The following is a 48,306-nucleotide window of genomic DNA, read 5'->3' as shown; positions in this document are numbered from 1 at the left end:
CGACGGACAACCGTCCGTCGCGCCACCGGCGTATCCGCTTACGGTCGTCCCGCTGCGAGTCGCCGTTCCAACGGCGGCCGTCCACAAGGGAGATCGGGGGTGTACTCGTGCGGATCGGACTCCTCACCGACGGTGGTTATCCGTATGCGACCGGTGAGTCCAGACTCTGGTGCGACCGGCTGGTGCGCGGTCTTCCCCAGCACGAGTTCGACCTCTTCGCGCTCAGCCGCTCCGCCCACCAGGAGGAACAGGGCTGGGTCAGACTGCCGCCCCAGATCAGCCGGGTGCGTACGGCCCCCCTGTGGACCACCGACGACGACGCGCTGCGAGGCAGCGTTCCGCGGGGGCTGCTCACCAGGATCGTGACCGGCAACGGACGCTCCTACGGGCTCCGCGAACGCCGGCGCTTCACGGCGCACCTGACGGCGCTCGCCACCACCGTCTGCGCCGCCGACGACAGCGGTACGGGCGCCGCAGCCGACGCGGGAGCGGGCAGCGCGGCCGGCGCACGCTTCACGGAAGCCCTGTACGGGCTCGCCGAACTGGCCAGGGAGCGCGGCGGACTGCACACCGCGCTGCGTTCCGAGACCACCGTGCGCATCCTCGAATCGGCCTGCCGCGCACGGGGCACCGGGCGCACCGTCCAGACCGCCACGGTGCCTGATCTCCTCACCTTCGCCGCCGAACTGGAGCGGGTGCTGCGCCCCCTCTCCCTCGACTGGTACGACGAGGAGAGCCTCGGCGCCGTCGACCTCTGCCATGCGGCGTCGGGAGGCGCGGCAGCCCTGCCCGGGCTGCTGGCCAAACGCTTCTTCGGAGTGCCGCTGCTGGTCACGGAGCACGGTGTGCACCTGCGGTCGCACTATCTCGCCACCTCCGGCGAGCCGTTCACCGCGCCGGTGCGCACGCTGCTCGCCAACTTCCACGGACAGCTCGCCGCCGAGGTCTACCGCCAGGCCGCGATCATCACCCCCGGCAACACGCACGTACGCCGCTGGCAGGAGCGGTGCGGCGCCGACCGCGCCAGGCTGCGCACGGTCTACCCGGGCATGGCGGCGGAGCGCTTCCGGAGTGTGGGGGAGAGCGAGGACGGCAGTGGCCCCGACACGCTGGTGTGGGTCGGCCGGATCGAGCCCGCCAAGGACCTGATCGCCCTGCTGCACGCCTTCGCCGACGTACGCAGAGCCGAACCGGACGCCCGGCTCCGGATCTTCGGCGCACCTGCACAGGGGGGCGAGGGCGATGCGTACCTCGCGACCTGCCGGGCCCTCGCCGCCCAGCTCTTCCCCGACGAGGCCACGGGCGCACACGCCGTGGGCGACAACCCGGTGTCGTTCGAGGAGATCGGCGGCCCCGACGTCCCCGACCTCGCCGAGGCGTACGCGGCGGGCGGCGTCATCGTCCTGTCCAGCGTCGTCGAAGGCTTTCCCATCAGTCTCGTCGAGGCGATGTTCTGCGGCCGGGCCACCGTCTCCACGGACGTGGGCGCCGTCGTCGAGGTCATCGGGGGCACGGGGCTCGTGGTGCCTCCGCGCAATCCGCGGGCGCTCGCAGATGCCTGCATCGCGCTGCTGCGCGACCCCGAGCGCCGCGCACGCCTCGGCGCCGCGGCGCGCGCCAGGGCGCTCGAACTCTTCACCGTCGAACAGAACCTTGCGGCATTTCGCGGCATTTACCTGGAGCTGATCTCGCGCTCCCCGGCATGGCGGGAAGCCGACGCGGTGGACGCCGACGGCGAACCGCGCCCCTTCGCCACTCCGCCCGAGGCCCATGTGCTCGGTCACTGGACGGGCCGGCAGCCCCCCGCCGCCGTACCGCCGGCAGGACCGGGTGCCGCCCGGCTGCCGAGCTGGGCGGCCGAGCCCGAGGGCGTGTGCGCCGCTGTCGCCGGGGCGGGGGACGGCGATGGGTGACGACAAGATCGGACATGACGACGGAGGACCCCTGATGGGCCGACGAACGACCGAAGCCCTGGACGCACCTGTCGCGCCGCGCGCCGACGGAGGCTGGGACCCCCGCTCCGATGCCCTGGTCAACGAGACCTCGGTCCCGGACCTCACGGAGATCTCCGCACCGCCGTGGGGCCTTCCGGAGGGCTCCTCCCCGGTGCTGGACCCGGATCCCGAATCGGACTCCGGTCCCGAGGCGTCGCCCGATCCCGCCGGCGACGCGGATGCGGACGAGGGGCAGCCGGAAGCCACCGAACTCCCCGGAGCCGACTCACCCCCCGCCCCGGTCCCGCTGCACCGGGCGCCCGAGGTCGCCCCCGTCGGGGCCACCGTGCGCAAACCCGTTGCGCGGCGCGGGCCCGCAGACCCCGTGAAATCGCTCATGCACCGGCACCGCGAGCTCTGCGAGAGAGCCGTCGATCCGCTGGAGATCGCCGCAGGACTGGAGGCCCACGGACTCACCGACCGCACCGCCGCCCGCTATCGCCACCGTGATGTCTTCTCGCTCGCCGAGGAGCTGTACGCCCGCGTCCCCGGCATCGTTGGCGAGCCCGACGCGCCGCCGCCCCCGCGCGCCGGGCGCGACACGGACGCGCGGGCGGGCTGGACGCTGCTCGTGCTGCTTCCGGGCGCCGCCTGTCTCGCGACCGTGGGCGTGCTCCGGGTCACCGAAGGGGCGCTCGACGGGGGCGTCAGGTCCGTGGTGACCGGCGCCGGAGTGGTCCTCGCCCTTCTCGGGCTGCGGCTCGTTCTGCGCCGCGGGCCCCTGCGCGCCGAGAGCCGTCCCGTAGGGGCGGCCACGGTCTACAGCTGCTGGCTCCTCGGCTACGCCATGTACGGCGAGGGTCTGCTCGCCCAGGTCATGAGCGGTGGCCCGGACGGCGGTTGGGCCGGTGACCCCGCCCCTCTGCTCGGCCTCGCGCTCGCCGTCGCCCCCGCCGCCTGGTGCGCGCACCTCTTCTCCGTACACGCACACCGCAAACTCGCCGGCAGCCGCGCACTGGAGGAGTTCGGCGCAGGAGTGCGCCCCGTGCTCCTCGGAGTCCTCCTGCTCTTCCTCTGCGCGCTCCTCGTCCTGCTCTCCCTCGCAGCTCTCGCGTACGGGGGAGGCGGCGTGCCCCTCGCGGCGACCGCGCTCGGAGTCCTGCTCTTCCTGGCCCGGCTGCTCACCGTCCACGGCTTCCCCGAGCCGGCCACCACCGGCCTCGCCGCCGCCTGCGCCGTCGAAGTGGCGGCCCCCGCCCTGATCCTGGCCGGGCGCCTGCCCGGCCTCGACTCCCTCGCCCGGCCCGTCGACGCCTTCGTCGCGGCGGCCGGCACCGCCGCCGTACCTGCCCTCGCCTGTGGCGCGGCGGCCCTCGGGCTGCTGATCCACGCCGCAGTCGCCCTCTCCAGGGCATCCGCTCACGCCGTGGCGCGAGCGGAAACGAGGTGACACCGATCCACCGCTTCACCTCCGCGGAGCCGACGCCGCGGGTCCTTCACCCACCGCACATATCGACCAAAGCCCCAAGGAGAAACCGGATATGAACCCCCGATCCCCCGCACCGGCAGCCCGCCGTCGGCACTCTGGGGGCGCACGATGAGGGTGCTGCTGCTCGGAGCCAACGGATTCCTCGGCCGTTTCGTCGCCGACCGCCTGCTCGCCGACCCGGCCGTCCACCTCACGGCCCTCGGCCGGGGCGACGACGCCGACGTACGGTTCGATCTCGCGGGCGGCAGCCCCGGAGCGCTCACCCGCTTCCTGGACGCCGTCCACCCCGGAGTCGTCGTCAACTGCGCGGGTGCCACCCGTGGCGGCGCCCGCGACCTGACCCGCCACAACACCGTCGCCGTCGCCACCGTCTGCGAGGCCCTGCGCCGGAGCGGCTGTGGCGCCCGGCTCGTCCAGGTCGGCTGCTCCGCCGAGTACGGGCCCTCGCAGCCCGGCTCCTCGACCGCCGAGGACGCCATCCCCCGCCCCGGCGGCCCGTACGGGGTCAGCAAACTCGCCGCCACCGAACTCGTCCTCGGCTCCGACCTCGACGCGGTCGTGCTGCGGGTCTTCTCACCCGTGGGTCCCGGCACCCCCGCAGGATCCCCGCTCGGCCGCCTCGCCGAGGCGATGCGCCGTGCCATGCAGTCGGGCGACGGTGAACTCAAGCTCAGCGGACTGGGCGTGCAGCGCGACTTCGTCGATGTGCGTGACGTGGCGCGCGCCGTGCACGCAGCCTCCCTCTCCGCCGCGCAGGGCGTTGTCAACATCGGTACGGGCCGGGCCGTCCGGCTCCGCGACGCCGCCGCCGTCCTCGCCCGGGTCGCCGGTTACGCGGGCGCCCTCCACGAACTGGACGCACCCCCGCCCAGGCTCCCGATCGGCGCCCCCCGCGCCTCCGTCGAGACCGTCGTCGAACACCTCTCGGCGACCCCGTCCCCCTACCCGGACGGCTGCGGCGCCTGGCAGCAGGCCGATGTCCGCACCGCCCGCGACCGGCTCGGCTGGCGCCCCCGGATCAACCTGGAGGAGTCCCTCGCGGACATCTGGATGGAGGCGGCGTGCCGCATCTGACCACCAGCGGTACGGCCCGGCGGACCAACGGCGGCGAACAGCTCGGATTCGGCATCCCCGGCTACGCACACCCGCTGCTCGCCCCCACCGAATGGGCCGAACTGACCCGGCCGGGCACGCCGCTGCACTGGGCGGTCCTCAACATCGGCAACGGGCCCGGCGCCCGGCCCGACCCGCACTGTCTGGAGGCCGCGGGCCGGCTCCGTAACGCCAGGGAACGCGCCCTGCGCGGCGAGGCCCCCGACGACACCGTCCGGGCCGCGGGGGGCAGGCTGCTCGGCCACCTCGACCTGGCCATGGGCGACCGGCCCTTCGACGAGATCGTCGCCGACGCCCGGTCCTTCCTCGCCTGGTACCGGGTCAGCGGCTTCTACCTCGACCGGTGTCCCGTCGAACGCGCCGGCCTCCCGGCGGTCAGGAGGCTCACGAGCACGCTCTCCTCCCTCCTGGCGGACAGCGACAGCGCGGACGGGGGCGGCAGGCTCGTCCTGGGGCACGACACCCACCCGTACCCGGGTTACGCGGAGACGGCCGACCAACTCGTCACCTTCCGCGGCGCGTGGACCGACTACCGCTGGTCGCAGGTGGCGGAGTGGACCGCCGCCTACCCGCCCGGCCGCTTCGCGCACTTCGTGCACGGCGTCCCGCGCACCCACCTTGAGGAGGCCATGCGCATCGCCCGCTGGCAGGGCGCTGGGACGATCTTCTTCACGGACCGGACGGCCCACGCCCATGAAGGCGGACAAACCGATCCATTCACGGCGCTGCCCAGTTACTGGGACGAAATCGTCTCGCGCATCGGACCGGGTATCTCGGAATGAGAGGGGGCGTGGCAGTGTTACGGCAAGAACAACCGTACGTAGTTGAAGTACGTAAAAACCGACCACCTGCATTGTTGAGGTTCCTGTGTCGCTGCCACCCTTGGTCGAGCCAGCTGCTGAGCTCACCGTCGACGAGGTCCGCAGGTACTCCCGCCACCTGATCATCCCGGATGTCGGGATGGACGGACAGAAGCGGCTGAAGAACGCGAAGGTGCTGTGTGTCGGCGCCGGCGGCCTCGGCTCGCCGGCTCTGATGTACCTGGCCGCGGCCGGTGTCGGCACGCTCGGCATCGTGGAGTTCGACGAGGTCGACGAGTCGAACCTGCAGCGCCAGATCATTCACAGCCAGGCCGACATCGGCCGGTCCAAGGCCCAGTCCGCCAAGGACTCGGTCCTGGGCATCAACCCGTACGTGAAGGTCGTCCTCCACGAAGAGCGGCTCGAAGCCGACAACGTGATGGACATCTTCGCCCAGTACGACCTGATCGTGGACGGCACGGACAACTTCGCCACCCGCTATCTCGTCAACGACGCGGCCGTACTGCTGAACAAGCCGTACGTCTGGGGCTCGATCTACCGCTTCGACGGCCAGGCGTCCGTCTTCTGGTCCGAGCACGGTCCCTGCTACCGCTGCCTCTACCCGGAGCCGCCGCCCCCCGGCATGGTTCCCTCCTGCGCCGAGGGCGGTGTCCTGGGCGTGCTCTGCGCGTCCATCGGCTCCATCCAGGTCAACGAGGCCATCAAGCTGCTCGCCGGTATCGGTGACCCGCTCGTCGGCCGGCTGATGATCTACGACGCGCTGGAGATGCAGTACCGCCAGGTGAAGGTCCGCAAGGATCCGGACTGCGCGGTCTGCGGCGAGAACCCGACCGTCACCGAGCTCATCGACTACGAGGCCTTCTGCGGCGTCGTGTCCGAGGAGGCCCAGGAGGCGGCGCTCGGCTCCACGATCACTCCCAAGCAGCTCAAGGAGTGGATCGACGGGGACGAGAAGATCGAGATCATCGACGTTCGCGAGCCGAACGAGTACGAGATCGTCTCGATCCCGGGTGCCAAGCTGATCCCGAAGAACGAGTTCCTGATGGGCAGCGCCCTTCAGGACCTCCCGCAGGACAGGCGCATCGTCCTGCACTGCAAGACCGGTGTCCGCAGCGCCGAGGTCCTCGCGGTCCTCAAGTCGGCGGGCTTCGCCGACGCGGTGCACGTGGGCGGCGGCGTGATCGGCTGGGTCCACCAGATCGAACCCGAGAAGCCGGTCTACTAGACCCGCGGCAGTACGAGAAGGGGCCGGTTCGCGCGTTCGCGGACCGGCCCCTTCTCGTATGCGTCGCCGCTACGAGCAGGTCTTGCCGTCCGCCGGGACCTCGCCGTCCAGGAAGTAGTCGTCGACCGTAGACGTCACGCACGCGCTCTCGCCGTACGCGCCGTGCCCCTCACCCTTGTTGGTGATCATGACGCCGACGCCCTTGCCCAGCTCGTCCGCCATCTTCTGGGCGCCCTCGTACGGCGTGGCCGGGTCACCGGTCGTGCCTATGACGAGGATCGGACCCGCACCCGGGGCGCTCGCCTCCGGGGTGTCGTGCTCACCGTCGACCGGCCACTGCGCACACCAGCCGGCGGTGTCCCAGGCGAGGAACGGCCCGAAGACCGGCGACAGCTTCCGGAACTCCGGCAGCAGCGCCCTGGCCTCGTCCACCGTCGGCCGGGACTTGGTGTCGGCACAGGAGATGGCGCGCTGCGAATGGCTCTGGGTGTCGTAACGCCCGTCCTCGTCACGGCCGTTGTACGCGTCGGCGAGCTGGAGCAGCCCGTTCCCCGTGCCGCTCTTCTCCGCCTCGTCCAGCGCTGCGGTCAGCGAGGGCCAGCTGCTCTCGGAGTAGAGCGGTGTCACGATGCCGGTGATGGCCAGCGACTCATTGAGCCTGCGCCCCGAATCGGTGGGCAGTGGACTGCCGTCGATCCGCTGGAGCAGCCGCGCTATCCGCTGGGTGCCCGCCTTCGGGTCCTGGCCGCGGCCCTTCAGGTAGTTCTCCAGCGCCCGCTGGAAGCCCGTCGCCTGATTCCGGGCGTGCCCCACCCCGTCGGCCGTCGGGTCGACGACCGCGTCCAGGACGGTCCGTCCCACGTTCTTCGGGAACAGGTGGGCGTACGTCGCGCCGAGCTCCGTACCGTAGGAGACACCGAAGTAGGAGAGCTTGTCGTCGCCGAGGACCTGGCGGATCAGGTCCATGTCGCGGGCCGCGTTCGACGTACCGACGTGCGGGAGCAGGGTGCCGGAGCGGCGCTCGCAGCCCGCACCGAAGGCCGCGCCGTCGTTGACGAAGGCGGCTTCCTCACTGGCGGTGTCCGGCGTCATGTCGACGGTACGGTTGGTGGTGTCCTGCTCCTTGTCGGTGCGGCACCTGACCCCGGCGCTCCCGGCGACCCCGCGCGGATCGAAACCCACCAGGTCGTAACGGGAGTTGAGCTTCTCGTACGAGGGAGCGGCGCGCGGCAGGATGTCGACGCCCGAACCGCCGGGCCCGCCGAAGTTGAAGAGCATCGAACCGAGCCGCTCGCCCCGGTCCCTTGCCTCCCGGCGGATCAGGGCGATCCCTATTGTCTCGCCGGCCGGCTTCGCGTAGTCCAGGGGCACGTCGACCGTGGCGCACTTCCACCCGGAGCCGGGGGCGGTGCCGCCATCGGGCGCCTTGCAGCGCTTCCAGTCAGGGCGCTGGGAAGTGAGCGAGGCGGGCAGTCCGGGCGAGCCCGGCGCACCCTTGCCGGAGGCCGATGGGGTGGGGCGCCCTATGACCGTATCCGTAGGCTCCGGTTCCGTGCCGACGTCACATCCCGCGAGCACCCCCGTCGCCAGCAGAGCCGCCCCGGCCAGGGCGACGGCCCGACGAATCCGTCCGTGTACGCGCATGGTGCGTTCCCTCCCCGATGCCCGGCGGCGTGGGAACGCGCGGCGGGCGGTACACATGTGCGGCCATGCTAATCGGCACCACTGACAGCCCGTCGGCCGGTCAGCCCGTCAGCCCGTCGGCCGGTCAGTCCCTCGGCCGGTCAACCGCAGACGGTGCCCGAGGCCGGGACCTTGCCGTTCAGCAGATAGCCGTCCACGGCCTTCTGCACACAGGCGTTGCCGCTGTTGTACGCGCCGTGGCCCTCGCCCTTGTACGTGATCTCGATCCCGACACCCTTGCCCAGTTCGGCCGCCATCGCCTTCGCGCCCTCGTACGGCGTGGCCGGGTCACCGGTGTTGCCGATGACGAGGATCGGGGCCGCTCCCGGGGCGCTGACGTCCGGGGTCTCCCAGGCACCCGCGACCGGCCATCCGGCGCAGCCCATCAGCCCCCACCCCAGGTAGTCACCGAAGACGGGGGACGCCTCGCGGAACTCCGGGAGCGCCGCCTGGGTCTGCGCCAGGGTGAACCGCTCCTTGGAGTCGGCGCAGCTGATCGCGGCGTTGGCGGCGTTGGAGTTGTCGTAACGGCCGTCCTGGGCCCGTCCGTTCAGTGAGTCGGCCAGCGCCAGGAGCAGTCCGCCGTTGCCGCCGTCCGCCTCGTCGAGGCCCTGTTCGAGAAGGGGCCACGTCTCCTGGGAGTAGAGGGAGGAGGCGATGCCGGTGGTGGCCAGGGTCTGCGTCAGCTGCCGGTCGCCGAGCCCCTCGATCGGCTCCTTGTCCAACTGGTCGAGGAACTCGGAGATCCACGCCTCGACCTCCTTGCCGGTGGCGCCGGGGAGCGAGCAGTCGTCGCGCTCCGCGCAGTCCGCCGTGAAGTTGTCCAGAGCGAGCTGGAAGCCCTCGGTCTGCCCGAGAGAGGACTGCTTCGAGTTCTCGGTCGGATCGACCACCGCGTCCAGGACCGCCCGGCCGACCTTCTTGGGGAACAGATGGGCGTAGACGCCGCCCAGTTCGGTGCCGTACGAGATGCCGAAGTAGTACAGCTTGTCGTCGCCGAGCACCTCGCGCATCAGATCCATGTCGCGGGCGGCGTTCGTCGTACCGACGTAGGGCAGTTCGGAGCCCGAGTTCTTCTCGCAGTCCGCGACGTACGACTCCTGGCCGTCGACGAACATCTTCACCTCGGCCTCGTCGTCCGGGGTGGCGTCCTGCGCGTACAGCTCGTCGAGCTGTGCGTCGTCGGAACACTCGACGCCCTCGCTGCGGCCGACCCCGCGCGGGTCGAAGCTCACCAGGTCGTAGCGGGTGCGGAGCTTGTCGTAGTCGGTTCCGAAGGACGGCAGGGTGGCGACACCGGAGGCACCCGGGCCGCCGAAGTTGAAGATGAGGGAGCCGATCCGCTGGTCCTGGTTCCTGGCCCTGCCCCGTACGAGAGCCAGCTCGATCGTCTCGCCGTCCGGCTTCGCGTAGTCGAGGGGGGCGTCCATGAACGCGCACTCCCAGGCCGCGCCGCCGGGCAGCGGGGAGGGTGTGTCGCCGCCGCCCTGGGCCGCACTCGGGGCCGGACAGGGTTTCCAGTCGAGCTTCTGGGAAGACAGCTCCGCCGCTGTCGAAGCGGGAGAGGCGGTCGAGGCCGGTGAGGGCTTCGACCGCTCCGAGCTGTCGCTGTCACCACTGTCCGAGCAGGCTGCCAGGGGCAGCAGCACGGTGGCGGTGGCGACGAGGGCGGCGGCGCGAAGGGCGGGGGAAGTCCTCATGAGCTCATCGTGCTGCGGGGCGCGGGGGAGCGCGCGGGGCGCGGTCCATGCGGGTGGTGGAGGCCGTTACCGCCTGCCCCGCACCGTACGCCTCAGCCGGCGCCCCGCCCCGTACGCCTCACATGCCGGCCCGCACCGTACGCCTCAGAGCTCGCCCTTGCGGGTCAGCTGGTTGAAGCAGAGCCAGCCGGGAAGCACCGGCAGCCACAGCGTCATCACGCGGTACAGCAGCACGGCGGGCGCAGCGACCTCCGACGGCAGACCCACCGCGATCAGCCCGAAGGTCAGCGCGGGCTCGACCGCGCCCATACCGCCCGGGGTCGGCGCCGCCGAACCCAGCGCGTTACCGGCGAGGAAGACCACCGCGATGCTCGCGTAGCTGAGCTGGGGCACATCGGGGCCGCTGAAGGCCCGGATCGAGGCGTCCAGGCAGAGCACGAACAGGCCGGTCAGCAGCACCATGCCGCCGATGCCGGTGAGCAGCTTCTGCGGGCGCTGCACCACATCGAGCATGCGCGGTACGACTCCGGCGAACAGCGACCGCACCCGTGTCACCACGAACTTCCGCAGGAACGGAATCGCCGTCACCACCAGCACCAGCACCGCGACCGTCAGCAGCCCGGCGATCACCGTCCTGGACGGAGTGAGCGAGTCCGGGGTCCGCTCCGTACCGGTCACATAGCCGAACAGAGCCAGCAGCAGGATGTGGCAGCCCAGGCCGAACAGCTGGGAGGCGCCGACACTCGCGACGGCGAGCCCGGGGCGTACCCCGGCGCGCTGGAGGAAGCGCGTGTTCAGCGCCACGCCGCCGACCGCGGCCGGGGCGACGATCTTCACGAACGACCCCGCGACCTGCGCCAGCACCGTCTTGCCGAACGGCACCCGCTCCGGCACGAAGCCCAGCAGGCTCATCGCGGCGGCGATGTAGCTGAGGGCCGAGAAGCCCAGCGCGGCGGCCACCCAGCCCCACTCGGCCTGTTCGACGACCGTGCCGAAGTCGGCCTCGGTGACCTGCGAGATCACGAAGTACGCGGCGATCGAACCGGCGATGAAGCTGAGCAGGGTGCGCGGCTTGATGCGTTCCAGCTGGACCGGCTCGACCGGTGCCTGCGGCCGGATCAGCAGCACCTCGCGGCGGATCTGGGCGAGCAGATCCTCCTCGCGGGCCTCGTCGAGCGCGTCGTCGATCGCCCGCTTCTCCGCCTGCTTCTCGGTACGCAGGGACTTCCGGGCCGACTTGCGGTCGCCGTTGCCCGCCGGCTCGGCCTCGGGCTCCTTGGCGTGCCTGGCCGCCTGCGAAGCCTCCAGCACGGCCTCGCGCTCTCGCTGCGAGCGCTCGCGGGCGATCCTGCGCAGCGTCGCCCGGGTGGAGCGGCTGAGCGCGATCGGCTGGAGCAGCGGCAGACAGTCGGCGACGGCGTCCGGGCCGAGTACGGCGAGCGCACCGGCCACGGCCCTCTCCGCGCCCACGCGCAGGCCGGTGGTGGTGAGCAGCTGGGCGACGTCCATCCGCAGGACAAGGTCACCGGCCGCGATCTCGCCGCCCCGGAGATCGGTGACGAACACCTTGCCGGAACGATCCACCAGAATCGCGTCGCCCGTGAGTCTGCGGTGGGCGATGCGCCGCGACTGGAGGGCCTTCACCTGACGCCAGGCACCCCGCACCAGGTCGTCGGTGATCTCGTCGTCCTCCATCGCGTCCAGCGACCGGCCGCCGATGTGCTCGTACACGAGCATCACCGCGTCGGGGCCCAGCTCGGAGGTGGCGATCAGCTTGGGCGCGTTGGCGCCGGCGGCGATCGCCGCGTACGCGAGCAGCGCCTCCTGCTCCAGTGCCTGACGCAGCGACTGGATGGAGCGGCGCTGGGTGATGCCGCGCAGGGTGAGTCTGCGCCAGGCCCGGTAGAAGAACCCCTGGGCCTGCTGTTCGCGGTCGACGACGGTCACATCGAGAGGTGGGCCGTCCTCCAGGGTGACCAGATAGCGGCGACCGCGGTCGTTGTGATCGGCGTTGTCCGGGGCGTCGTCGGCGCGCATCGCAGCGACCGGGCGGAAGCCGACGTGGCGCAGGCCGGCCATCAGGTGCTGGCCGGTCGGGCGGACATTGGGCGAGCCGACCGCGTACACCGTCCCGTACGCCACGGTCCAGCCGATGAGCACGGTGAGGATGATGGAGAACGGTGTGGTGTAGCCGCCCACCAGCATCGCGAAGGCGTCCAGGAGCAGCACCACCCACAGCACGACCCGCCAGCGCGGCCTTCGTGCCATCCCGACCGCCGTCATATAGGCGATGACGGGAGCGAGGTAGCCGTGCACCGGATCGGTGAGCGCGTCCCCCGGCTGGGGCTGGGTCAGGGCGTCCTGGATGGTGCCGGGGGCGGAGCGGGCCACCCAGAGATCGGTGGCGAGGGTGACACCGTGGGCCAGCACGGCGGCGAGCACACCGTCCGCGATGCGCAGCCCGTCACGTTTGACGAGGCGCTCGATGGCGAAGGCGACCGGTACGAGCAGCACGGCGATGCTGGAGACCAGTCCGGCGATCTTGATCAGCAGGTCGGGGGCCTGGTCCGTGCCCTTGGTGATGTCGTCTTCCAGGCCCGTGGTGGTGCCCTGGGCGAACGCGGCGATGCCGAACAGCACGATGATCGCGAGGACCCCGATGAGGAGCCGCATGAGGTCGGCCGGACGGTGCACCCGGGCGGGCAGCAGCGGTTCGTCGCCCGAGACGCGGTCGGTCAGCCCCTCGCTCGCGGTCGAGAGGGTCGACCCGGAGAGGACGTCGGGTTCGGCTCCCGGGGCGTCATCCGATTCGTGTTCCGCGTCCGGGGCGTCCGGGGAGTCCGGGCGGGACTCGGCATCAGAGGCGTCCGCCGCCTTCGGTGGCTGCACGCCCTGCTCCTTCGTCGCCTCTGATTGGTCTTCGTGTTCTCGTATCACCGGTCACCGCCCGCATGATGGTGGCACGGCCTTCGGACAGAGGGGGGCATCAGGGTGCATCGCACGGGCGCGCGAAGCGCAAGATACGCCCCTTTGCCTGCACGCGCACGCTGTGTCACGGAGAGAGCACGGCCGTGGACGCACTGTCGGTGGCGTACGGCAGGATGTGCCGGATGAGCGAGAACCGGACCAGCGGTGGCGGCGACGGGCCGATGAGCCCGGCCCTGCCGGAGTACGCGGAGCGTGTCCTCGACGTCGCCGACCTGATCCCGTCCGGCCGCGTCATGACGTACGGGGACATCGCGGAATGGCTCGGCGAAGGCGGACCGCGGCAGGTCGGCCGGGTGATGGCGCTGTACGGCTCCGCGGTGCCCTGGTGGCGGGTGGTGCGGTCCGACGGCGCTCTGCTTCCCGGCCACGAGCTGCGGGCCCTGGACCACTACCGCGAGGAGAGCACCCCGCTGCGCGAGGCTCCGCGCAGTGCGGAGGGACACCTTCCGCGGCTCGACATGAAGCGTGCGAGGTGGGACGGCGGCACGGGCGCGACCGGTGGGGGCGACGGGGGCGAGGAAGCTCACATCTGACAGCTTCGGCCATCCGCCCGTTCCGCGGGCGGCGCCGGGCCCGCAACGGGCGCGCGTCGGGTCCACGGTGCGCGGCGCGGACCGGAGGGGCCGGACACGTGACGAGGGACGCAACGGACTCGCTGCGTCCTGGGCCGCCGCTGGCGTAGCGTCGTTCACGCGCGGCACGCTCCGCCCTCTCATCGTCCGTACAAGAAGCACCCGTACAAGAAGCACCCGTACACGCAGCACCCGTACACCAGTACACCCACCAGGACCGGCGACCCACGTGAGCTCCTCCTCTTCCACCCGGCACAGTCCGCACCGCCAGGCCAGGCGGCGGACCCCGGGTGCGTACCGACTGGTGCGTACGCCGCCGGGCTCCGTGGGTCCCCCTCTCCTGGACGCGGCGCAACGCGCCGTGGTTGACCACAGGGGAGGGCCGCTTCTGGTCCTCGCGGGACCCGGTACGGGCAAGACCACGACCCTCGTCGAGGCCGTCGCGGCCAAGGTGTCCACCGGGACCGATCCCGCACGCATCCTCGTCCTCACCTTCAGCCGCAAGGCGGCGGTGGAACTCCGCGACCGGATGGCGGCCCGCCTCGGCGCGGCCCGGGGACCGCAGGCCACCACCTTCCACTCCTACTGTTACGCACTCGTCCGCGCCCACCAGGACGCCGATCTGTTCGCCGATCCGCTGCGGCTGCTCTCGGGCCCCGAACAGGACGTGACCGTCCGTGAACTGCTCGCGGGCCAGGTCGACCTGGAGGGGCAGGGCCTCGCCCATGTGCGCTGGCCCGACGAGCTGCGGGCCTGTCTGACCACGCGCGGCTTCGCCGACGAGGTCCGGGCGGTGCTGGCGCGCAGCCGGGAGCTCGGCCTCGGTCCGGATGCCCTCGCCGCCTTCGCGCAGCGCACGGGCCGGCCGGACTGGAGCGCCGCCGCGCAGTTCCTCGCCGAGTACCTGGACGTCCTGGACGCACAGGGGGTCCTGGACTACGCGGAGCTGGTTCACCGGGCGGTGCTGCTCGCGGAGCGCCCCGAGGTGTCGGCCCTGCTCGCGGAGCGGTACGACGCGGTGTTCGTCGACGAGTACCAGGACACGGACCCGTCCCAGGTACGGCTGCTGCGCGCGCTGGCCGGGAACCGGGGGAGCCTCCCGGGCGCCGGCGGTGGCCGGACCCTGGTGGCGTTCGGCGACCCGGACCAGTCGATCTACACCTTCCGGGGCGCCGATGTGAACGGCATTCTCGACTTCCCGGACGCCTTCCCGCGCGCCGACGGAGCGCCCGCGCCCGTAACCGTCCTCACCACTTCGCGCCGCTCCGGGGACGTACTGCTCGAAGCCACCCGGCTGCTCACCCGCCGGATGCCGCTCACCAGGCTGCCCTCCGAGAAGGTGCGCGCCCACCGCGAGCTCACCGCGGCCCGGAAGGGCGGCCGGGTGGAGGCGTACACCTATCCGACCGCGTCGGCGGAGCTCGACAACATCGCGGACCTGCTGCGCCGCGCGCACCTGGAGGACGGTGTGCCGTGGAACGAGATGGCGGTGCTGGTACGGGCCGGAGGCCGCTCGATCCCCTCCGTGCGCCGTACCCTCACGTCCGCCGGCGTGCCCCTGGAGGTGGACGGCGACGACCTGCCCCTGCGCCACGAACCCGCGGTCGCGCCGCTCCTGACGGCGCTGCGCACGGTCGCGACGGCCGCGCTGAACGGGACGGTGCCCACGACTCCGGCGGACGGGACCCCTGTCGACGGTCCGCCGGACACCGCCGACCTGCCGCCCTGGCTCGACACCGAGACCGCCCTCACCCTCCTCACCTCGCCCCTCGGCTCCATGGACGCCGCCGACCTGCGCCGCCTCGGCCGCGCCCTGCGCGACGAGGAGCGCGCCGCCGGGAACCGCGTACCGCCGCCCTCCGGTGAGCTGCTGGCCCGGGCGCTCGCCGAGCCCGAACGCCTGGTCGCGCACGACCCCGCGTACGCCCGGGGCGCCCAGCGCCTCGGCGCCCTCCTGCGCAGGGCGCGCGAACTCCTCGAAGGCGGCGGCACCGCCGAGGAAGCGCTCTGGGTGCTGTGGGACGGCACTCCGTGGCCCGGCCGGCTCGAACGGTCCGCCCTGCGCGGCGGCGCCGCCGGCCGCAACGCGGACCGGGACCTCGACGCCGTCTGCGCCCTCTTCGACACCGCGGCACGCGCCGAGGAGCGCACCGGAGGGCGCGGCGCGCTCAACTTCCTGGAGGAGATCGACGCCCAGGACATCGCCGCCGACACCCTCTCCAGACGAGTGGTGCGACCCGACGCCGTACGCCTCATGACGGCGCACCGCTCCAAGGGCCTGGAGTGGCGCCTCGTCGTCGTCGCCGGTGTGCAGGAGGGGCTCTGGCCCGACCTGCGCCGCCGTGGATCACTCCTCGAAGCGGACCGGATCGGCCGCGACGGCCTCGCCGAACCCCTCACCCCGGGCGCGCTCCTCGCCGAGGAGCGCAGGCTCTTCTACGTCGCCGCGACCCGTGCCAGGGACCGGCTCGTCGTCACGGCGGTCAAGGCCCCGGCCGACGACGGCGACCAGCCGTCCCGCTTCCTCACCGAGCTCGGCGAGGAGCCCCGGGACGTCACCGGACGCCCGCGCCGCCCCCTGGCCGTCGCCGCGCTCGTCGCCGAGCTCCGCGCCACCACCGTCGACCCCGCCGCCTCCGGCACCCTGCGCGAAGCCGCGGCCCACCGGCTCGCCCGCCTCGCCGCGCTGACCGACGAGGAGGGCCAGCCGCTCGTCCCGGCGGCCCACCCGTACCGCTGGTGGGGCCTGGACGAGCCGACCCGCTCAGCCGTCCCGCTGCGCGACCGGGACCACCCCGTGGCCCTGTCCGGCAGCGCACTCGACCAGCTGGCCAACACCTGCGCGCTCCAGTGGTTCCTGGGCCGTGAGGTGAAGGCCGACGCACCGGCGACCGCCGCCCAGGGCTTCGGCAACGTCGTCCACGTACTGGCGGACGAGGTCGCCTCCGGCCGTACCCCCGCCGACCTGGCCGTCCTGATGGAGCGCCTGGACTCCGTCTGGAACGGGCTGGCCTTCGACGCGCCCTGGAAGTCCCAGCAGGAGAAGGAACACGCACGCGCCGCGCTCGAACGCTTCCTGAGCTGGCACGTCATGGACCGCACCGGCCGAACCCCAGCCGCGAGCGAGCACGATTTCGACGTCACGCTCGACGCGGGGGAGTACGCGGTACGCATCCGGGGCTCCATGGACCGCGTCGAACAGGACGCCGAAGGCCGGGCGTACGTCGTCGACTTCAAGACCGGGAAGGCGTCGCCGACCAGGGACGAGGTGGCCGCCCACCCGCAGCTCGCGGTGTACCAGCTGGCCGTCCGGGAAGGCGCGCTCGACGAGGTCTTCGACGGGCACCGGCCGGAATCCGGCGGCGCCGAACTCGTACAGCTGCGTCAGCCCGCCCCCAAGAAGGAGGGCGGCGACGCCCTTCCCCGGGTGCAGGCCCAGGAACCCCTGTCCGGCGAGTGGGTATCCGATCTGCTGGCGACGGCGGCGGGGCGGGTCCTGGACGAACGGTTCACACCCTCGACGGGCCAGCACTGCACGCACTGCACGTTCCGCGCCTCGTGCAGCGCCCAGCCGGAGGGCCGCCAGGTTCTGGAGTGACCACCAGGTCGCACGAGCCGGGCGCCGCACGTTGTCAGTGGGTCCGGTTAGCCTCTCTGGAGTGTCCTCACGTATCAGCGATCCCGAGGAGCTCAAGGAGCTTCTCGGGATTCCGTTCACCCCGGAGCAGACGGCCTGCATCACAGCGCCGCCCGCCCCGCAGGTGATCGTGGCCGGAGCCGGCTCCGGGAAGACCACGGTGATGGCGGCGCGCGTGGTGTGGCTGGTGGGCACCGGCCAGGTCGCCCCCGAGCAGGTCCTCGGACTCACCTTCACGAACAAGGCGGCGGGCGAGCTCGCCGAGCGGGTCCGCAAGGCCCTGGTGGCCGCCGGAGTCACCGACCCGGACGCCATCGACCCGGACAACCCTCCCGGTGAACCGAGCATCTCGACGTACCACGCGTTCGCCGGCCGTCTGCTCACCGAGCACGGGCTGCGGATCGGCCTCGAACCCACCACGCGCCTCCTCGCCGACGCCACCCGCTACCAGCTCGCCGCCCGCGTGCTGCGCGAGGCGCCCGGCCCCTACCCGGCGCTGACCCGGTCGTTCCCCACCCTGGTCAGCGATCTGCTGGCGCTCGACGCCGAGCTCGCCGAACATCTCGTACGCCCCGAACAGCTCGCGGAGTACGACACCGAACTGCTGCGCACGCTCGAAACGGCCAAGCTCACCAACGCCGAGCTGCGCAAGCTCCCCGAAGCCGCCGAGGCCCGCCGGGAGCTGCTCGGCCTGACCATGCGCTACCGGGCGGCCAAACGCAGCCGTGACCTCCTCGACTTCGGAGACCAGATCGCGCTCTCCGCCGAGCTGGCCCTCACCCGGCCCGAGGTCGGTGCCATCCTGCGCGAGGAGTTCCGGGTCGTCCTGCTCGACGAGTACCAGGACACGTCCGTCGCCCAGCGGCTCCTGCTCTCCGCGCTGTTCGGCGGCCACGAGGAGGGTGCGGCGGGCCACGCCGTGACCGCCGTGGGCGACCCGTGCCAGGCGATCTACGGCTGGCGCGGCGCCTCCGTGGCGAACCTCGACGACTTCCCGGTCCACTTCCCGCACCCCGACGGCACCCCCGCCACCCGCTACTCGCTCAGCGAGAACCGGCGCAGCGGCGGCCGTCTCCTCCACCTGGCCAACGGCCTCGCCGACCCGCTGCGCGCCATGCACGAGGGCGTCGAGGCGCTGCGCCCCGCCCCCGGCGCCGAGCACGACGGCACCGTCCGCTGCGCCCTGCTCCGCACCCACACCGAGGAGATCGCGTGGCTCGCCGACTCGATCGCCCATCTTGTGGCGACGGGGAGGGCGCCCGGCGAGATCGCCGTCCTGTGCCGCACCGCCGGTGACTTCGCCGAGATCCAGGCAGCCCTGGTCGACCGTGACATCCCGGTCGAGGTCGTCGGCCTGTCCGGGCTGCTGCACCTCCCCGAGGTCGCCGACCTCGTCGCCGTCTGCGAGGTCCTCCAGGACCCGGGGGCCAACGCCTCCCTGGTCCGGCTCCTCACCGGGCCGCGCTGGCGGATCGGCCCCCGCGACCTCGCCCTCCTCGGCCGCCGGGCCCGCCTCCTCGTGCACCGTGCCTCCCACGACGACGGGGACGCCGACCCCGACCGGCGGCTCGCCGAGGCCGTCGAAGGCATCGACCCCGCCGAGGTGATCTCCCTCGCCGACGCCCTCGACACCTTCCTGGAATCGGGCGGCACCGAGGACGACGGCCTGCCGTTCTCCGCAGAGGCCCGCATCCGCTTCGCCCGGCTCGCCGCCGAACTGCGCGACCTGCGCCGTTCCCTGGCCGACCCGCTCATGGACGTGCTGCACCGCGTCCTCGCCACCACCGGCCTCGAAGTCGAACTCTCCGCGTCACCGCAGGCCCTGGCCGCACGCCGCCGAGAGACCCTGAGCAATTTCCTGGACATAGCGGCAGGATTCGCCTCGGTCGACGGCGAGGCCACACTCCTCGCCTTCCTCGGCTACCTGCGCACGGCCGCGCAGTACGAGAAGGGGCTCGACAACGCCCTGCCGGGCGGCGAGAACACGGTCAAGGTCCTGACCGCGCACAAGTCCAAGGGCCTCGAATGGGACGTCGTCGCGGTGCCGGGCCTGGTCTCCGGCCAGTTCCCCAGCGGCCAGACCCGGGACTCCTGGACCTCCCAGTCCAAGGTCCTGCCGCACGCCCTGCGCGGTGACACGGCCACGCTCCCGGTCGTCCACTCCTGGGACGCCAGGGGGCTCAAGGCGTTCAAGGAGGAGATGAAGGAGCATCAGCACACCGAGGAGCTCCGCCTCGGGTACGTCACCTTCACGCGCCCGCGCACGCTGCTGCTCGGCTCCGGCCACTGGTGGGGGCCGTCCCAGAAGAAGACGCGCGGTCCCTCCGACTTCCTGGACGCGCTGTACGAGCACTGCGCCGCCGGGTACGGCGACATCGAGGTCTGGGCCGACGAACCGGCCGAGGACGAGGAGAACCCCGCCCTCCAGGAGAAGGACGCCGACCAGGCATGGCCGCTGCCGCTGGACGAGACGGCGATGGCCCGCCGCCGCGCCGCCAGGGACACGGTGCTGGCCCACCTGGAAGCACTGGCAGCCGTCGGCCCCGTACCGGACGTGTACGACGCCCGGCAGCTGGAGTCCGGCGGGCACGAGGAGCCGGACGCCCCCTACGACGACCCGTACCCGGACGGCGAGCCGTACCCGGACGAGCCCGCGGACTGGGACACCCTCGCCACCGAACCCCCCGCCACCGCACCGGTAGCGCCACCACCCCCGGAATCCGCCCCGCACGTCCGGCACGCCCCGCACGTCCCGGCGGCCCGTGCCCCCGTGGACCTCACCCCCGAGGACTCCCGCACCCTCGCCTCCTGGGACCGCGATCTCGAAGCCCTGGCCGGGGAGCTGCGCCGTGCCCGCGCCACCGTGCGCGACGTGATGGTCCCCGCCTCCCTCTCCGCCACCCAACTGCTGCGCCTCGCCGAGGACCCCGACGGCTTCGCCCAGGAGCTCGCCCGCCCCATGCCACGCCCGCCCCAGCCGGCCGCCCGCAGGGGCACCCGCTTCCACGCCTGGGTGGAGTCCCGCTACGAGGAACTGCCGCTGCCCATGCTCGGCCCCGACGAGCTCCCCGGCGGCGAGGGGAGCGACGCCGAGATCGCCGACGAGCAGGACCTCGCGGAGCTCAAGGAGGCGTTCGAGCGCACGGAGTACGCCCGCCGCACCCCGTACCGCGTCGAGACGCCCTTCCAGATAAGCCTCGCGGGCCGGGTGATCCGCGGCCGGATCGACGCGGTCTACCGCACGGGTGACACGTACGAGATCGTCGACTGGAAGACCAGCCGCAACAGGACCGCGGACCCGCTCCAGCTCGCCGTCTACCGCCTCGCCTGGGCGGAGCTCCACGAGCTCCCGCTCGACTCGGTCACGGCCACCTTCCTCTACGTACGCAGCGGAGAGACCGTCCACCCCAAGAACCTGCCGGGCCGTGCCGGGCTGGAACGCATCCTCCTGGACGAGCCACTCCCGCAGGCCCGATAGGCTCAACGCCATGAGCGACACCCCGGACAGCGCCGTCCGTACGTACATAGACACGCACCGCGCGGCCTTCCTCGAGGACCTCGCCGCCTGGCTGCGCATCCCGTCCGTCTCCGCCCAGCCGGAGCACGACGGAGACGTACGCAACAGCGCCGAGTGGCTGTCGGCCAAGCTCCTGGAGACCGGCTTCCCTGTCGCCGAGATCTGGGAGACGCCCGGCGCACCCGCCGTCTTCGCCGAGTGGCCGAGCGACGACCCGGACGCCCCGACGGTCCTCGTGTACGGACACCACGACGTGCAGCCCGCGGCTCGCGAGGACGGCTGGCACACCGACCCGTTCGAACCGGTGATCCGCGACGGCAGGATGTACGGACGCGGGGCGGCCGACGACAAGGGCCAGGTGTTCTTCCACACCCTCGGCGTCAGGGCCCACCTCGCCGCCACCGGCCGCTCAGCCCCCGCCGTCCACCTCAAGCTCCTCATCGAGGGCGAGGAGGAGTCCGGCTCCCCGAACTTCCGCGCCCTCGCCGAGCAGCACGCCGACCGCCTCGCGGCCGACGCGGTGATCGTCTCCGACACCGGTATGTGGGACGAGACGACCCCGACCGTCTGCACCGGCATGCGCGGCCTCGCCGAGTGCGAGATCGAGCTGTACGGCCCCGGCCAGGACATCCACTCCGGATCGTTCGGCGGCGCGGTCCCCAACCCGGCGACGGCCGTCGCCCGTCTCGTGGCGGCGCTGCACGACGCGGACGGCCGCGTCACGGTTCCCGGCTTCTACGACGGCGTGGCCGAACTCACCGACACCGAGCGGGCCCTCTTCGCCGAGCTGCCCTTCGACGAGGAGACCTGGCTGCGCACGGCCAAGTCGCAGGCCGCATCGGGCGAGGCCGGCTACTCCACCCTGGAGCGGATCTGGGCCCGTCCCACCGCCGAGGTCAACGGCATCGGCGGCGGCTACCAGGGCGCCGGCAGCAAGACGATCATTCCGTCGTCCGCCCTGGTGAAGCTCAGCTTCCGACTGGTCGCGGGCCAGCACCCGGACCACATCGAGCAGTCCGTACGGAAATGGGCCGAGGAGCGGATCCCGCAGGGCATCCGCCACCGCATCACCTTCCTGCCCGCCACCCGGCCCTGTCTGACACCGCTGGACCACCCCGCGCTCCAAGCGGTGGCCCGCGCGATGGGCCGGGCCTTCGGGAAGAAGATCCTCTTCACCCGTGAGGGGGGTTCGGGACCCGCGGCCGACCTCCAGGACGTGCTGGGCGTCCCTGTCCTCTTCCTGGGCATTTCCGTACCGTCCGACGGCTGGCACGCCCCCGACGAGAAGGTCGAGATCGATCTCCTTCTCAAGGGTGTGGAGACCGCCGCCCATCTGTGGGGCGAGCTGGCCGCGGCACTCCGCTGAGACCTCATGGCACCCGATCCATCCCGGGGGAGTAGGAAGCACCTGTGAGCACCTTCGACAACGCGACCGCAGACCGACCCATCGGTCTCACCGCACCGAGCGGCATCGACCGCGCCGCCCACCACCGCCTCGACGAGGCATGGCTGGCCGCAGCCTGGAGCCACCCGACGACCAGGGTCTTCGTCGTCTCCGGCGGCCAGGTGCTGATCGACGACACGGCCGACGGTGGCACCGAGATCGTGATGACCCCGGCCTTCGAGGCACCGGTCACCGAGACCCACCGCTACTTCCTCGGCACCGACGAGGAAGGCGTCAGCTACTTCGCCCTCCAGAAGGACTCCCTGCCCGGCCGCATGGACCAGTCGGCCCGCCCGGCCGGTCTGCGTGAGGCAGGTCTCCTCCTCGGCGCCCGCGACGCCGGACTGATGGTCCACGCGGTGGCCCTGGAGAACTGGCAGCGGCTGCACCGCTTCTGCTCCCGTTGCGGCGAGCGCACCGTCATCGCCGCGTCCGGCCACATCCGCCGCTGCCAGGCGTGCGGCGCCGAGCACTACCCGCGCACCGACCCCGCGGTGATCATGCTGGTCACGGACGACCAGGACCGGGCCCTGCTGGGCCGCCAGGTGCACTGGCCGGAAGGCCGCTTCTCGACGCTCGCGGGCTTCGTCGAGCCGGGGGAGTCGATCGAGCAGTCCGTGGCGCGAGAGGTCTTCGAGGAGGCGGGCATCACGGTCGGCGAGGTCGAGTACATCGCCAGCCAGCCCTGGCCCTTCCCCTCCAGCCTGATGCTCGGCTTCATGGCGCGGGCGACCACGTCGGAGATCAACGTGGACGGCGAGGAGATCGAGGAGGCCCGCTGGTTCTCCCGCGAGGACCTGACGGCCGCTTTCGAGTCCGGCGAGATCCTGCCCCCGTTCGGCATCTCGATCGCGGCCCGGCTCATCGAGCTCTGGTACGGCAAGCCGCTCCCGAGGCCGCGCAGCACGGTCTGATCAGCACCCTCCGATACCCACTCGCACCGGCATACCGGCGCAGCGAAAAGCCCCCGCCTCGGCGGGGGCTTTTCGGCGCGGACGCGCCAGCGGGTCAGACGCCGACCTTCTGCTTGACCTGGGCCAGCGAGGGGTTCGTCAGGGTCGAACCGTCCGGGAACAGCACGGTCGGCACCGTCTGGTTTCCGCCATTCGCCTTCTCGACGAAAGCCGCGGACGCGGGGTCCTGCTCGATGTTGATCTCGGTGTAGGCGATGCCCTCGCGGTCCATCTGACCCTTGAGCCGACGGCAGTAGCCGCACCAGGTGGTGCTGTACATCGTCACAGTGCCCTGCATGTCTCGCGCTCCTCTGTCTCGTCCGTCTCGCTGTAAAGCTGAGATTGTGCGTTCCCGCACGCTAGGGAACGTCACTGACCCTGTCCGCCATTCCCGCCGGCCCCAGGCGGGGGTGATTAGTACGACGGATCGCTCACCCCTGTGGACAACCGCCGCGTCCGCCCCCTGGGACCTGGCAGCATGGCGGGGTGACAGCAGCAACGCATTCCACCCTCTTCCCACAGGTCCCCGAGTCCCCTGATGCCGTGCTCGACGGGCTCGACCCCGAGCAGCGCGAGGTCGCCACCGCGCTGAACGGACCCGTGTGCGTGCTGGCCGGAGCCGGTACGGGCAAGACGCGCGCGATCACCCATCGCATCGCGTACGGGGTGCGCGCGGGGATACTCCAGCCGACGACCGTGCTGGCTGTCACGTTCACCAACCGTGCGGCCGGAGAGATGCGGGGCCGCCTCCGCCAGCTCGGTGCCACGGGCGTACAGGCGCGGACCTTCCACTCCGCGGCCCTGCGCCAGCTCCAGTACTTCTGGCCGAAAGCAGTCGGTGGCGAGCTCCCCCGGCTGGTCGAGCGCAAGGTCCAGCTGGTCGCCGAGGCGGCGGCCCGCTGCGGGATCAAGCTCGACCGCAACGAGCTGCGGGACGCCACGAGCGAGATCGAGTGGGCCAAGGTCACCCAGACCGTGCCCGCCGACTATCCGGCGGCGGTGGCGAAGACCCAGCGGGACGCCCCGCGCGACCCGGCCGAGCTCTCCCAGATCTACGCGATGTACGAGCAGCTGAAGCGCGACCGCTCCGTGATCGACTTCGAGGACGTGCTGCTCCTCACCGTCGGCATCCTCCAGGACCGGCACGACATCGCGGACCACGTCCGCAGCCAGTACCAGCACTTCGTGGTCGACGAGTACCAGGACGTCAGCCCGCTCCAGCAGCGGCTGCTGGACCTCTGGCTCGGCGACCGGGACACCCTGTGCGTCGTCGGGGACGCCAGCCAGACGATCTACTCCTTCACCGGAGCCACCCCCGACCACCTGCTGAATTTCCGCACCCGCCATCCGAACGCCACCATGGTCAAGCTGGTCCGGGACTACCGCTCCACGCCCCAGGTCGTCCACCTGGCCAACGGCCTGCTGAGCCAGGCCCGCGGCAGGGCCGCCGAGCACCGGCTGGAACTGGTCTCGCAGCGCGAGAAGGGCCCGGCCCCGGCCTATACGGAGTACGCGGACGAACCCGCCGAGGCCGAGGGCACCGCACGCCGCATCCGCGATCTGATCGCCGCGGGCGTCCCGGCCGGCGAGATCGCCGTGCTCTACCGCGTCAACTCCCAGTCCGAGGTCTACGAGCAGGCACTGGCCGACGCGGGTGTCCCCTACCAGTTGCGCGGCGCCGAGCGCTTCTTCGAGCGCGCGGAGGTGAGGGAGGCGGGCATGGCGCTGCGCGGCGCGGCCCGCGCCGGTGGAAACGACTCCCTGCTCGACCAGGCCGAGGGTCTGCCGTCCGAGGTGCGGGCGGTGCTCTCCACCAAGGGCTGGACCAGCCGGCCGCCGGCCGGCTCCGGTGCGGTCCGGGACCGCTGGGAGTCACTGGCCGCCCTGGTGCGTCTCGCCGAGGACTTCGAACAGGCCAAACCGGGGGCGACCCTCTCCGATCTCGTCGCGGAGCTCGACGAGCGGGCAGCCGCCCAGCACGCCCCCACGGTTCAGGGCGTCACGCTGGCCTCGCTGCACTCGGCGAAGGGCCTGGAGTGGGACGCCGTGTTCCTCGTCGGCCTGACCGAGGGCATGATGCCGATCACGTACGCCAAGACCGACGAACAGGTCGAGGAGGAGCGGCGCCTGCTGTACGTCGGCGTCACCCGGGCCCGGCTCCACCTCACGCTGTCGTGGGCGCTCTCCCGCTCGCCCGGTGGCCGCGGCGGCCGGCGGCCCACGCGTTTCCTGAACGGTCTGCGGCCCGGCTCGGTGGCGCTCGGAGCCCGTGGTGGCGCGGGCGGCGGCGGAGGTATCGACCGCGGTTCCGGTGCGGGCACGGGGACGGCCGGCAGCGGTCCGGACACGGCGGCCAGGCGCAAGCGCCGTGGCCCCGTGCGGTGCCGGGTCTGTGGCAGGACCCTCACCGAGGCCGGTGCGATGAAGCTGATGCGCTGTGAGGACTGCCCCTCCGACATGGACGAGGCGCTGTACGGGCGGCTGCGCGACTGGCGGGCCGGGCAGGCCCAGGAGATCGGCCAGCCCGCCTACTGCGTGTTCACGGACAAGACCCTGATGGCGATCGCCGAGGCGGTGCCGGCCAGTGAGGGCGAACTCGTCACCATCCCCGGCGTCGGCAACCGTAAGCTGACCCGGTTCGGCGCCGACGTGCTCGCCATCTGCGCAGGTGAGGCGGTGGGCGAGGAGGCCGAGGAGTCCGACGGCGGGGTGTGAGAAAAACTCGTCGAAAAAATAGTTTGCGCCCGCCCCAGTCATCACCATAGGTTCTTAACCACGGGAACAGCGACTTCTCTGAAGCCCTGATTCCGTGCTGTACTTATCCGAATACGCAGGACCGGCCCCGGCCGGTCCCCCTAGACGCCGAGAGGAGGCGATTCCTGTGATCAGCATCATCAGCCCCAGCAAAATGACCGATCTCTCGGTCGTCTCCGCGCACTCGCTCGGCCTCGCCTGCTCTTCGGAATCCGCGCTTCGCGGCACCGGTCTGTCCGGCATTTCCGCCGCCCGTCCGCTGTCTCCGGCCGCTCTCCTGCCCGTGATGCGGGAGCGCAATGAGCGACCGATCGAGGCACCGGCAGCAGCAGTAGCGAAGGGACAGGCCCCGGCCTATGCCTTTGCGGCCGTCGGTGCCGGAGCCAAGAAGCAGACGACGCAGCACCAGCACCACACGATGTGGGCCTTCCGTGGGCCTGAACCCTGGAGTGATCCAGCCTGATCCAGAATCAGGCCGGCGCCTTCAGGGCCGCGGAACCCCACTCGGGATCCGCGGCCCTTTTGTTTTGTCCGAACGGGACGAGACGTGAGAAGGAGCCTCGGGACAAGCAGCACCTGGTACCAGCCGCCAACCGGCCAACAGGCCGGCACGACCAGACGAGGACACCATCACCGTGCAACTCGAAACGCACGCCCCGTCCGTACCGCCTTCCGACACGATCTCCCCGCCCGGCCTCACGGAGGACTCCACCTTGATCCCCCTCACCGCGCTCACCGCGCTCGACGACGCCATCGAGAACCTCGGTGTGCCCGTCCCCTGCCGTTCGTACGACCCTGAGGTCTTCTTCGCCGAGTCGCCTGCCGACGTCGAGTACGCCAAGTCCCTCTGCCGGACCTGCCCGCTCGTCGAGGCCTGCCTCGCCGGCGCCAAGGAGCGGCGCGAGCCGTGGGGCGTCTGGGGCGGCGAGCTCTTCGTCCAGGGCGTCGTCGTCGCCCGCAAGCGCCCCCGTGGCCGTCCGCGCAAGAACCCGGTCGCGGCGTGACCGCCGGCCTGGGGGTCACCGCCCCCGCACGCATGAAGCGCATCGGAACCATCGACCGTCCCCACACCCATGACCCCCGGAATCAGGCACCAATGACCACCCCCACGAGCGAGCCCATCGGCTCCGCGACCCCGAACGTCACGATCATCGGCGCGAACGACTCGCGTCAGAACAGGACCCGCGAGATGCAACTCATTCCAGAAGCCATGGCGCGTGCGCATATGAACGACCGCCTGAGGGAGGCCGAGGCGGACCGACAGGCCGTGCGCCTCGTCGCCGCCCGGCGGATGCACCGCCGCGCTGAGCGCGCCTCCATGCGTGCCCGCCGCGCGCTGGCCATGGCCGTCATGCACTAGGGACTCCGCAGGAGACCCCCGGGGCCGAGCCCCGAAATCACAAAGCTGCCCGGGCAACCGCTCTGCCCTTCCGGCAGCCACCCCCTCCGCGGGGCCGGTCCCAACAGGCCGGCCCCGCGGTGCGTTGTGCCGCGCCGCACAGCGCCCACGGCGTTATCGTCACCAGGTGGACGAGGAGACTCAGCCCGAACAGCCGGGTGCCGAGCGTGTGGTGTGCGCCCGGTGCGGCACCGCAGCCCCCGGCGGGACCGCGCCGCCGACCTGGAGCTGCTCCGTGGAGGACGGCAGACGTCAGTATCTGTGCGACGACTGCGCCCGCGCCCACATCAGAGCGATCGAGAGCCGCCTCGACTCCACCTGGTGGTGACGACGGCGAGTCCCCCGACTGCGGGCGGCCCCCGCTCCCTGCCCTACGCCTCGACGGCCGCGCTCTCCTCCTCGACAGCCTGCACCGCCTCGTCCGGCGCTTCCTCCTCCTGCTCGCCCTCGGCCACGAAGCCCGGGAGCCAGGACTCGAGTTCGTCCCGGAGACGCACGGTGGCACCCAGCTGGCACAGCACCCCGATGGTGCTCAGCGTCACACGGTGTATCAGCAGATAGGACGGCGGAAGGTTCAGCTGCTTGCCCAGCTGATGGGCGGGGGAGCGCGGGTCCGCGATCCGGGCCGCCTGGGTGCGCAACCAGCCGCGGGTGAAGGTGAACTCGTCGACCTGTGCCGGTTCGATGATCGGCAGGAGATATTCGAGCACCGCGTCCGGTGCGAGCTCGATCGACTCCTTCACGAAGCCCGCTTCGCGCAGCAGCTCGTACACCGCTTCGGCGTTGCCCTCCAGCGTCATCCGCAGCGAGTCGCCGATGGTCTGGGGCAGCCCGCCCGGCAGCCGGTCCACCGTGCCGAAGTCCAGCACCCCCAGCCGCCACTGCTCGGGGTCCCCGTCCAGGCCGTCCCCTTCATCGCTCCCGGCGGCGGGGAGCAGCCGGAAGTTGCCGGGGTGCGGATCGGCGTGCAGCAGACCCGTACGCGCCGGACCCGAGAAGAGGAAGCGGGCGAGCAACTGGCCTGCCCGGTCCCGCTGCTCCACCGTGCCCTCGGCGATCACGTCGGCGAGGGGAATGCCGTCGATCCACTCCGACACCAGGACCTGTTCGGACTGGTGCACCACACCCGGAACGACCACGTCGGGATCGTCCTCGAACTCCGCCGCGTGCTGCCGCTGGGACTCCGCCTCCAGCGCGTAGTCCAGTTCCTCCGCCACCCGCTCGCGCAGTTCCTTGATGAGCGGCTTGACGTCCATCCCCGGAACCAGCGGGCCGAACAGCCTGGCGAAACGGCTCAACTGGGTCAGATCCGAGAGCAGTGCCTCACCCGCGCCCGGGTACTGCACCTTCACCGCGACGTCCCGCCCGTCGTTCCACACGGCGCGGTGGACCTGACCGATCGACGCGGCGGCCGACGGTTTGTCCTCGAACGACAGGAAGAGATCCCGCCAGTCCTCGCCGAGCCGTTCCTCCAGCACCGCGTGCACGGTGCGCGCCGGCATGGGCGGCGCCGCTTCCTGCAGTTTGGTGAGCGCCGCCCGGTAGGGCCCGGCGACCTCCTCGGGCAGCGCCGACTCGAAGACGGACAGCGCCTGTCCGAGCTTCATCGCGCCGCCTTTCAACTCGCCGAGGACGCGGAAGAGCTGGTCGGCCGTGCGTTGTTGCACCTCGCGGGCGACCAGCTCGGCGGATTTCCCGCCGATCCGCTTGCCCAGGCCCCATGTGGCACGGCCCGCGAAGCCGAGCGGTAGCGCGGCCAGCTTGGCGGTACGGGTGACCGCCTTCCGGGGAAGATCAGACATGTGCCCCTCCAGTTCCCAGACCGTGCCGCGTGGGTCTTCGGCGTTGCCGTCGACAGCGGTCACCCGGCCATTGTGTCGTGTGCGGCACCCGTCTCGGAGGTGAGCTCCCCCTCAGTCTGCCCAGCCGCGCCGCAGGAGCACTCGTGGTGGGGTTCCAACTGCTCCGACCGCCAGTCCAGCAGGGGCATCGCGGCCTCCCAGCGAGCGCCGGTACTGGCCGGCAACTCCCCGTCGATGAAGGACAGCGCGTGAGCTGCCGCGAGCCCCGCGACCGCCGTCGACAGGCCCACGTCGCAGGCCGGGACGGTGCTGCGGCGTCCCGAGCGCCACTGCGTCAGCATCCGCGGCCACTGCGGGTCACGGTCGGCGCGGTGCAGCGCCAGGCAGCCCGCGCACCCCGTGCCCCCGGGCAGCACCAGCGGTCCGACGACGCCTGTGGCCTCCATCACACCCGCGTAGAGATGGGGAGTTCCCGAACTGATCCAAGGCGCGGCGGTGGCGGGATCGGGGACGTACACCGAGAAGCCGTCGCGTGGGGCGATCACGATCAGGGACAGCCCCGGTTCGCCGCCGGCCGGCGCCCCGGCCGTCTCCGCGGCCCGCGGGGTGGCGCCCACCGCTGACCGGCGCACGAGTTGACGGGCCGCCGAGTCCCTCCGTTCCCCGACCGCGGACGCCGGGAGTCCGCCGGGGGCGACGTCCCACGGCTCGGCGCGGCCTCCGTCCAGCACCTCGACCCGGCCCACTCCCGCCCCGGACAGCACCGCTGCGATCACGGCGCCCACCCGGCCCGCGCCCCGCACCTGGACGCGTATGGCGCGCCGCGCCGCGAGCCGCCGCAGCCCGCTGCCGGGTTCCGGATGTACGACGGAGAGTGACGCGAGGTCGGGGCGCTGCCGCTCCAGGACGGCCGCCCGATCGCGTAACGCATCGGCCTCCGGGCCGCCGCCCCGGGGATCGTCCAGCAGTCCGGCTTCCGTCAGGCGTGCCACCAGCACATCCACATGATGGTCCGAAAGATCCAGCGACCGGGCTTCTTCGCGCAGGAGTTGCAGTCCGCGTGTGCCGTCGAGCAGTTCCAGAAAGCTTCCCGTGGCGATATCCATGGGGCCGAGCTTCACCGCGTGGGCAGGCGTCACTCCGAATTGGACGGTGTGCCGTCCGCGCCATGCGCGGCGCAGTGCGGGCTTGAGCATCGGATGCATGACTTCTCCTCTGTCGGTGTGAAGATCCTTTGCCAGAATGCGGTGACGGAGCGAAGTCTGCGGAAAGTTGTCCACAGGCAAGGGGTATTAGTCGTTCAAATGGTGCACGCCATGGACCGGATCACCGCCGAACCGTTCCGGAGTCGGGACTTCCGCCACTGACAGCGGGTAACGTCGTGGCGTGCCCGCCGAACCGTCACCCGGCTTCGCCGGGGGGATCCCCATGCGCAGCGCCGGAAGCAATCAGCGCAGCGCGGCCGTCCGTCAGCCCCGCGCTTCGGCGACGAGCGCGGTCGAGGTCCGCAGGAGTGCCCGGCGTAACAGAACGGTCTCCGCGTACCGGGAGGGAGACCGCACCATCGTGCTGATCCCCGCCCGGATGTCGGAGGCGGAGGAGCAGCGCTGGGTGAGCGTGATGCTCGACAAGCTCGCCGCCCAGGAGAGCAAGCGCGTCATCGGCGACAGTGAGCTGGCCGAGCGCGCCGAGCGCTTGTCCGCCCAGTATTTCGAGGGCCGCGCGAGGCCCGCGTCCGTGCGGTGGGTGACCAACCAGAACACCCGGTGGGGCTCCTGCACCCCGGCCGAGGGCTCCATCCGGCTGTCGCACAGGCTGCAGGGCATGCCGGAGTACGTCGTCGACTACGTGCTCGTCCACGAGCTTGCCCACCTGCTCGTCCCCGGTCACGGTCCGCGCTTCTGGCGACTGCTGGAGGCCTATCCCCGTACCGAGCGGGCCCGGGGCTATCTCGAGGGTGTCGTGGCGGCCGACCGGCTTCCGCACCTGCCCGCCGCGCGCGAGGAGTGACGTTCGACGATTCTGTACCGGGTGTGTACCGACTTGGCTCGTTGTCGTCGTTTGCGGTTAGCCTGACGCGACGCATTCACATTCGGGATGGGGGACGGTCGTTACGCATGGCCAGGGAATTCCAACGCGGCCACAAGGCCAAGATCAGTGACCTCACGTCAGGGACGGATCTGTACGTAGGTGTGCAGATTGCCGGCCCGGGACTGACCTTCGACATCAGCTGCTTCGGCCTCGATGCCAATGAGCAGCTCTCGGACGACCGGTATTTCATCTTCTTCAACCAGCCGAAGTCGCCCGAGGAGTCCATTCAGCTGCTCGGCGCCCAGTCCGGCGACACCGAGTCGTTCCGCGTCACTCTCGACCGCATTCCGGCGAACATCCACAAGCTGTCGTTCACCGCGACTCTCGACGGTGCGGGACAGATGTCGCAGGTCGGACCCGGATACATCCGGATCGTGGCAGGCGGCGAAGAGGTGGTGAAGTACGCCTTCACCGGCTCGGAGTTCACCACCGAGCGCGCCGTGATGCTGGGCGACTTCTACCTCAAGGACGTCTGGCGCTTCGCCGCCATCGGCCAAGGGTTCGACGGTGGCCTGGACGCGCTGCTGCAGAACTTCGGCGGCGAGGTCGCGGAGGAAGCACCGGCCGCTCCGGAGCCGCAGGCAGTCGCCCCGTCGTTCGCCCCGCCCGCCCAGGCGACCGCACCCCCCGCCTTCGGAGCCCCGGCCCCGCAGGCCCCGCAACCCGCACCGGCCTTCGGGGCTCCTGCCGCGGCGCCCGCGCCGCAGCAGCAGCCGATGCATGCCGCGCCGACCATGGCGGCGCCGATGGCTCCGCCGGCCCCCTCCCCGTACGGGCAGCCGCAGCAGCCACAGCCGCCGCAGCAGCCGCAGTTCGGGCAGATTCCCGGGCAGGGCGCACCGCCCGCCGCCCCCTACGGCCAGCAGCCTCCGGCCGCCCCGTTCGGCCAGCAGGCTCCCGCCCCGTACGGGCAGCAGCCTCCCGGCATGCCGCAAGGTGTGCCCCAGGGAGTCCCGCAGGGCGGTGCCGGTCTGCAGGCCGCTCTGCAGCTCTACAAGGAGACGCCGACCGGCCAGCGCTGGACCCCGCAGAACCAGCAGCTCATGAGGGTCGATCTGACCATGGGCGGCAACCCTGTGCTGGCCCGTCAGGGCAGCATGGTGATGTACCAGGGCAAGGTGGACTTCGGCTACAAGAGCGCGGGTTTCGCGGGCCGTGTGGTCGGTAACGCCACCGGTCAGGAAATGCAGCTGATGCGCTGTACGGGCCGTGGCCAGGTCTTCCTCGCCGAGGAAGGTTCGCACCTGCATCCCATCGAGCTGCAGGGCGACGGCATCTGCGTCTCCGCCGAGAACGTTCTCGCCTTCGACGAGTCGCTCCAGTACGAGGTCCGCAGGATCGAGGGCCACGGCATCCCGGGCGGCGCCCTGTTCACCATGCAGTTCCAGGGAACCGGCACCGTGGTCGTGAAGACCCATGGTGTCCCCGTCGTCCTGCCGGTCACCCCGACCACGTTCGCCGACTGCAACGCCGTCGTCGCCTGGTCCTCGGCGTCCCAGGTGATCCTCTCCAGCCAGGTCAGGCTGCGCCGCAACGCGTATCCGGGACACAGCGGAGAGACCGTGAACCTCCAGTTCCGGGGAGCGCCCGGAAACTTCATCGTCGTCCAGCCCTACGAGGTGTGAGGGAGCCCGTCATGAACCAGCAACTCGCGGGCTTCGCCCCGACCCCCGTAACGGCCCGGATGGAGAATCACGGCCGCACGATGCTCAAGGTCGCCATGGCCTCGGGCCAGGACCTGTACGCACGCACCGGCTCGATGGTGGCGTACGAGGGCTTCATCCAGTACGAGCCCAATCCGCCCGCCGTCCGGCAGGCCGCCTCCCAGTGGGTCACCGGCGAGGGCACACCCGTCATGAAGTGCTCGGGCGACGGGCTGCTCTACCTCGCCGACTACGGAGCCGATGTGGTCGTCATCAACCTCGACAACGACTCCCTCTCCGTCAACGGCACCAACCTTCTCGCCTTCGACGCCCATCTCACCTGGGGTGTCGAGAAGGTCAAGGGCCTCGCCAAGTTCGCCGGCCAGGGCCTGTGGAACGTCGGGATCCAGGGCACCGGGTGGGTCGCCATCACCTCCCGCGGCACGCCGATCGTCGTCGACTGCGGCCGGGGCGAGGACGAGACGTACGTCGACCCGGACGCACTGGTCGCGTGGTCCCCGAACCTCAAGGTGAAGGGCAAGCGCAGCTTCAAGGCTTCCTCGCTCATCGGGCGGGGCAGCGGCGAGGCCTATCAGATGGCCTTCTCAGGACAGGGCATCGTCGTCGTCCAGCCGAGCGAGGACAGTTCCGACCGCCTGCGGATCCGGCACTGAGGGGGAGGAGAACACATCATGCAGAGTCCGCTTTTCGCTCACACCGAGCAGCAGTCCCAGGACCGGTACACCGTCCAGAACCCGCAGCTCCTGCGGGTCGCGCTGACCGGCCACGACGACGTCCTCGCCCGTAAGGGCGCCATGGTCGCGTACCAGGGGCTGATGGAGTTCGACGGCGAGTACCGCTCCCAGGGCCAGCGTCGCGCCCGTGCGAACACGGGTGAGGGCCTCGACCTGATGCGCTGCTCGGGGCAGGGCACCGTCTATCTGGCCAACCTCGCCCAGTACATCCACGTCGTGGACGTCGACCACGAGGGCATGACGGTGGACAGCGCCTATGTCCTCGCCCTCGACTCCGGCCTGCACACCGAGGTCATCGCGGTGGACAGCCAGTACGGGGTCTCCGGCACCGGGAAGTACCAGCTCAACATCTCCGGCTCCGGCAAGGTCGCGCTGATGACCTCCGGCCAGCCGCTGATGATGCAGGTGACGCCGGACAAGTACGTGAACGTCGACGCCGACGCGATCGTGGCCTGGTCCAGCTCGCTGCGCGTGCAGATGCAGGCCCAGACGCACTCCTCCGGGGTCAGGCAGCGGCGCGGCAACACCGGCGAGGGCTGGGAGCTCAGCTTCCTCGGACAGGGCTTCGCCCTCGTCCAGCCGAGCGAGGTCATGCCCCCGCAGAACGCCGGGATCGGGCAGGGCCTGGGCGCCCAGTTCGGCGTCGGCCAGCAGGGCTCGCACGCTCAGAACCAGAACAACGCCTGGAACTGATCAGCGGGCAGCGACATCAGCGGGATGCGACATCGCGTAAGGGGCGGTCTCTCAGGAGACCGCCCCTTACGCCGTACCGGGTCCGGTGCCGCCGCTACCGGCGCTGTTCCAGCGCTTCGAGGGTGCTCTCCAGCAGCCGTACGACCGAGGCGTCGGCCACGGCCGCGACCTCGTCGTACGCGTACCACCGCAGGTCGAGCGACTCGTCGCTGATCTGCTCGGTGGCCCCGGCAGGGGCCAGCGCCGCGTACTGCACGTCGAGGTGCCAGTGGCAGGGCGCCGGGATCGGGTGACGGTCCAGCCGCACCGGCCCGCCGGCCAGTAGCGTCAGCCCCTCGATCCCGGACTCCTCCGTCGCCTCGCGCAGCGCCGCGGCGGCCAGGGCGGAGTCCTGCGGCTCGCAGTGCCCGCCCATCTGGAGCCACATCCGCAGCTTCCGGTGCAGGGTCAGCAGGACCCGGCCGCGGTCGGCGTCGATCACCAGCGCGCTGGCGGTCAGATGGCCGGCCTCGCACGCCTTCCACATGCCGTCCGGATGCTGTGCCAGGTGGTCGAGATAGACCTGGCGCAGTTCGTCCTGCGTGGTGTCGTCCCCGAGGGTCCGGCTCTTCAGTACGAGGACGGCGTCGTCGTGCAGGCTCACTGGTCGGTGTCGTCCTTGCTGTCCTTGCCGTTCCCGGCGTCCTTGTCCTTGTCCGTGTCCTCGGTGGGGGCGGGCTTCTGCGGACCCTTGGCGGCCTCACCGAGCATCTTGTCCAGCTCGGAGAAGTCCAGCTGCTCGTGATGAACGAAGCCGTCCGGGTCGTCCAGGTCATGCGCCGTCGGCAGCATGTCCGGGTGCTCCCACAGAGCGTCACGGCCGTCGACACCCCGTGCGTCCGTGAGCGAGGCCCACAGGCGCGAGGCGTCCCGCAGCCGGCGCGGACGCAGCTGGAGCCCGATCAGCGTGGCGAAGGTCTGCTCGGCGGGACCGCCGGACGCCCGGCGCCTGCGCAGCGTCTCGCGCAGCGCGTCCGCCGAGGTCAGCCGCGTCTTGGCGGCTTCGTGGACCACCGCGTCCACCCAGCCCTCGACCAGCGCGAGCGCCGTCTCCAGGCGGGCCAGCGACGCCTTCTGCTCCGGCGTGTCCTCCGGCTGGAACATTCCCTGCTGAAGAGCGTCCTGCAGCTGCTCGGGCTGCGTCGGGTCGAACTGTCCGACGACGTCCTCCAGCTTGCTGGTGTCGACCTTGATGCCGCGCGCGTACGCCTCGACCGCACCGAAGAGGTGCGAGCGCAGCCACGGCACATGGGCGAAGAGCCGCTGGTGGGCGGCCTCGCGCAGGGCGAGATACAGCCGCACCTCGTCCTGGGCCACGCCCAGGTCCTTGCCGAACTGCTCGACGTTCAGCGGAAGGAGCGCGGCCTTGCCGGCAGGGCCCAGCGGCAGCCCGATGTCCGTGGAACCGACCACCTCACCGGCGAGCACGCCCACGGCCTGCCCGATCTGCTGGCCGAACATGGCGCCGCCCATCGACCGCATCATTCCGATCAGCGGGCCCGCCATGGCCTGCATCTCCTCGGGCAGGACATCGCCCATGGCGAGGCCCACACGCTCGGCCACCGGGTCGACCAGCTGCTGCCAGGCGGGGAGGGACGCCTCGACCCACTCCGCACGGCTCCACGCGACCGTCGAGACCGAACCGGACGGCAGCGAGGTCACGCCGTCCAGCCAGAGGTCCGCGAGCCGCAGCGCCTCATCGACCGCGGTCCGCTCCGAGGGACCCACGCTCGCGTCCTTGGTGCCGTCCGGTGTGCCCTGCGAGACCGTCTGGCGGGCGATCTGCTTCGCCATGTCCCAGTTCACGGGACCGCCCTCGTAGCTGAGCATCTGGCCCAGCTGCTGGAAGGCGGCTCCGAGGTCGTTCGGGTTCATCGAACCGAACATGGCTGCGAACGGATTGTCACCGCCCGCGCCGGGACCGAAGCCGAACGGGTTGCCCGGACCGCCCGGAACCTGGCCACCTCCGGTGGGGTCCTTCTTCTTGCCTTCGTCGCCGTCTTCCGGCTCCTCCGGCGGAAGGCCGAATCCGAATGGGGTGTCACTCACGGGTTTCCTCGGCTCGTAGGGCCGCCGGCTCGAACCGACGGCGACTGCCCGACATCACCATCCAGCGTAGACACCAAGCCCGCTTAGGGCCTCAGTGCTCCGCCGGCTCCCGGCCTGCGGCAGGATGGACGCCACCTGGTACGTACGCGTCATTCGGGTACGTACTGAAGACAACCGCTGGAGACGCCCGGTGAGTTCCCCAGATCCGCAGGTTCGCGCAGCGCGAAACCTGGCCGACCCATCGTCCGAGAACAAGCCCGAAAAGAAGCGCTCGAAGAACCGGGGCCCCGTCGTCGCGGTCACCGGTGCCGCGAGCGGCATCGGTGAGCTCCTCACCGCACATCTCGTCGCATCCGACGAGATCAAGCAGGTCATCGCCATCGACGAACGCCGGGGAGACGTCTCCGAGGCGACCTGGCACATCCTGGACGTGCGTGATCCCGCCATCGCGGAGAAGCTGCGCGGCGCGGACGTCGTGGTGCATCTGGCGCTCGATCTCGACCTGGAGACGGATCCCGCCGCCCGGACCGCGTACAACGTGCGCGGTACCCAGACCGTCCTGACGGCGGCAGCAGCCGTAGGCGTCCACCGGGTCGTCCTGTGCACTTCGGCGATGGTCTACGGGGCCCTGCCGGACAACGACATCCCGCTCTCCGAGGACGCCGAGCTGCGCGCCACGGCCGAGGCCACCGGAGTCGGGGACCTGCTGGAGATCGAACGGCTCGGCCGGCGCGCACCCCGTGCCCACCCCGGACTCAACGTCACCGTCGTGCGGCCCACGGTCCTGGTCGGCGGTACGGACACGGCGCTGACCCGCTACTTCGAGTCGCCACGGCTCCTGGTCGTCGCGGGATCGCGCCCCACGTGGCAGTTCTGCCACGTGGACGACCTGGTCACCGCCCTGGAGTACGCCGCTCTGGAGAAGATCGACGGAGAGTTCGCGGTCGGCTGCGACGGGTGGCTGGAACAGCAGGAGGTCGAGGAGCTCAGCGGCGTGCGCCGCATGGAGCTCCCCTCCGCCGTCGCCCTCGGCGCGGCGGCGCGGCTCCACCGGATCGGTCTCACGCCCTCCCCGGCGGGCGACCTCGCGTACACGATGCATCCCTGGGTGGTCAGCGTGAGCCGGCTGCACGACGTGGGATGGCGGCCCGGATGGACCAACGAGGAGGTTCTCGGAGCGCTCCTCGAGGAGGTGGAGGGCCGCCACACGCTCGCCGGACGCCGACTCGGCCGCAAGGACGCCACGGCGGCCGGTGCGGCCGGTGCGACCGTCGCCCTGCTCGGTACCGCGGCGCTGGTCCGGCGCGCCCGCAAGGCACGCCGCCGTATCTAGTTCAGGGGGCCTGTAGGAGGCTCCAAGACGGCCGGCGGCCCGCCGGTCGAAACCGCTATTCCGCGATGTCAGTGCCGTGCGGCACCATGGACCCCATGGCACGCACCCATGACCACCCAGGCGAGCAGGCGGCTCACGACCCCATCCGGCTGCTGGAGATCCGAGACACTCCACTCTCCGTGGACGAGATCTTCCGGGCCGTGGGGGACGAGGCGGCCGGCGGTATCGCGCTCTTCGTCGGCACCGTGCGCAACCACGACGAGGGGCAGGACGTCGGCGCGCTCGGCTATTCCTGTCACCCCTCGGCGCAGGACGAGATGCGGAAGGTCGCCGAGAAGGTCGTCGCCGAGTTCCCGGTCCGCGCACTGGCAGCCGTCCACCGTGTGGGTGAACTGGCGGTAGGCGATCTGGCGGTCGTCGTCGCCGTCTCCTGCGCACACCGGGGAGAGGCGTTCGACGCCTGCCGGAAGCTGATCGACGACCTCAAACACGAGGTTCCGATCTGGAAGCACCAGCGCTTCTCGGACGGTACGGAGGAGTGGGTGGGCGCCTGCTGAGCCCAAACCGCACCGGGGAGGATCAGCCCCGATTTGCGTAACCGCCCCCCTGCCGTGAGCGTTGGCCTTCCGGATCGTTAATCTGCTGATCGGTCACTTGCGGTCACTCATGGGGTAGGGAGGTCGTAATGGCGGCACTTGCTTGGTTGCTGATTCCACTTTTCGCTGCTGTCGGTGCTGCGATATGGGGAAGCTGGGCCGCGCGCAACCGCACGACCGGCGATGTCTCCGAACTCGCCGGCTACGCCAGGTTCCGTGACGCGATGGAGAAATCGCACTCCGGATCCGATGCCGTATGACCCCGCATCCCGCCGCGTGACGCATCCCGCGGCCCCGCCGTCCTCCTCGTACGGACCGGCCCCGGCGGTGCACTGACAGGCCGTTCCCGTACTGTCGTTCCATGCCACGCCGCACCGCGACGATGCTCGCCTCCACCCTCATTCTCATCGCGCTGCTCTGCGCAGGCGTGCTGATCCCTGTGCGGTATTCCGAGATGTCCCCGGGGCCGACCGTGAACACCCTGGGGGACGCCCGGGGCGAGCCCGTCCTTCAGATCAGTGGGCGCAAGACGTACCCCACGACCGGGCATCTGAACATGACGACGGTCCGCGTCACCGGCGCGGACTACGAGATGAACATCGTCGAAGCGGTCTACGGCTGGCTGGCGCACGACAGCGTGGTCGTGCCCCACGACACCCTCTACCCGGACGGCAAGACGGAAGAGGAGTCGACGCAGGAGAACGCCGAGGAGTTCAGCCAGTCCCAGGAGAGCGCGAAGGTCGCCGCCCTGGAGGAGCTGGACATCCCCGTCTCGTCCCGCGTCGTGGTGTCCACGGTGATCAAGGGCAGCCCCGCACAGGGACGACTGCACGCGGGCGACGTGATCAAGGCCGTCGACGGCACCGTTGTCAAGCAGCCCGAGGACGTCGCCAAGCTGGTCACCAAGCACAAGCCCGGCCAGGACGTCACCTTCACGATCGTGCCGGCCAAGGAAGCGGCTGCCGCCGAGAAGGCGGGCAAGGAGCCCCGCTCCACCGAGAAGATCGTCATCACCACGGAGAAGGCGCCGAAGGAGAACCGGGCGATCGTCGGCATTCAGGCCGGGACGGACCACACGTTCCCGTTCGAGATCGACATCAAGCTCGCGGACGTGGGCGGTCCCAGCGCCGGCCTGATGTTCTCCCTGGGCATCATCGACAAGCTGACCCCCGGGAATCTGACGGGCGGAAAGTTCATCGCGGGCACCGGCACGATCGACGACGAAGGCAAGGTCGGCCCGATCGGCGGCATCAACATGAAGCTGGTCGGCGCCCGTGAGGCGGGAGCCCGGTACTTCCTCACCCCCGACGACAACTGCGCGGCAGCCGCGTCCGACATCCCCGGCGGTCTCACGCTGGTGCGGGTGAAGAACCTCGACGACGCGAAGAAGTCGCTGGAGAAGATCCGGGCGGGGGACACCGCCGGGCTGCCGAGCTGCTCGGCGAGCTGACGCCCGGCCCCGCCGGACCGGAAGCACCGGGACCGGGAGGCCGGGAACAGGGTCAGGACTCGAAGGTCAGGACTCGAAAGGTCAGGACTCGAACGTCGCGGCGAGCGCCTCGGCCAGCCCGGGGACGAGCCCCGCGCCGGTCAGCACCTCGGTCGGGGAGTCCTTCTCCCGCAGCCGTACGGCCGAGTCGCGCGATCCGTCGCGCAGGACCGCCACCGTCATCCGGACCTCCTGGCGGTCCGGGTGCTTGGCGACCCACTTGGTCAGCTGAGCATCACTCAGCCCCTCGGGCACGGAGGCCTCGGCGGACGGAGGCAGCATCAGCCGCTCCACGGTCATCGCACACCCGACCACCGCGTCCGGCCAGGCGATGGTGGCGAGGAACTCGTCCAGCGCGGTGCCGGCCGGGAGCTCGTCCTGCTCGATGGGGGTGAGGGTCGCGGTCGTGGAACCGGTGTCGTCCAGACCGAGCTGGGCGGCGAGGCCCGGCTCCTGGACGCGCAGCCGCGCGGTGTCGACCAGGGCGAAGAGCCGGGCCGGCTGGTCCCAGCCGAGGTTGGCGGCATAGGCGTCGATTTCGAGTACGGCGACAGTCAGGGGGCTCGCGGCCATCGGAGGGCCGGAGGGGGAAACGTTGGGCATGGTCAATATCCTGCCTCCTTCCGCCCCGGTAACGGGAACTAGGTAAAGCCTCAGTAAGTTGCATAGGTGGGCTCTACGATCGCTGGGCCTGCTCCACACGACCGCGAACTTCGAGGTGCGCACGTTGGCTTTCCAGATGCCGGACCGCGGCGGAGGCCCGACCGGGCCACGGATCAGAGTCGGCCGCCCGTCCCGGCGCGTCCGTACCCTGCTCATGACATTGGGTGTCCTGGCGGTACTCGCCATGATCTTTGTCATGTTCGCGGGGTTCTGGACGGACTGGCTCTGGTACAGGTCGGTCGAGTATTCGTCCGTCTTCACCACCACTCTGTGGACCAAGATCGGACTGTTCCTCGTCTTCGGACTGCTGATGGCCGTTGCCGTCGGCGTGAACATCTGGCTCGCGCACCGGCTCCGGCCGCCGCTGAGCGCGATGTCGCTGGAACAGCAGAGCCTGGACCGCTACCGGATGAGCGTCGCCCCGTACAAGAAGTGGGTGCTGCTCGCGATCACCGCCCTTGTCGGGCTGATCGCCGGGGCGTCCGCCTCGGGCCAGTGGCGGACCTGGCTGATGTACGTCAACGGTGTGGCCTTCGGACAGAAGGACCCCCAGTTCAACCTGGACGTGTCCTTCTACGCCTTTGATCTGCCGTGGTACCGCTTCATGCTCGGCTTCGGTTTCGCGGCGGCCGTGCTGTCGCTGATCGCCGCCGCGCTGACGCACTATCTGTACGGCGGACTGCGGATCACCAGCCCGGGCGCGCGGGCGACCGGCGCGGCCACCGGCCATCTGTCGGTGCTGCTCGGCATCTTCGTCTCGCTGAAGGCCGTGGCGTACTGGCTCGACCGGTACGGCCTGGCGGTGAAGTCGAGCGACTTCAAGGCCACGGACAACTGGACGGGCCTGCGGTACGTCGACGCGAACGCCTACCTCCCGGCGAAGACCATCCTCTTCTGCATCGCCGCGATCTGCGCCCTGCTGTTCTTCGCGACGCTGTGGCGTCGCACCTGGCAGCTGCCGGTGATCGGCTTCGGGCTGATGGTCCTCTCGGCGATCCTGATCGGCGGGCTGTACCCGGCGATCGTGCAGAAGTTCCAGGTCCAGCCGAACGAGCAGGCCAAGGAAGCGCCGTTCATCGCGAAAAACATCGATGCGACACGTGATGCGTACGACATCGATGACGCGCAGGTCGACGACTACACGGGCAAGAGCACGGAAACCGACGACGCCAAGCTGCGCACCGACGCGGACGCGGCTGCCAGTTACCGGGTGATGGACCCCAACGTCGTTTCCCCGGCCTTCCAGCAGCTCCAGCAGAAGAGGAACTACTACCAGTTCCCCAAGACGCTGGACGTCGACCGCTACAAGGGCCCCGACGGCAAGGAGCAGGACACCGTCATCGGTCTTCGGGAGCTCAACCTCGAAGGTCTGCCCAAGCGGAACTGGATCAACGACCACTTCACGTACACCCACGGCTACGGCGCGATCGCGGCCCGGGGGACGACGACGGGTACGAACCCGGCAGGCTCCCCGGACTTCACCGAGTCGGGGCTGCCGGCCAGCGGCCAGCTGGGCAAGTACGAGCAGCGGATCTACTACGGCGAGAAGACCACGCAGTACTCCATCGTCGGCGGGCCCCAGAAGGAGCTCGACTACGAGGAGGACGGCGAGAAGACGACCAGCTACAAGGGCGACAGCGGTGTCAGTCTCGCCAACGCGTTCAACCGCGCTGCCTACGCCGTGTCCTTCAGCGAGCCGCAGATCCTGTACTCGGGAGCCATCGGCGAGGGTTCGCGGGTTCTGTACAACCGCACCCCCAAGGAGCGCGTCGAAGCGGTCGCCCCGTGGCTGACCATCGACGGAGACGCCTATCCGGCGGTCGTCGACGGCCGGATCCAGTGGGTGGTCGACGCCTACACCACGACCAACGGCTACCCGTACGCCTCGCGTACGACGCTCGGCGACACCACGGCCGACTCGCTGACCACCAACCAGCGCGCGGTCGTCGCCCAGCAGAACCAGGTCAACTACATCCGTAACTCGGTGAAGGCCACCGTCGACGCCTACGACGGCAAGGTCAAGCTCTACGAGTGGGACACCAAGGACCCGGTGCTCAAGACCTGGCGCAAGGCGTTCCCGGGGACCGTGAAGTCCCGGGGCGACATCCCCGCCGAGCTGATGGACCATCTGCGGTACCCGCAGGACCTGTTCAAGGTCCAGCGGGAACTGCTCACGCGCTATCACGTCGAGGACCCCGCCCAGTTCTACAGCGGCAGTGACGCCTGGCAGGTGCCGGACGACCCCACCAACAAGGAGCCCGGGGCCGTCCCGCCGTACTACCTGAGCATGAAGATGCCGGGCCAGGACGCGCAGAAGTTCTCGCTGACCACGACGTTCACACCGAAGGGGCGGCCCGACCTGGGGGCGTTCATGGCGGTGGACGCGGACGCGGCCAGCAAGGACTACGGCACCATGCGGCTGTTGAGAGTCACCACCACGGTGAAGGGCCCCGGCCAGGTACAGAGTGAGCTCAACGGCAACGACGACGTCGCCGAGTTCGTGAGAAACCTCAAGGGCACCGACTCCGACATCGAGTACGGCAATCTGCTGACCGTGCCGCTCGCCGGTGGCTTCCTCTACATCGAACCGGTGTACACGCGCGGTGGCCAGCAGAACTACCCGCTGCTGCGCAAGGTGGCCGCCTCGTACGGGTCGAAGATCGTCTTCGAGAACAGTCTCGGGGAGGCGCTCAACGCGGTCTTCGGCGTGGAGGACTCCGGCACGACCCCGCCGACGGAACCCACGGAGCCGCCCGGCGACCCCACGGAGCCGCCGGCCACCGGGGACGCCGCACTGAAGAAGGCCATCGCGGACGCCCAGAAGGCGTACACGGCGGGCGAGGCGGCTCTGCAGAAGCAGGACTGGACCGCCTACGGCCAGGCACAGGCCGATCTGGAGGACGCCCTCCGCAGGGCGGCTGCCGCTCAGCCCAAGCCGGGCAGTGGTGCGGAAGGCGCCGATGCGGCCGACAAGGCCGACGAGAAGGGCGCTGACCAGGGCAGCTGAGAAATTTCCACCCCCGCGTCGTGGTACTGTTTGAACACAACGACGCGGGGTGGAGCAGCTCGGTAGCTCGCTGGGCTCATAACCCAGAGGTCGCAGGTTCAAATCCTGTCCCCGCTACTGAAAAGGCAAAAGGCCCGGATCCGACAGGATCCGGGCCTTTGTCATGTTGTCGGTCTTTACGGCGCCATCCGCGTGAAGTGCGGTTCGCGGGGCATGAGTTGGACCCGGGCGTGTTTGACTTGTCTCTCTGTGGGCATGTCGACAAAACGCTGAAGTGACCTCACTGGCCGCGATATACCAGGTGTACGCGGGTTACAGGTGGTGCGACGATGGTATTTATGGGGGACAGGGCAACTCTGTTGGAGACAGGGCGGTTTGTGCAGCGGCACGTCCAGAAGACGGAAAGCATGTCTGATGCGGCATTTGTCGCCGCCATCGCCGAGACCACCGACGCCACCTGCACAGCTGACACCGCCGACACCGCCTACGCCGCAGAGACGGCGGACGGCGCCGAGACCGAAGCGCGACACCGCCGTGCCGCCGACGCGGGCGACACCGCGTCGATGAGCGTCCTCGGTGCGCTGCTGCTGCGCCGGGGCGACCTGGACGCCGCCGAGCGCTATCTGCGCGCGGCCACCGGGGAAGGCGACCGGGCCGCGGCCAACAACCTGGGTGTCCTGCTCCACCAGCGCGGGTACGCGGACGAGGCCGCCGGATGGTGGCGGATCGCCGCCGTCGCGGGTTCGGCTGCCGCAGCCCACGCGCTGGGCCGCCACTTCCGCGAGCGCGGCGACGAGCCCGGTGCCGAGTACTGGCTGCGCCAGTCCGCAGAACAGGGCCACCCGCTGGGCGCCTACGCCCTGGCCGACCTGCTGGAGCATCGCAGCGACGTCGGCGCCGAGCGCTGGCTGCGCGCTGCCGCCGAGCAGGGGCACCGGGAAGCCGCGTACCGACTGGCGCGCACCCTGGAGCGCAAGGCCCTCGACGATCCGCACGACGCCTTCGGCCTCGGAAGCGGGAAGGGCTCCCAGGACCCCGGCCGAGTGCCCGGGGCTTCCGGAGGCATGGAGGCGCCGGAGACCGAGGGGCCCGCGGGCGGTCCGCGTGCGGGCATCGTCAGGCAGGCCAGGACAGGCGAAGGCAAAGCCGCCGGTGAAGGCAAGGTGGCGGGTGAGGGCAAGGCGGCGGGCGAGGGAAAGGCGGCGGGTGAGGGCAAGTCCGCCGGGGAGCGCAAGCGGGCCGGCGACGGCCCCGTGGCGGGTCCTGCCACCGGACGCGTGGGCGAGGCCGAGCAGTGGTACCGCCAGGCCGCCGCCCGCGGTCACCGGCGTGCGGCGCTGCACCTCGGCGCCATCCTGGAGCAGCGCGGTGAGCTGAAGGAGGCCGGCCGGTGGTATCTCACGGCCGCCAAGGACGGCGAGCCGCGTGCAGCCTGCGCGCTCGGCTTCCTGCTGCGCGACGCGGGCGACGAGGAGAGCGCGGCCGTCTGGTGGCTGCGCGCAGCCCAGGACGGCGACGGCAACGCCGCCAACGCCCTGGGCGCGCTCCACGCGGCCCGGGGCGAGCAGCAGACCGCCGAGCGCTGGTACCGCGCCGCCATGGACGCGGGTGACGTCAACGGGGCGTACAACCTCGGGCTGCTCTGTGCCGCCCAGGACCGTACGCCGCAGGCCGAGCAGTGGTATCGCCGTGCCGCCTACGCGGGGCACCGCGAGGCGGCCAACGCGCTGGCCGTGCTCCTGCTCCAGGCCGGGGACCACACCGGAGCGGAGCCCTGGTTCTCCAAGGCCGCCGAGGCCGGCAGTGTCGACGCAGCGTTCAACCTCGGCATCCTGCACGCGGGGCGTGACGAGGACCGCACCGCGCTGGCCTGGTACCAGCGGGCCGCGGCTGCGGGGCACACCGACGCGGCCCTCCAGGTCGGCATGGCGCTGCTGCGCGACGGCAAGGGCCAGGAGGCCGAGCGTCACCTGCGGTGCGCGGCGGGCGGCGGGAGCGCCGAGGCCGCGTTCCGGCTGGCCGGTGTGCTCGACGCGCGGCAGCCGCCGCCGGGACCGCCCGCGCTCGGGGAGCCGATGCCGGAGAAGACGGAGTGCGAGGAGTGGTACGAGCGGGCCGCCCAGCAGGGCCACCGCCGTGCGCAGGTGCGGGTCGGGATGCTGGCGGCGGCGCGCGGTGACATGGAGAGTGCCGCGCACTGGTACCGGGAGGCCGCCGAGTCGGGCAGCCGCAACGGTGCCTTCAACCTCGGTCTCCTGCTCGCCCGCGAGGGCAGCGAGCGCGAGGCGGCCCTCTGGTGGAGCCGTGCGGCGAACGAGGGGCACGGCCGGGCCGCGCTGCGCCTCGCGCTGCTCGCCGCCCGCCGTGGCGAGCTCACGGAAGGGCAGCGCTGGTGCGCGCGGGCGGTCGAGCTGGGACCGGCCGAGGTGGCCGAGCGGGCCGCCAGGCTGCTGGAAGCGCTGCACCAGGAACTGACCGCGTAGCGGTGCGGGGCCGCCGGGCGGGCGGCCCCGCACCGGCCGTCCGAATGAATTTGCACTGGTCGGCGGGGTAACGTAATGTTGCATTCAACGACGCGGGGTGGAGCAGCTCGGTAGCTCGCTGGGCTCATAACCCAGAGGTCGCAGGTTCAAATCCTGTCCCCGCTACTGAAGACCGAGGCCCGGATCCTGATAAAGGATCCGGGCCTCGGTCGTTTGTGTGAACAGGTGAAGGGCCGCGGTGCGACAAGCACCGCGGCCCTTCGTCGTTCAGGTGTGACAGGAGTGCCGGAAGTGCGTCAGGCCGCCGCTGCGCAGTTCGGGCAGACGCCGCGGTAGGTGACCTCGACGTCGGAGACCGTGAAGCCGAAGCGCTCGGCGTCCGGCAGGTCAGCGAGCGGGTTGCCCGACGGGTGTACGTCACGGATGGCACCGCACCGCGCGCAGACCAAGTGGTGGTGCGGTTGGTGGGCGTTGGGGTCGTACCGCTTGGCCCGGCGGTCGGTGGAGACCTCTATGACCTCGCCGAGCGACACCATCTCGCCCAAGGTGTTGTACACGGTCGCCCGGGAGATCTCGGGCAGCCTTGCGACGGCCCTCGCGTGAACCTCGTCCGCCGTCAGGTGTACGTGGTCTCCGTCGAGGACCTCGGCCACGACACGCCGCTGCGCCGTCATGCGCCAGCCGCGTCCACGGAGTCGTTCCAGCAGGTCACTCATGAGGCTCAGCCTAACAGTGGGGAAGCCACATCCCGAATGGGTGTGACTTTGGATGCTTACTTGACTTAGACAATGTCCATTGTAGGATCGGGACCGGCATACGCCAAGGACAGGCTGTGCAGGAATCGATGCTGTGCAGGACATGACGCAGGAGGCGCACGTGACGCAGGGACCGCTTACGACGGAGGCCGGCGCGCCGGTCGCCGACAACCAGAACAGCGAGACCGCGGGCGTCGGTGGGCCGGTCCTCGTTCAGGACCAGGCACTGCTGGAGAAGCTCGCCCACTTCAACCGCGAGCGCATTCCGGAGCGCATCGTGCACGCCCGCGGCGCCGGTGCGTACGGCACCTTCACGCTGACCCGGGACGTATCGCAGTGGACGCGTGCCGCGTTCCTTTCCGAGGTCGGCAAGCAGACCGAGACCTTCCTGCGGTTCTCCACCGTCGCGGGCAACCTCGGCTCCGCCGACGCGGTGCGCGACCCCCGCGGATTCGCGCTGAAGTTCTACACCGAGGAGGGCAACTACGACCTCGTCGGCAACAACACCCCGGTGTTCTTCATCAAGGACGCCATCAAGTTCCCCGACTTCATCCACACCCAGAAGCGCGACCCGTACACCGGCTCGCAGGAGGCGGACAACGTCTGGGACTTCTGGGGTCTGTCGCCCGAGTCGACGCACCAGGTGACCTGGCTCTTCGGCGACCGTGGCATCCCGGCCACGCTGCGCCACATGAACGGGTACGGCTCGCACACCTACCAGTGGAACAACGAGGCCGGAGAGGTCTTCTGGGTCAAGTACCACTTCAAGACCGACCAGGGCATCAAGAACCTGACGCAGGACGAGGCCAACAAGCTCGCCGGTGAGGACCCCGACAGCCACCAGCGCGACCTGCGCGAGGCCATCGAGCGCGGTGAGTTCCCGTCCTGGACCGTGCAGGTGCAGATCATGCCGGCGGCCGACGCGGCCGACTACCGCTTCAACCCGTTCGACCTCACCAAGGTGTGGCCGCACGAGGACTACCCGCCGGTCGAGATCGGCAAGCTGGAGCTGAACCGCAACCCGGAGAACGTCTTCGCCGAGGTCGAGCAGTCGATCTTCAGCCCCGCGCACTTCGTGCCGGGCATCGGCCCGTCCCCGGACAAGATGCTCCAGGGCCGGCTCTTCGCGTACGGCGACGCCCACCGCTACCGCGTCGGCATCAACGCCGACCACCTGCCGGTGAACCGCCCGCACGCCACCGAGGCGCGCACCAACAGCCGTGACGGGCATCTGTACGACGGCCGCCACAAGGGCGCCAAGAACTACGAGCCGAACAGCTTCGGCGGCCCCTTCCAGACGGACAGGCCCCTGTGGCAGTCCGTCGCGGTCACCGGCGCCACCGGAAACCACGAGGCCCCGGCGCACTCCGAGGACAACGACTTCGTGCAGGCCGGGAACCTCTACCGGCTGTACTCGGAGGACGAGAAGAGCCGACTGATCGACAACCTCGCCGGGTTCATCGCGAAGGTCTCGCGCGACGACATCGCCGAGCGCGCGGTCAACAACTTCCGCCAGGCCGACGGTGACTTCGGCAAGCGGCTGGAAGCAGCGGTGCAGGCCCTGCGCGCCTGAAGCCGGGGGGACCGGACACGGGTGCGGGGTGGGACAGCGGATCCGCCGTGACCTACGAGGTCCTCGGTGACGGTGCAGCGGACATCACCTACCGCGGGGGCAAGGG

36 protein-coding genes and 2 tRNA genes are annotated in these 48,306 nt (G+C 70.9%); 28 read left to right on the top strand and 10 right to left on the bottom strand.

Features of this window, described 5'->3' with window-relative positions:
- Positions 1 to 107: 107 nt before the first annotated feature.
- The 5 genes from ACWGO0_RS30220 (at position 108) to moeZ (ending at position 6,582) form a co-directional block, all read left to right on the top strand.
- Positions 108 to 1,913 (top strand): DUF3492 domain-containing protein, encoded by a 1,806-nt coding sequence (locus tag ACWGO0_RS30220; protein ID WP_453542008.1) that lies wholly within the window; start codon positions 108 to 110, stop codon positions 1,911 to 1,913.
- A gap of 34 nt (positions 1,914 to 1,947) precedes the next feature.
- The gene (locus ACWGO0_RS30215; RefSeq protein ID WP_453542005.1) at positions 1,948 to 3,384 is read left to right on the top strand and encodes a hypothetical protein; all 1,437 of its coding nucleotides are present in this window, start codon (positions 1,948 to 1,950) and stop codon (positions 3,382 to 3,384) included.
- Between the two features lie 147 nt (positions 3,385 to 3,531).
- Positions 3,532 to 4,497, top strand: coding sequence for an NAD-dependent epimerase/dehydratase family protein (locus tag ACWGO0_RS30210; RefSeq protein WP_453542002.1), 966 nt, complete (start codon positions 3,532 to 3,534; stop codon positions 4,495 to 4,497).
- A complete protein-coding gene (locus tag ACWGO0_RS30205; protein ID WP_453541999.1) occupies positions 4,485 to 5,318 on the top strand; it encodes a spherulation-specific family 4 protein in 834 nt (277 codons plus the stop codon). The genes ACWGO0_RS30210 and ACWGO0_RS30205 overlap by 13 nt, the downstream gene beginning before the upstream one ends.
- An 85-nt stretch (positions 5,319 to 5,403) precedes the next feature.
- The gene (moeZ, locus tag ACWGO0_RS30200; protein WP_453541996.1) at positions 5,404 to 6,582 is read left to right on the top strand and encodes an adenylyltransferase/sulfurtransferase MoeZ; all 1,179 of its coding nucleotides are present in this window, start codon (positions 5,404 to 5,406) and stop codon (positions 6,580 to 6,582) included.
- A 69-nt stretch (positions 6,583 to 6,651) separates the two neighbouring features.
- On the opposite strand, the gene ACWGO0_RS30195 is transcribed toward moeZ, so the two are convergent.
- From ACWGO0_RS30195 to ACWGO0_RS30185, 3 genes are all read right to left on the bottom strand, one after another.
- Positions 6,652 to 8,226, bottom strand: a complete 1,575-nt coding sequence (locus ACWGO0_RS30195) for an alpha/beta hydrolase (RefSeq protein WP_453541993.1) — start codon at positions 8,224 to 8,226, stop codon at positions 6,652 to 6,654.
- 140 nt (positions 8,227 to 8,366) lie between these two features.
- Complete coding sequence (locus tag ACWGO0_RS30190; RefSeq protein ID WP_453541990.1) at positions 8,367 to 9,965, bottom strand: alpha/beta hydrolase; 1,599 nt, start codon at positions 9,963 to 9,965, stop codon at positions 8,367 to 8,369.
- Between the two features lie 144 nt (positions 9,966 to 10,109).
- A complete protein-coding gene (locus ACWGO0_RS30185) occupies positions 10,110 to 12,854 on the bottom strand; it encodes a lysylphosphatidylglycerol synthase transmembrane domain-containing protein (RefSeq protein ID WP_453541987.1) in 2,745 nt (914 codons plus the stop codon).
- A 221-nt stretch (positions 12,855 to 13,075) separates the two neighbouring features.
- Between ACWGO0_RS30185 and ACWGO0_RS30180 the strand changes: the two genes are divergently transcribed.
- The 5 genes from ACWGO0_RS30180 to nudC all read left to right on the top strand — a co-directional run bounded on the left by ACWGO0_RS30180 (position 13,076) and on the right by nudC (position 23,037).
- Positions 13,076 to 13,486: an MGMT family protein gene (locus tag ACWGO0_RS30180; protein ID WP_453542035.1), complete on the top strand. Its 411-nt coding sequence runs from the start codon at positions 13,076 to 13,078 to the stop codon at positions 13,484 to 13,486.
- A gap of 268 nt (positions 13,487 to 13,754) precedes the next feature.
- On the top strand, positions 13,755 to 17,123 hold the full coding sequence (locus ACWGO0_RS30175; protein ID WP_453541984.1) for an ATP-dependent helicase: 3,369 nt from the start codon (positions 13,755 to 13,757) through the stop codon (positions 17,121 to 17,123).
- 61 nt (positions 17,124 to 17,184) lie between these two features.
- Positions 17,185 to 20,640, top strand: coding sequence for a UvrD-helicase domain-containing protein (locus ACWGO0_RS30170; RefSeq protein ID WP_453541982.1), 3,456 nt, complete (start codon positions 17,185 to 17,187; stop codon positions 20,638 to 20,640).
- Positions 20,641 to 20,650: 10 nt separating this feature from the next.
- Complete coding sequence (locus tag ACWGO0_RS30165; protein WP_453541979.1) at positions 20,651 to 22,045, top strand: dipeptidase; 1,395 nt, start codon at positions 20,651 to 20,653, stop codon at positions 22,043 to 22,045.
- A gap of 44 nt (positions 22,046 to 22,089) precedes the next feature.
- Entirely contained in the window at positions 22,090 to 23,037 is a 948-nt protein-coding gene (nudC, locus tag ACWGO0_RS30160; protein ID WP_453541976.1) for an NAD(+) diphosphatase, read from the top strand.
- 94 nt (positions 23,038 to 23,131) lie between these two features.
- Here the strand turns inward: nudC and ACWGO0_RS30155 are convergent, their stop codons facing one another.
- A complete protein-coding gene (locus tag ACWGO0_RS30155; protein WP_453541973.1) occupies positions 23,132 to 23,374 on the bottom strand; it encodes a mycoredoxin in 243 nt (80 codons plus the stop codon).
- A gap of 188 nt (positions 23,375 to 23,562) precedes the next feature.
- On the opposite strand from ACWGO0_RS30155, the gene ACWGO0_RS30150 reads away from it, so the two are divergent.
- The 5 genes from ACWGO0_RS30150 (at position 23,563) to ACWGO0_RS30130 (ending at position 27,557) form a co-directional block, all read left to right on the top strand.
- A complete protein-coding gene (locus tag ACWGO0_RS30150) occupies positions 23,563 to 25,791 on the top strand; it encodes an ATP-dependent DNA helicase UvrD2 (protein WP_453541970.1) in 2,229 nt (742 codons plus the stop codon).
- 166 nt (positions 25,792 to 25,957) lie between these two features.
- Positions 25,958 to 26,293 (top strand): hypothetical protein, encoded by a 336-nt coding sequence (locus ACWGO0_RS30145; RefSeq protein ID WP_453541967.1) that lies wholly within the window; start codon positions 25,958 to 25,960, stop codon positions 26,291 to 26,293.
- Positions 26,294 to 26,465: 172 nt separating this feature from the next.
- The gene (locus ACWGO0_RS30140) at positions 26,466 to 26,834 is read left to right on the top strand and encodes a WhiB family transcriptional regulator (RefSeq protein ID WP_033298139.1); all 369 of its coding nucleotides are present in this window, start codon (positions 26,466 to 26,468) and stop codon (positions 26,832 to 26,834) included.
- 32 nt (positions 26,835 to 26,866) lie between these two features.
- The gene (locus ACWGO0_RS30135) at positions 26,867 to 27,190 is read left to right on the top strand and encodes a hypothetical protein (protein ID WP_453542032.1); all 324 of its coding nucleotides are present in this window, start codon (positions 26,867 to 26,869) and stop codon (positions 27,188 to 27,190) included.
- A gap of 166 nt (positions 27,191 to 27,356) precedes the next feature.
- Complete coding sequence (locus ACWGO0_RS30130; protein WP_453541964.1) at positions 27,357 to 27,557, top strand: hypothetical protein; 201 nt, start codon at positions 27,357 to 27,359, stop codon at positions 27,555 to 27,557.
- Between the two features lie 43 nt (positions 27,558 to 27,600).
- On the opposite strand, the gene ACWGO0_RS30125 is transcribed toward ACWGO0_RS30130, so the two are convergent.
- Entirely contained in the window at positions 27,601 to 29,031 is a 1,431-nt protein-coding gene (locus tag ACWGO0_RS30125; protein WP_453542029.1) for an ABC1 kinase family protein, read from the bottom strand.
- 59 nt (positions 29,032 to 29,090) lie between these two features.
- Entirely contained in the window at positions 29,091 to 30,236 is a 1,146-nt protein-coding gene (locus ACWGO0_RS30120) for a ThiF family adenylyltransferase (protein WP_453541961.1), read from the bottom strand.
- 181 nt (positions 30,237 to 30,417) lie between these two features.
- Here ACWGO0_RS30120 and ACWGO0_RS30115 point away from each other — a divergent pair, with 181 nt between their 5' ends.
- The 4 genes from ACWGO0_RS30115 to ACWGO0_RS30100 all read left to right on the top strand — a co-directional run bounded on the left by ACWGO0_RS30115 (position 30,418) and on the right by ACWGO0_RS30100 (position 34,213).
- Complete coding sequence (locus tag ACWGO0_RS30115; protein WP_453541958.1) at positions 30,418 to 31,041, top strand: M48 metallopeptidase family protein; 624 nt, start codon at positions 30,418 to 30,420, stop codon at positions 31,039 to 31,041.
- 107 nt (positions 31,042 to 31,148) lie between these two features.
- Positions 31,149 to 32,747 carry a TerD family protein gene (locus ACWGO0_RS30110; RefSeq protein ID WP_453541955.1) on the top strand — a complete coding sequence of 533 codons (1,599 nt, stop codon included), beginning with the start codon at positions 31,149 to 31,151 and terminating at the stop codon, positions 32,745 to 32,747.
- An 11-nt stretch (positions 32,748 to 32,758) separates the two neighbouring features.
- The gene (locus tag ACWGO0_RS30105; RefSeq protein WP_453541952.1) at positions 32,759 to 33,439 is read left to right on the top strand and encodes an AIM24 family protein; all 681 of its coding nucleotides are present in this window, start codon (positions 32,759 to 32,761) and stop codon (positions 33,437 to 33,439) included.
- Between the two features lie 18 nt (positions 33,440 to 33,457).
- The gene (locus ACWGO0_RS30100; RefSeq protein ID WP_453541950.1) at positions 33,458 to 34,213 is read left to right on the top strand and encodes an AIM24 family protein; all 756 of its coding nucleotides are present in this window, start codon (positions 33,458 to 33,460) and stop codon (positions 34,211 to 34,213) included.
- A gap of 94 nt (positions 34,214 to 34,307) precedes the next feature.
- On the opposite strand, the gene ACWGO0_RS30095 is transcribed toward ACWGO0_RS30100, so the two are convergent.
- Together ACWGO0_RS30095 and ACWGO0_RS30090 are read right to left on the bottom strand one after the other, a co-directional pair.
- Positions 34,308 to 34,856 carry an NUDIX hydrolase gene (locus tag ACWGO0_RS30095; protein WP_453541947.1) on the bottom strand — a complete coding sequence of 183 codons (549 nt, stop codon included), beginning with the start codon at positions 34,854 to 34,856 and terminating at the stop codon, positions 34,308 to 34,310.
- Positions 34,853 to 36,301: a zinc-dependent metalloprotease gene (locus ACWGO0_RS30090; RefSeq protein WP_453541944.1), complete on the bottom strand. Its 1,449-nt coding sequence runs from the start codon at positions 36,299 to 36,301 to the stop codon at positions 34,853 to 34,855. The genes ACWGO0_RS30095 and ACWGO0_RS30090 overlap by 4 nt, the downstream gene beginning before the upstream one ends.
- Before the next feature lie 190 nt (positions 36,302 to 36,491).
- Here ACWGO0_RS30090 and ACWGO0_RS30085 point away from each other — a divergent pair, with 190 nt between their 5' ends.
- The 4 genes from ACWGO0_RS30085 to ACWGO0_RS30070 all read left to right on the top strand — a co-directional run bounded on the left by ACWGO0_RS30085 (position 36,492) and on the right by ACWGO0_RS30070 (position 39,680).
- Positions 36,492 to 37,634 carry an SDR family oxidoreductase gene (locus ACWGO0_RS30085; RefSeq protein ID WP_453541942.1) on the top strand — a complete coding sequence of 381 codons (1,143 nt, stop codon included), beginning with the start codon at positions 36,492 to 36,494 and terminating at the stop codon, positions 37,632 to 37,634.
- 95 nt (positions 37,635 to 37,729) lie between these two features.
- Positions 37,730 to 38,191: a molybdenum cofactor biosynthesis protein MoaE gene (locus tag ACWGO0_RS30080; protein WP_453541939.1), complete on the top strand. Its 462-nt coding sequence runs from the start codon at positions 37,730 to 37,732 to the stop codon at positions 38,189 to 38,191.
- A gap of 128 nt (positions 38,192 to 38,319) precedes the next feature.
- A complete protein-coding gene (locus ACWGO0_RS30075) occupies positions 38,320 to 38,490 on the top strand; it encodes a hypothetical protein (RefSeq protein WP_453541936.1) in 171 nt (56 codons plus the stop codon).
- Between the two features lie 101 nt (positions 38,491 to 38,591).
- Positions 38,592 to 39,680: a YlbL family protein gene (locus ACWGO0_RS30070; RefSeq protein WP_453541933.1), complete on the top strand. Its 1,089-nt coding sequence runs from the start codon at positions 38,592 to 38,594 to the stop codon at positions 39,678 to 39,680.
- An 81-nt stretch (positions 39,681 to 39,761) separates the two neighbouring features.
- Here the strand turns inward: ACWGO0_RS30070 and ACWGO0_RS30065 are convergent, their stop codons facing one another.
- Positions 39,762 to 40,322, bottom strand: coding sequence for a PPA1309 family protein (locus ACWGO0_RS30065; protein ID WP_453541930.1), 561 nt, complete (start codon positions 40,320 to 40,322; stop codon positions 39,762 to 39,764).
- A gap of 136 nt (positions 40,323 to 40,458) precedes the next feature.
- Here ACWGO0_RS30065 and ACWGO0_RS30060 point away from each other — a divergent pair, with 136 nt between their 5' ends.
- From ACWGO0_RS30060 to ACWGO0_RS30045, 4 genes are all read left to right on the top strand, one after another.
- On the top strand, positions 40,459 to 43,389 hold the full coding sequence (locus tag ACWGO0_RS30060) for a UPF0182 family membrane protein (RefSeq protein WP_453542026.1): 2,931 nt from the start codon (positions 40,459 to 40,461) through the stop codon (positions 43,387 to 43,389).
- A 43-nt stretch (positions 43,390 to 43,432) separates the two neighbouring features.
- Positions 43,433 to 43,506, top strand: a tRNA-Met gene (locus tag ACWGO0_RS30055).
- Positions 43,507 to 43,718: 212 nt separating this feature from the next.
- On the top strand, positions 43,719 to 45,872 hold the full coding sequence (locus ACWGO0_RS30050; RefSeq protein WP_453541927.1) for a tetratricopeptide repeat protein: 2,154 nt from the start codon (positions 43,719 to 43,721) through the stop codon (positions 45,870 to 45,872).
- Positions 45,873 to 45,963: 91 nt separating this feature from the next.
- Positions 45,964 to 46,037 (top strand) — tRNA-Met (locus ACWGO0_RS30045).
- Between the two features lie 131 nt (positions 46,038 to 46,168).
- Here ACWGO0_RS30045 and ACWGO0_RS30040 read toward each other — a convergent pair.
- Complete coding sequence (locus tag ACWGO0_RS30040) at positions 46,169 to 46,588, bottom strand: Fur family transcriptional regulator (RefSeq protein WP_453541924.1); 420 nt, start codon at positions 46,586 to 46,588, stop codon at positions 46,169 to 46,171.
- A gap of 142 nt (positions 46,589 to 46,730) precedes the next feature.
- On the opposite strand from ACWGO0_RS30040, the gene ACWGO0_RS30035 reads away from it, so the two are divergent.
- On the top strand, positions 46,731 to 48,200 hold the full coding sequence (locus ACWGO0_RS30035) for a catalase (protein WP_453542023.1): 1,470 nt from the start codon (positions 46,731 to 46,733) through the stop codon (positions 48,198 to 48,200).
- The last annotated feature ends 106 nt before the right edge of the window (positions 48,201 to 48,306 follow it).

The sequence above is a fragment of the Streptomyces sp. NPDC055749 genome (assembly GCF_053617235.1).
The sequence above is the reverse complement of the archived record's forward strand: the minus strand, read 5'-3'. Positions and strand labels throughout refer to the sequence as shown.

What these genes read in the sequence shown, in the direction of transcription:
- ACWGO0_RS30080 (WP_453541939.1), top strand. Translation starts at nt 37,730, where the DNA reads ATGGCACGCACCCATGACCACCCAGGCGAGCAGGCGGCTCACGACCCC.
- ACWGO0_RS30195 (WP_453541993.1), bottom strand. Translation starts at nt 8,226, where the DNA reads ATGCGCGTACACGGACGGATTCGTCGGGCCGTCGCCCTGGCCGGGGCG.
- ACWGO0_RS30210 (WP_453542002.1), top strand. Translation starts at nt 3,532, where the DNA reads ATGAGGGTGCTGCTGCTCGGAGCCAACGGATTCCTCGGCCGTTTCGTC.
- ACWGO0_RS30190 (WP_453541990.1), bottom strand. Translation starts at nt 9,965, where the DNA reads ATGAGGACTTCCCCCGCCCTTCGCGCCGCCGCCCTCGTCGCCACCGCC.
- ACWGO0_RS30065 (WP_453541930.1), bottom strand. Translation starts at nt 40,322, where the DNA reads ATGCCCAACGTTTCCCCCTCCGGCCCTCCGATGGCCGCGAGCCCCCTG.
- ACWGO0_RS30040 (WP_453541924.1), bottom strand. Translation starts at nt 46,588, where the DNA reads ATGAGTGACCTGCTGGAACGACTCCGTGGACGCGGCTGGCGCATGACG.
- ACWGO0_RS30035 (WP_453542023.1), top strand. Translation starts at nt 46,731, where the DNA reads ATGACGCAGGAGGCGCACGTGACGCAGGGACCGCTTACGACGGAGGCC.
- ACWGO0_RS30075 (WP_453541936.1), top strand. Translation starts at nt 38,320, where the DNA reads ATGGCGGCACTTGCTTGGTTGCTGATTCCACTTTTCGCTGCTGTCGGT.
- ACWGO0_RS30050 (WP_453541927.1), top strand. Translation starts at nt 43,719, where the DNA reads ATGGTATTTATGGGGGACAGGGCAACTCTGTTGGAGACAGGGCGGTTT.
- ACWGO0_RS30110 (WP_453541955.1), top strand. Translation starts at nt 31,149, where the DNA reads ATGGCCAGGGAATTCCAACGCGGCCACAAGGCCAAGATCAGTGACCTC.
- ACWGO0_RS30060 (WP_453542026.1), top strand. Translation starts at nt 40,459, where the DNA reads ATGCCGGACCGCGGCGGAGGCCCGACCGGGCCACGGATCAGAGTCGGC.
- ACWGO0_RS30135 (WP_453542032.1), top strand. Translation starts at nt 26,867, where the DNA reads ATGAAGCGCATCGGAACCATCGACCGTCCCCACACCCATGACCCCCGG.
- ACWGO0_RS30165 (WP_453541979.1), top strand. Translation starts at nt 20,651, where the DNA reads ATGAGCGACACCCCGGACAGCGCCGTCCGTACGTACATAGACACGCAC.
- ACWGO0_RS30155 (WP_453541973.1), bottom strand. Translation starts at nt 23,374, where the DNA reads ATGCAGGGCACTGTGACGATGTACAGCACCACCTGGTGCGGCTACTGC.
- ACWGO0_RS30180 (WP_453542035.1), top strand. Translation starts at nt 13,076, where the DNA reads ATGAGCGAGAACCGGACCAGCGGTGGCGGCGACGGGCCGATGAGCCCG.
- ACWGO0_RS30100 (WP_453541950.1), top strand. Translation starts at nt 33,458, where the DNA reads ATGCAGAGTCCGCTTTTCGCTCACACCGAGCAGCAGTCCCAGGACCGG.
- ACWGO0_RS30120 (WP_453541961.1), bottom strand. Translation starts at nt 30,236, where the DNA reads ATGCATCCGATGCTCAAGCCCGCACTGCGCCGCGCATGGCGCGGACGG.
- ACWGO0_RS30105 (WP_453541952.1), top strand. Translation starts at nt 32,759, where the DNA reads ATGAACCAGCAACTCGCGGGCTTCGCCCCGACCCCCGTAACGGCCCGG.
- ACWGO0_RS30125 (WP_453542029.1), bottom strand. Translation starts at nt 29,031, where the DNA reads ATGTCTGATCTTCCCCGGAAGGCGGTCACCCGTACCGCCAAGCTGGCC.
- ACWGO0_RS30070 (WP_453541933.1), top strand. Translation starts at nt 38,592, where the DNA reads ATGCCACGCCGCACCGCGACGATGCTCGCCTCCACCCTCATTCTCATC.
- ACWGO0_RS30215 (WP_453542005.1), top strand. Translation starts at nt 1,948, where the DNA reads ATGGGCCGACGAACGACCGAAGCCCTGGACGCACCTGTCGCGCCGCGC.